This window comes from Deltaproteobacteria bacterium (genome assembly GCA_016709225.1).
GTDB lineage: Bacteria > Myxococcota_A > Polyangia > Nannocystales > Nannocystaceae > Xiheibacterium > Xiheibacterium phototrophicum.
In genome coordinates this window covers 1,268,774-1,326,444 of sequence record JADJEE010000001.1, presented here as the reverse complement: position 1 = coordinate 1,326,444, position 57,671 = coordinate 1,268,774, and the positions used below count along the sequence as shown (strand labels likewise).

40 protein-coding genes and 1 tRNA gene (1 of these 41 cut by a window edge) are annotated in these 57,671 nt (G+C 72.2%); 25 read left to right on the top strand and 16 right to left on the bottom strand.

From position 1 onward, the window contains the following. Positions 1 to 1,344: 1,344 nt before the first annotated feature. Complete coding sequence (locus IPH07_05515; protein MBK6916838.1) at positions 1,345 to 2,451, bottom strand: hypothetical protein; 1,107 nt, start codon at positions 2,449 to 2,451, stop codon at positions 1,345 to 1,347. A 201-nt stretch (positions 2,452 to 2,652) separates the two neighbouring features. Between IPH07_05515 and IPH07_05510 the strand changes: the two genes are divergently transcribed. Together IPH07_05510 and IPH07_05505 are read left to right on the top strand one after the other, a co-directional pair. Next, on the top strand, positions 2,653 to 4,146 hold the full coding sequence (locus IPH07_05510; protein MBK6916837.1) for an FHA domain-containing protein: 1,494 nt from the start codon (positions 2,653 to 2,655) through the stop codon (positions 4,144 to 4,146). Next, entirely contained in the window at positions 4,146 to 5,000 is an 855-nt protein-coding gene (locus IPH07_05505; protein MBK6916836.1) for a serine/threonine-protein phosphatase, read from the top strand. The genes IPH07_05510 and IPH07_05505 overlap by 1 nt, the downstream gene beginning before the upstream one ends. Before the next feature lie 20 nt (positions 5,001 to 5,020). On the opposite strand, the gene IPH07_05500 is transcribed toward IPH07_05505, so the two are convergent. Beyond that, complete coding sequence (locus IPH07_05500; GenBank protein ID MBK6916835.1) at positions 5,021 to 5,839, bottom strand: hypothetical protein; 819 nt, start codon at positions 5,837 to 5,839, stop codon at positions 5,021 to 5,023. Positions 5,840 to 6,008: 169 nt separating this feature from the next. Here IPH07_05500 and IPH07_05495 point away from each other — a divergent pair, with 169 nt between their 5' ends. After that, on the top strand, positions 6,009 to 7,628 hold the full coding sequence (locus IPH07_05495) for a L,D-transpeptidase (GenBank protein ID MBK6916834.1): 1,620 nt from the start codon (positions 6,009 to 6,011) through the stop codon (positions 7,626 to 7,628). Positions 7,629 to 7,672: 44 nt separating this feature from the next. Next, complete coding sequence (locus tag IPH07_05490; GenBank protein ID MBK6916833.1) at positions 7,673 to 8,158, top strand: peptidylprolyl isomerase; 486 nt, start codon at positions 7,673 to 7,675, stop codon at positions 8,156 to 8,158. Between the two features lie 3 nt (positions 8,159 to 8,161). Here IPH07_05490 and IPH07_05485 read toward each other — a convergent pair whose 3' ends face one another. From IPH07_05485 to IPH07_05470, 4 genes are all read right to left on the bottom strand, one after another. Further along, positions 8,162 to 8,851: an FkbM family methyltransferase gene (locus IPH07_05485; protein ID MBK6916832.1), complete on the bottom strand. Its 690-nt coding sequence runs from the start codon at positions 8,849 to 8,851 to the stop codon at positions 8,162 to 8,164. A 209-nt stretch (positions 8,852 to 9,060) separates the two neighbouring features. Next, a complete protein-coding gene (locus IPH07_05480; protein MBK6916831.1) occupies positions 9,061 to 13,113 on the bottom strand; it encodes a BamA/TamA family outer membrane protein in 4,053 nt (1,350 codons plus the stop codon). Positions 13,114 to 13,167: 54 nt separating this feature from the next. Then, positions 13,168 to 18,927, bottom strand: a complete 5,760-nt coding sequence (locus tag IPH07_05475) for a translocation/assembly module TamB domain-containing protein (GenBank protein MBK6916830.1) — start codon at positions 18,925 to 18,927, stop codon at positions 13,168 to 13,170. Positions 18,928 to 19,148: 221 nt separating this feature from the next. Next, positions 19,149 to 19,222, bottom strand: a tRNA-Met gene (locus IPH07_05470). Positions 19,223 to 19,536: 314 nt separating this feature from the next. Between IPH07_05470 and IPH07_05465 the strand changes: the two genes are divergently transcribed. Next, positions 19,537 to 22,377, top strand: coding sequence for a helix-hairpin-helix domain-containing protein (locus IPH07_05465; GenBank protein MBK6916829.1), 2,841 nt, complete (start codon positions 19,537 to 19,539; stop codon positions 22,375 to 22,377). Between the two features lie 22 nt (positions 22,378 to 22,399). On the opposite strand, the gene IPH07_05460 is transcribed toward IPH07_05465, so the two are convergent. Genes IPH07_05460 through IPH07_05450 form a run of 3 tightly spaced genes read right to left on the bottom strand, consistent with a single transcriptional unit; the run spans position 22,400 to position 24,778 of the window. Beyond that, positions 22,400 to 22,930, bottom strand: a complete 531-nt coding sequence (locus tag IPH07_05460) for a YkgJ family cysteine cluster protein (GenBank protein ID MBK6916828.1) — start codon at positions 22,928 to 22,930, stop codon at positions 22,400 to 22,402. Next, on the bottom strand, positions 22,927 to 23,895 hold the full coding sequence (locus tag IPH07_05455) for a phosphoesterase (GenBank protein ID MBK6916827.1): 969 nt from the start codon (positions 23,893 to 23,895) through the stop codon (positions 22,927 to 22,929). Before IPH07_05455 ends, IPH07_05460 begins: the two co-directional genes overlap by 4 nt. Positions 23,896 to 23,944: 49 nt before the next feature. Further along, positions 23,945 to 24,778, bottom strand: a complete 834-nt coding sequence (locus IPH07_05450) for a hypothetical protein (protein MBK6916826.1) — start codon at positions 24,776 to 24,778, stop codon at positions 23,945 to 23,947. A gap of 346 nt (positions 24,779 to 25,124) precedes the next feature. Between IPH07_05450 and IPH07_05445 the strand changes: the two genes are divergently transcribed. The 8 genes from IPH07_05445 to IPH07_05410 all read left to right on the top strand — a co-directional run bounded on the left by IPH07_05445 (position 25,125) and on the right by IPH07_05410 (position 36,218). Then, positions 25,125 to 26,102, top strand: a complete 978-nt coding sequence (locus IPH07_05445; GenBank protein ID MBK6916825.1) for a tetratricopeptide repeat protein — start codon at positions 25,125 to 25,127, stop codon at positions 26,100 to 26,102. 228 nt (positions 26,103 to 26,330) lie between these two features. Beyond that, positions 26,331 to 26,825: a helix-turn-helix domain-containing protein gene (locus tag IPH07_05440; GenBank protein MBK6916824.1), complete on the top strand. Its 495-nt coding sequence runs from the start codon at positions 26,331 to 26,333 to the stop codon at positions 26,823 to 26,825. 169 nt (positions 26,826 to 26,994) lie between these two features. Next, on the top strand, positions 26,995 to 28,359 hold the full coding sequence (mgtE, locus tag IPH07_05435) for a magnesium transporter (GenBank protein ID MBK6916823.1): 1,365 nt from the start codon (positions 26,995 to 26,997) through the stop codon (positions 28,357 to 28,359). Continuing rightward, a complete protein-coding gene (gene recO, locus IPH07_05430) occupies positions 28,356 to 29,165 on the top strand; it encodes a DNA repair protein RecO (GenBank protein ID MBK6916822.1) in 810 nt (269 codons plus the stop codon). The genes mgtE and recO overlap by 4 nt, the downstream gene beginning before the upstream one ends. A gap of 98 nt (positions 29,166 to 29,263) precedes the next feature. Then, the gene (locus tag IPH07_05425; GenBank protein MBK6916821.1) at positions 29,264 to 30,955 is read left to right on the top strand and encodes a hypothetical protein; all 1,692 of its coding nucleotides are present in this window, start codon (positions 29,264 to 29,266) and stop codon (positions 30,953 to 30,955) included. Then, complete coding sequence (locus IPH07_05420; protein MBK6916820.1) at positions 30,952 to 34,419, top strand: hypothetical protein; 3,468 nt, start codon at positions 30,952 to 30,954, stop codon at positions 34,417 to 34,419. The genes IPH07_05425 and IPH07_05420 overlap by 4 nt, the downstream gene beginning before the upstream one ends. A gap of 57 nt (positions 34,420 to 34,476) precedes the next feature. Then, positions 34,477 to 35,232, top strand: coding sequence for an FHA domain-containing protein (locus IPH07_05415; GenBank protein ID MBK6916819.1), 756 nt, complete (start codon positions 34,477 to 34,479; stop codon positions 35,230 to 35,232). A 53-nt stretch (positions 35,233 to 35,285) separates the two neighbouring features. After that, complete coding sequence (locus IPH07_05410; protein MBK6916818.1) at positions 35,286 to 36,218, top strand: ribulose phosphate epimerase; 933 nt, start codon at positions 35,286 to 35,288, stop codon at positions 36,216 to 36,218. 61 nt (positions 36,219 to 36,279) lie between these two features. Here the strand turns inward: IPH07_05410 and IPH07_05405 are convergent, their stop codons facing one another. Continuing rightward, positions 36,280 to 38,439, bottom strand: a complete 2,160-nt coding sequence (locus IPH07_05405) for an OmpA family protein (protein MBK6916817.1) — start codon at positions 38,437 to 38,439, stop codon at positions 36,280 to 36,282. 212 nt (positions 38,440 to 38,651) lie between these two features. Between IPH07_05405 and IPH07_05400 the strand changes: the two genes are divergently transcribed. Both IPH07_05400 and IPH07_05395 read left to right on the top strand, forming a co-directional pair. Further along, positions 38,652 to 41,642 (top strand): hypothetical protein, encoded by a 2,991-nt coding sequence (locus IPH07_05400; protein MBK6916816.1) that lies wholly within the window; start codon positions 38,652 to 38,654, stop codon positions 41,640 to 41,642. Next, complete coding sequence (locus IPH07_05395; GenBank protein MBK6916815.1) at positions 41,642 to 43,195, top strand: hypothetical protein; 1,554 nt, start codon at positions 41,642 to 41,644, stop codon at positions 43,193 to 43,195. The genes IPH07_05400 and IPH07_05395 overlap by 1 nt, the downstream gene beginning before the upstream one ends. A gap of 209 nt (positions 43,196 to 43,404) precedes the next feature. Here the strand turns inward: IPH07_05395 and IPH07_05390 are convergent, their stop codons facing one another. Then, entirely contained in the window at positions 43,405 to 43,554 is a 150-nt protein-coding gene (locus IPH07_05390; protein MBK6916814.1) for a hypothetical protein, read from the bottom strand. A gap of 184 nt (positions 43,555 to 43,738) precedes the next feature. On the opposite strand from IPH07_05390, the gene IPH07_05385 reads away from it, so the two are divergent. From IPH07_05385 to IPH07_05365, 5 genes are all read left to right on the top strand, one after another. Beyond that, positions 43,739 to 44,032 (top strand): hypothetical protein, encoded by a 294-nt coding sequence (locus IPH07_05385; protein MBK6916813.1) that lies wholly within the window; start codon positions 43,739 to 43,741, stop codon positions 44,030 to 44,032. 2 nt (positions 44,033 to 44,034) lie between these two features. Then, positions 44,035 to 44,685, top strand: a complete 651-nt coding sequence (locus IPH07_05380; GenBank protein ID MBK6916812.1) for a VCBS repeat-containing protein — start codon at positions 44,035 to 44,037, stop codon at positions 44,683 to 44,685. Next, on the top strand, positions 44,672 to 45,463 hold the full coding sequence (locus tag IPH07_05375) for a hypothetical protein (protein MBK6916811.1): 792 nt from the start codon (positions 44,672 to 44,674) through the stop codon (positions 45,461 to 45,463). Before IPH07_05380 ends, IPH07_05375 begins: the two co-directional genes overlap by 14 nt. A 252-nt stretch (positions 45,464 to 45,715) precedes the next feature. Further along, on the top strand, positions 45,716 to 46,510 hold the full coding sequence (locus IPH07_05370; protein MBK6916810.1) for a hypothetical protein: 795 nt from the start codon (positions 45,716 to 45,718) through the stop codon (positions 46,508 to 46,510). Positions 46,511 to 46,749: 239 nt separating this feature from the next. After that, positions 46,750 to 47,115, top strand: coding sequence for a hypothetical protein (locus tag IPH07_05365; GenBank protein ID MBK6916809.1), 366 nt, complete (start codon positions 46,750 to 46,752; stop codon positions 47,113 to 47,115). Between the two features lie 49 nt (positions 47,116 to 47,164). Here IPH07_05365 and IPH07_05360 read toward each other — a convergent pair whose 3' ends face one another. The 3 genes from IPH07_05360 to IPH07_05350 form a co-directional block, all read right to left on the bottom strand. Further along, positions 47,165 to 47,965 carry a hypothetical protein gene (locus IPH07_05360; GenBank protein MBK6916808.1) on the bottom strand — a complete coding sequence of 267 codons (801 nt, stop codon included), beginning with the start codon at positions 47,963 to 47,965 and terminating at the stop codon, positions 47,165 to 47,167. Positions 47,966 to 48,072: 107 nt separating this feature from the next. Continuing rightward, entirely contained in the window at positions 48,073 to 49,617 is a 1,545-nt protein-coding gene (locus tag IPH07_05355) for a hypothetical protein (GenBank protein ID MBK6916807.1), read from the bottom strand. A gap of 12 nt (positions 49,618 to 49,629) precedes the next feature. Beyond that, positions 49,630 to 50,730: a phosphoribosylformylglycinamidine cyclo-ligase gene (locus IPH07_05350; GenBank protein ID MBK6916806.1), complete on the bottom strand. Its 1,101-nt coding sequence runs from the start codon at positions 50,728 to 50,730 to the stop codon at positions 49,630 to 49,632. Between the two features lie 116 nt (positions 50,731 to 50,846). On the opposite strand from IPH07_05350, the gene IPH07_05345 reads away from it, so the two are divergent. Together IPH07_05345 and IPH07_05340 are read left to right on the top strand one after the other, a co-directional pair. Beyond that, positions 50,847 to 51,740, top strand: a complete 894-nt coding sequence (locus IPH07_05345) for an acetyl-CoA carboxylase carboxyltransferase subunit beta (GenBank protein MBK6916805.1) — start codon at positions 50,847 to 50,849, stop codon at positions 51,738 to 51,740. Further along, positions 51,737 to 52,939: a bifunctional folylpolyglutamate synthase/dihydrofolate synthase gene (locus IPH07_05340; GenBank protein ID MBK6916804.1), complete on the top strand. Its 1,203-nt coding sequence runs from the start codon at positions 51,737 to 51,739 to the stop codon at positions 52,937 to 52,939. The genes IPH07_05345 and IPH07_05340 overlap by 4 nt, the downstream gene beginning before the upstream one ends. Positions 52,940 to 52,961: 22 nt before the next feature. Here IPH07_05340 and IPH07_05335 read toward each other — a convergent pair whose 3' ends face one another. Next, positions 52,962 to 53,531 (bottom strand): SRPBCC family protein, encoded by a 570-nt coding sequence (locus IPH07_05335; protein ID MBK6916803.1) that lies wholly within the window; start codon positions 53,529 to 53,531, stop codon positions 52,962 to 52,964. 111 nt (positions 53,532 to 53,642) lie between these two features. Here IPH07_05335 and IPH07_05330 point away from each other — a divergent pair, with 111 nt between their 5' ends. From IPH07_05330 to IPH07_05320, 3 genes are read left to right on the top strand one after another with little or no spacing between them, the layout of a single operon-like run. Continuing rightward, positions 53,643 to 54,554: a LysR family transcriptional regulator gene (locus IPH07_05330; protein MBK6916802.1), complete on the top strand. Its 912-nt coding sequence runs from the start codon at positions 53,643 to 53,645 to the stop codon at positions 54,552 to 54,554. Between the two features lie 48 nt (positions 54,555 to 54,602). Beyond that, positions 54,603 to 56,714, top strand: a complete 2,112-nt coding sequence (locus tag IPH07_05325) for a PQQ-dependent sugar dehydrogenase (protein ID MBK6916801.1) — start codon at positions 54,603 to 54,605, stop codon at positions 56,712 to 56,714. A gap of 53 nt (positions 56,715 to 56,767) precedes the next feature. Next, positions 56,768 to 57,550, top strand: coding sequence for a hypothetical protein (locus IPH07_05320; GenBank protein MBK6916800.1), 783 nt, complete (start codon positions 56,768 to 56,770; stop codon positions 57,548 to 57,550). Positions 57,551 to 57,593: 43 nt separating this feature from the next. Here the strand turns inward: IPH07_05320 and IPH07_05315 are convergent, their stop codons facing one another. Next, a protein-coding gene (locus IPH07_05315; protein ID MBK6916799.1) for a hypothetical protein crosses the window boundary here: on the bottom strand, positions 57,594 to 57,671 show its 3' end. It continues 540 nt past the right edge of the window; 78 of the gene's 618 nt are visible here — the last part of the coding sequence; its start codon lies beyond the right edge, outside the window; it ends in the stop codon at positions 57,594 to 57,596.

Genomic DNA, 57,671 nt, shown 5'->3' with positions numbered 1-57,671 from the left:
GGCGATCGATCTCGTAGCTGTTCGACGCGCGATCCCAGCGCGCATCGGGCCACGCCGGCCACCACAGCTCGAGCGCGGCCGCGGTCGTGCCGACGGCGAGCGGCAGCAACCGCAGCGCGTGCTCGCGCAGGATGCGACGATCGAGGTAGGGCTGCACGGTGCCGTCGGGTAGCCGGCGCCACGCCGCGAGTGCGCGCCCGGTCGTGGTGCGGACGTAGCCGGTGTCGGCGGGCCACGGCGCCAGCACGGCGCCATCCCGCTCGGCGTCGTCGAGGTGCGCGTGCGCGCCCAGCAGTGCGGTCGCGGCCGCGGCCGCGTCGAGGCTGGGATCGATCGCCACCGGCGGCGGCAGGCTGCCGTCGGAGAAGAAGTGGCCGGCGGTGAACTCGATGACGCCGTCGTGGGTTGCGTCGCCCAGCAACAGCGCGCGCAGGCTGGCCGCCGGCGCCGCCGTGGGCTCGCTCGCGAGCACGAGCGGCGCGGGCAGTGCCCGCGCGAAGATGAGGCGCGCGTACTCGGCCAGCGGTGAGCCGCGATCGCGGCGCTCGTCGGAGAGCGGCACCCGCGTGCCCAGCAGATCACCGCGGGCGTGGGCCGGCAGCGTGAGATCCTGGATCACGTGCAGCGTGGCGCCGAGCGCCACCATGGCGAGCGCGAGCTCCTGCGCGCGCGCCTCGGGCTCGGCCAGCAGTGACGCCGCGCGCAGGTGCCGATGCATCGCCGCCGGCGCCCACGGATCGTCGGGGTCGGCGAGCCAGCCGATCGCCGAGGGGCCGGTGCCCGCAAAGCCCGAGCGAGCCACCCGTGCGGCCATGGTGCCACCGGCCTGCCGCTCGATGCGGCGCCACGTGCCGCGGCTGCGGCCGTGGGCGTGCCAGCGGGGCGCGGCGGGATCGTCGAGGTCGGCGAAGTGGTGCAGCAGACGAGCCCGCGGCACCGCCTCGAGCGCGATGCCGACCCGCACCCAGCCCAGCGCGGTGGTCTCCCACGCGTCCGCGTCGACGCAGCGCTGCAGCGTCTCGCTGGGTGCCGGCTGCGGCGGGCATGCGCCCGGGCCCCCGGCCGCGACCCCGCCGACATCGGCGTGGGCCTCTCGCATCGCGACCACCAGGGCGCGGCGCGTGGCGGGGTCGAGTCGGCTCGGCTCGATGCGCAGCGGCGTGAACCAGCCCAGTCGGTCGCCGCTGCCCTGCATCCACCGCGCGTGCACGGTGCCACGGGCGACCGCGCGCTCGGTGATGCCGGTGTGTGTGCGCGCGGGATCCCACGCCCGCGCAGGTGCTGCGATCACGAGCCCGCAGGTCGCCGCCACCGCGGCGGTCGCCAGTCGATGGCACCACCGCGTCATCGATCACCCGCGGGCGCAGGCGGGGTCGCGTCGGCCCCGGGTTGTGCGGGCGTCTCGGGCGATCGCGCGGTGCTCGGCGCGGTGCCGGCCTGATCGGCGGGGATCATGCGCAGCGCGTCGAGGCTGTCGTGGACGTGGCGGGCGAGCACCAGCGCGGTCTCGACGTCGGCGCACTGCATCGCGCCGCAGGTGAGCAGCACGGCGATCGACCGCTCGCGATCCACGAATGCCACCGCGCGCACGCTCTCGCTGTCGAACACGTAGGTCTCACCGGTGATCTCCGGCGTCGCCTCGACGCCGGGCAGGGTCGCTTGGAAGGTCTCGAGCACCGACTGCAGGCCGCCCGGGGGATCCTTCCACACCCGCAGGCCCACGTCCCAGCGCTCCTCGCGATCGACCGCGCGCAGGTGAACGCCGTGGTAGAAGTGCGTGCGCGCGAGATCGGTGAGCTCGCCGATCTGGAACGCGTCGGTGTAGCCGGTGCGCCGTCGGATCTCTTCCGGGGTCAGCAATGCGGTCGCGTCGAGCACCTCGATCGCCGCCGGGCCCGGCTGCTCGGGCGTGGGCGTGCCGCGATCGCGGCCGAGCAGCGCGGTGTTCGCGGGGCCGCGCTCCCACGCGGTGAGGCGCTCGATCTCGGGCGGCGGTGACAGCATCAGCAGGTGCTCGGCGTGGGAGTCGGTGCCGCTCCACTTGCGCAGCGCGATGCGGTTGTGCCGCGCGACGAAATCCGCCCGCATGCCGCCGTCGTACGGCACATCCGAGCGGTACGCGAGGTAGCCGCGCTTGTAGACGAACAGCGTGAAGCCGACCAGGCGAGGTGCCGGCCCGCGCCGACGCGCCGGCACCTCGTCGATGCGATAGCGCCCGGCGCGATCGGTTCGGACCACGCGGGTGTCGGAGCCGGCCGGCGCGACCAGGCCATCGCCACGCTCGTAGGACCAGACGCCGACCACGGTGGCGTCGCCGATGGGGCTCTTGGTGACCGCGTCGACGATCTGTCCGTTGAAGGGCCCGCGCAGGCTCGCATCGGCGACCTGGTCGCGCGCCCCAGTGAAGGTCGGCGGCCGCACGATCGGGCTGCAGGCGAGCAGCGAGGCCACGGCCGACCAGGTCGCCGCACGCCGCACGCGTCGGCCGACGCGACGGTCCAGTGCGACGACAATCTTCTTCGACCTCGGCAATTGACGGACCGTCGGCCGGCCGATACGCTCGTGCATCGACCGGAAGCGGGGTCTATCCCAGCCCGCCTCGACTCGCAAGCGACTCCGACGACGACGATGGCGGGGACCATCCCATGCCCCATGTGCGGCTCCGACGTCGCCAGCGAATCGCCTGGTTGCGGCGTCTGCGGCTATGCGTTCGCACGCAGCAGCCCGAGCAACATCGGCGGGTTGAAGTGTGCACGGTGTGGATCGCCGGTGGAGAACGGCTTCGACTTCTGCCCGATCTGCGGCCAGAACCAACGCGAGCGCTTCGCCCGACCTGACACTCGAATCATCCAGGTCGATGCGGATCCGTTGCCACCCGATCGCACCGTCGCCGCGCCACCGGGTGGGCCGGCGCCACCGGTGGGGGTCGTGATGCCGCCGGCCGTGATGATGCCGCCGGCGGTCGCGGTGCCGACGCCCGCCGTGATGCCGGGCGTCGCCGCGGCTGCGCCCGTCGCGGCCGCGATGCCGCCGCCGCTGCTGACGATGCCGGGTGCGACCCCGCCGATGGCTCCGATGCCCGCGCAGACCGGCGCCACGCAGTTCGCCGACGGGCCGCCGCTGCCGCGGCCACCGGGCTTCGACGCCCCGCCACCGTCGTCGGGGGTCGATCGCACGGTCGCGGCGCCTGCGGTGCTGCGCCGCCCCGAGGTCGACGAGGCCGATCACACGATCCCGGTGCCGCCCGGCCGATCGCGCCCGGCGATCGAGGCGCCCGCGCACCCACCCGCCACCGAGGACGCGCCCACCACCGCGTTCGATCCGCGTCAGCTCGCCGCCGCCGTCGCGATCGCCCAGGCGGATCAGGCCCGCCGGGGCGAGGAGCAGACCCGCGAGGGCGTGCAGCCGATGGGGCCGTGGTCGAAGTCGTCGCCGTCGCAGCCGGTCGTCGGCGCGCGCGGGCAGTCGTCGGCGCCGACCAACCCGGGCTCGCAGACACCGCGGCTGGTGCTGGTCGGTCGCGACGGCAGCGAGGGCGACAAGTTCGCGGTCGTCGGTGATCGACTGACCATCGGTCGCCGCTCGGCCGACGTGCTGTTCGCCGACGACGACTTCCTCTCACCGACGCACGCCCGCATCGAGCGGCAGGGCGATCACTACTGGTTGGTCGACACCGGCTCGCAGAACGGGGTCTTCCTCCGCATCCACGGCACCTCGCCGATCTACCCCGGCGACTCCTTCATGGTCGGCCACCAGCTCCTGCGGGTCGAGAACGTCGATGGCCCCACCGAGGAGCAACCCCCCGACGAGCTGGGCACGCGGCTGTTCGGCACGCCGCTGCAGCCGGCGTGGGGCAAGCTGGCGGTGCTCGGCCGCGGCGGCATCCGCGGGGATGCCTACGGCCTGCGGGGCGCCCGGCTCGTGATCGGCCGCGAGTCGGGCGACATCATCTTCCCCAACGACCCGTTCCTCAGCCGCGAGCACGCCCGTCTGCGGCTCGAGCTCAACGGCGCGACCATGTCGGTCTTCCTCGAGGATCTGAACTCGGCCAACGGCACCTACATCCGCATCCGCGGCGCCGCCGAGCTGCACAACCGGGACACTTTCCGGATCGGCGATCAGATCATACGCTTACGGCTGGACTGATGCTCCGCTTCGACGTGTTCGCCCGGACCGAGGTTGGCTGCGCCCGCGAGCGCAACGAGGACTCGTTCCTGGTGCTGAACCTCGCGACCGGCGACACCGGTCTGCTGCCCGACGTACGCACGCGGGATCTGCTGCCACCTGGCACCTTGGTCGCGGTCTGCGACGGCATGGGTGGCGCCGCAGCGGGCGACCTCGCGTCGAAGCTCGCGCTCGGTGCCCTCGAGCAGGTCGTGCGCGCACAGGGGCCGATCGGATCGGTCGACGTCGCCGAGGCCACGCTGCTGCAGGCGGTCACCACCGCCAACCGCACCATCCTCGACTTCGCCAAGGCCCACCCCGACAAGCGCGGCATGGGCACCACGATGACCGCGGCGCTGTTGTTCGGCGACGAGATCGTGATCGTGCAGGTCGGCGACTCGCGGGCGTACCTCAAGCGCGGGCACACGCTGCAGCAGCTCACGATGGATCAGAACGTGGTCGGGCAGATGATCGCGACCGGTCGCATCTCGCCCGATCAGGCGCGCAACGTGAAGCAGCGCAACATGTTGCTCGAGGCCATCGGCGTGCAAGAGAAGGTCGGACCCGATCTGGTGCGCGTGCGCGTGCAACCGGGCGACATCATGCTGCTGTGCAGCGACGGGCTGACCGGGCCGCTCGACGATCCGCGGGTGCTCGAGATCCTGCTGCGTCACGAGGACCCGGTGCCGAGCAGCCGCGCGCTGACCGAGGCCGCGTGTGCGGCCGGCGGGCCCGACAACGTCACCGTCGCGCTGGTCCGCTTCCACGGCCAGACCATCGCGCCGGTCTCGACCGACGCGACCATCTCGTTCGTGCGCCGCACCGCGCTGGCGTAGCGCGACGCGCCGGCGCCCCGTCAGGTGCCGAAGTAGAACGTCATCGCGACTGCGACGTAGAGCACGTTCGCCATCGGGCGTCCGCGCGCCGCCGGGGTCGCGCCGATCCAGCCCAGCTCGGGGCCGACGCCGAAGCCACCGCCGCGATCGGGCCGGTAGCGCTTGGCGAACGGGAACCACTCGTAGCGCAGCGCGGCCGTGAAGGCGGCGCCGCCGAAGCCACTGCGCTTGGTGACCCCCGCCTGTCGCACGGCACCGCCGCCGAAGCCGAAGCCCGCGCGCAGCGACAGCGGCAGCTTCGGCACCGGCAAGAACGTGCCCTCGACCAGCAGCTGACCCATCGCCAGGCGCTGACGAATGCCGCCCGCATCGGGCTCGCTGCGGTAGCCCACCGAGCCGCCGAGCGACAGCCCGAGGCCCAGCCACGGCAGCACCATCTGGCCGACGCGCAGGTGGCCGCCAGCCCCGGCGAACGGGCTCGGACCGGCGTCGAGCGTGTTGACCCGCGCGAGCGTGGCGGCACCCAACACCACCGCGCCGAGGTAGGTGCCGTCGATGCGTGGCGGCACCGGCGGGCGTCGCCATGCGCCCCGGGTCGCGGGCGCGCTGGCGGGCGAGCCCGCGCCAGCCGCGGGCGCAGCGTCGGCCGCGGGTGCAGCGTCGGCCGCGGGCGCAGCGTCGGCCGCGGGCGCAGCGTCGGCCGCGGGTGCAGCGTCGGCCGCGGGCGCAGCGTCGGCCGCGTGCAGGGTCGCGAGCGACGATGCGATCGCGCACGCGACCGCGGACGCGCGCACGCACGCGCGGCGATGGGTGGTGAAGCGGCGGGCGCGGACCCTCAACTCGCCGCCTAGCATGGTCGAGCACGGTCGATCGCGCAACGGTCGCGCGTGCCGAGGACGGGCCTCCTTGGTTCCGCCGCGCGCGCGGACCCCGAGGTCGCGTGCGGGTGGCTCGGGCGATCGGCTTGCCGAGCCCGCGGGGCCGACAGTAGGGTGGGCCCCCGAACCCATGACCCCCGCGCGCACGAGATGGCTCGAGATCGGTGGTGCCTTCCTGCTCGGCGGTGGCGTGGTGGCGGTCGGCTACGAGCTCGCACGACCGAGCACCGATGCGTCGCCCGCCGACACCACGCTCGCACGTGTCGAGCCCGAGGACGGTGCGTCGGAGCCGGCGATCCCCGCGGCGCCCCAGCACGACGACGACGACGACGCGCCCGTGGCGGTGCCCGCAACCGATGGCGCCGGCGAGGTCGATCCTGCGGTCGCGGCGATCGATCCCAATCGCCCGCCGTGGCGCATCGCCGATCCCGACGGCCACGCCAGTGCCTACCCCCCGCTGCAGGTGCCGGTGCCGCCGCTGTCGCCCGACGACGAGCTCGCGTTCCCTCGCCACGGCCTGGTCACGTCGCTGGCGGTGATCGTGCGTGCGCGGCCCGAGCTCACCTCGCCGATCGCCGGCTTGCTGCGCGGCGGCACGCGGATCCGCGTCGACGCGGAGCGCAGCTTCGGCGGCGGTTGTTCGCAGGGCTGGCACAAGGTCTACCCGCGCGGGTGGGTGTGCCTCGCCGCCGGCGTCGCGACCGGCAGCGAGCCACCGCAGGATCAAGCGACGGTGGTCGAGCCGGCGCTCGAGTCGGTGCTGCCCTACGAGTACTGGCGCGTGAATGCCGACGGCACGCCGTTCTTCCACCGCCTGCCGAGCTTCGGTGAGCAGGACCAGGCCGATGCGGCCGGCCAGGCATGGATCGCCGAGCACGGTCGCACGCCGATGCCGACCGCGCCCGCCGAGCGGCCCGAGGAGGTGCCGGCGGTGGTGAAGGAGTACATGAATGCCGGCTTCTACGTGACCAAGGCCGGCGAAGAGGTGAAGAGCGAGCGCCGATTCCTGCGCACCACCCGGGGTTCGTACGCGCGCAAGTACCAGCTCGGCCAGAAGGAGCCGCCCAAGTTCCGCGGCCGGGTGCTCGACGGCCCCGACGCGCTGCCGATCTACTTCGTGCGCCGCGAGATGCCGCTGTCGCGTCGCGAGGCCGAGGGCAGCGACGTGCTCGTCAAGACCGACACCTCGCCCGAGCGCCTCGGCACGTGGCCGTTCGTCCGCAAGATCCACATCGGCACCGTGGACTACTTCGAGGACGCCGACGGGCTGTTGCTGCGGGCGTACGCCGTCGGCGAGGCCTACAAGCTGCGGCGACCGCCCGGGGTCGGCGCCGACGAGAAGTGGGTGCACATCGATCTCTCGGAGCAGACGCTGGTGGCCTACGAGGGCGACGTGCCGGTGTTCGCGACGATGGTGTCGACCGGCAAGCAGCCGGGCATGACGCCGGTCGGCGTGCACCGGGTGCAGATCAAGCACATCGCCACCTCGATGCGCGATCAGCCGATCGAAGAGGAGGCGTACTCGATCGACGACGTGCCATGGACGCAGTACTTCCAGGGCAGCGTGGCGCTGCACGGCGCGTTCTGGCACGCCGGCTTCGGCATCGAGCGCAGTCACGGCTGCGTGAACCTCTCGCCGGCCGACGCGCGGTGGCTGTTCGGCTTCACCGAGCCGGCGCTGCCCGAGGGCTGGCACGCGATCGCCCCGTCGGGCTCGGCGAAGGGCAGCGCGGTGGTCGTGACCGAGTAGGGCGCCCCCAAGCCCCCGGCGGTTGTGCGATACTCCAGGCCCTGATGAAGGTCGCGCCCGACACCGTCGTCACGCTCAGCTACGACATCACGAACGAGGCCGGAGAGATCATCGAGAACTCGGACATCAGCGGTCCGATCTCGTTCCTCGCGGGCCGCTCGGGGCTGATCCCCGGCCTCGACAAGCGCCTGGTCGGCATGGAGGCCGGCACCGAGGCGACCTTCGAGTTCCCGCCCGAGGAGGCCTTCGGCCGCGCCGGCGACGGCCCCACGCGGCAGCTGTCGCGGCGCGAGTTCCCGGCCGAGGCCAAGCTCGAGGTCGGTGCGCAGTTCGAGGCCGGCGCCGGCGGGCAGACCGTGCGACTGCGCGTGGTCGACTGCGATGCCGACACCGTCACGGTGCGCTTCATCCACCCGCTGGCGGATCAGAAGATCACGATGGGCGTGCGGGTCGAGGCCGTGCGCCCGGCGACCGCGGCCGAGCGCGAGAGCGGCCGGGTGCAGAGCGCTCCGCCGCCGCCGAAGAAGTGACCATCACCGTCGTGCGAGCGAGAACTCGCGCAGGTTCGCGGCCACGTGCACCACGCCCCAGCCGCCGTCACGCAGGGCCTGCAGCGCCCGCGCAGTGCGGGCCGGTGGGATGCCGGGCAGCTGGTGATGGAACTCGATGAGCAGCTGATCGATGTCGAGCTTCTGTGCAATCAGCTGATCGAGCACGTCGTACTCGGCGCCCTCGACGTCCATCTTGAGCACGTCGAGGCGGCGGTGGCCGTGCTCGCGCATGATGGTCGACAGCCGCTTGATGGGGAACTCGTGGGTCGCCGCGCCCTTGCGCGCGACCATCGAGTGCGAGATGTGCTCGGGGTTCTCCGGCGCGTGGAAGGTGACCACGCCGTCGTGATCACCCACGCCGTACTCGCGCAGCTCGAAGCCCACCGGCAGCGCCTGTTGCTTCACGTAGGCGATCGAACGCGGCGTGGGATCGAAGCCGAACACCATCGCACCGGTGCGATCGATGAGCTCGAGATCGAAGCTGATGTCGAGCCCGAGTCCGAACGAGTAGACCACTGCACCGGGGCGGATGCGCTCGAGGCACACCGCGTGGCGGCCGTACTCGCTGCCGAGGCCTTGGCACGGCAGCTCGAAGTCCACGCGACGTGAGAGCCCCGCGGCCCGCTCGCGCAGGTGCTTGATCGATCGCGAGAGCGCGCGCAGCAGGGCCATGTGGCGGCGACCATACCACGCGACCGCGCGAGCCCGCGGCGGCGGCGAGTACCTCGACACAGCGATTGTGACGGGCCATAACACCGCCCTGACCGCGCCTCGCTGCGTTGCCGCACCTTGAAATACGCCCGGTATTCCCGCGGCACGGCGCCTTGCGGAGTCGCGGCCATGACGGCGTTCTGACCCATCACAATCGCTGTGTCGAGGTACTAGAAGGTCGCGCCGACGTCGAAGACGAAGCGGCCGTTGTGGTCGTCGACCGCACGCACGTTGCCCTTCCAGATCCAGTTGGGCACCAGCACCGCGTAGCCCAGTGACACCGTCACGATGCGGATGTCCCACTTGATGAAGTTCACGCCGACCGAGCGCCGGAAGTCGCGGTTGAAGACCACCTGCCGCCAGTGCGGCGTGAGCACGCCGAAGTCGAGGAACACCGAGTGCGCCAGCCGCCCGCCCAGGAAGTTGCGCACGCTGACGAACTGCAGCGCGACGGTCCCGAGCGCGCGGATGTGCCCGCCCTCCGCGGTCGGCCGCAGGGTGTGGGTGCCGAACGGGCCACGGATCTGCTCGACGTCGAGCAGCATGGTCTGCGGCAGGATGCCGCGCAGGCCCAGGTCGCGGGTGCCACCGCCGAAGTAGCGCCACACCTCGGGCACGCTGGTCGTGCGGGCGCCGCCTTGCCGACCACACGTCCGCGTGAGCGGGATCGGCACCTCGTGGCCGTAGGTCAGCGCGTAGCGAAAGTTGAAGCGGCGGCCGGCCCCCGGCAGCGGGATGAAGTGCTCCCAGCCGAAATCGAAGCGCATCCACCAGTCCTGCCCGCCCAGACACGGCGACGCGAACATCGCGTCGGCGGTGGCGATGATGCCGTCGTCGGGGTTGAAGGCGTTGTCGACCTTCTCCCAGCGCGCGCCGGTCTGCAGCGCGCCGGTGCGATCGGGCACGATCGACTCGCCGCGGTTGGGCGGACGGCAGCTGCCGGTGCCGGTGCTGCCGCAGCCGCTGTCGGCCCCGAGCGTCGGCTTGATGAGGTCCTTCGAGATGTTCGCCGCCTGGAACAGATAGCCGATGTAGACCTGCCAGTTGCGGTTCACCGGCCAGGTCAGGCGCACGTGACCGAGTGCGCTGTCGATCTGGCCGCGCGCAGGCGTGACGCGGCGCTGCACCTGACCGGTGATGTCGAAGGTCAGCGGGCTGCCGCCGATGCGCCGACGCGTCAGCGAGGTGCGGGCCGAGCGTTCGTAGCAGTCTTCGCCGGCGCAGAACGCCTTGCGCAGCGAGGGTAGGTTGGCGCCGACGTGGGCGTCGAACGCGAGGTCCCACGCGGTGCCCCACATGTTGGGGAAGGTCGGCCGCACGAACGCGTACAGCGGGTCGAGCGTGGCGCCGCCGAAGCCCCACTCGAGGTCCATGCCACGGTCCTTCGACTCGGTGACGCTGATGAGCTGGTGCACCACGCACGGCCGCGATGGATCGCTGTCGAGGGTGCAGTTCTGCTCCTGCTGGCGGATCGCCACGTTCTCGGTCACGCCCATGCCGTCGATGCCTGCGCGTGTGCGGTCGACCAGCGTGCGGCTGTAGGCGTCGCCCTCGTGCCACTCGATCTCGCGGGCCAGCGCCGCCGGCTTGCCGTTGCGCCGCCGGTAACGGGTCTTGAAGTTGCCGCGCACCAACGTGGTACCGAAGCGGGCGCGACGGCCCTCGTACACCGAGAGCTCGGTGTCGACCGTGACTGCCTCGTCGGCGGCATGGTCCTCGCACAGCCCGACCTCGGGCTCGGTGAGCCGGTCGGCGCTCGCGAGCCGGTGCACCACGCCGGCGCGATCGGTGTAGAGCCACCGCAGCTCCGCGTCACCCAGCGGGTAGCCGCTGGCTTGGTAGCGCCGCACGATGTCGCGCTCGACCTCGCGGTCGAGCGTCAAGCGCACCGGGATGCGGCCGGCGCTCTCGTCGTTGCGTCGGCGCAGCGGGCCGTCGCGGAACAGCCGCGGCGGCCCCCAGGCGCCGGTGGTCTCGGGCAGCGCGTCGACCTCGCGCGAGCCGGGGATCTGCACCTCGAGGTGGCGCACCAGCTCGCGGCCCGAGGTGATGACGCGTGGCCCCGCGTCGACCTCGACGCGCACCCACAGGCCCGCGCGTCGCTGCTTCATCAGCGCGTCGAGCCCCTGGGCCGACAACCCGGAGCCGGCGGCCTTCAGCCACGCCGCGGCGCCGCTGTCCTCACCGACCTGGCCGAGGTCGAGCACCGCCGACTGGCCGTCTTCGTCGAGCGCGCCCTTCCAGAAGCCGACGCGGACCTGGGCGCGAGCGCAGAGGTAGCCGCGCTTGGCGTAGGCGGTGAGCACGGTCGCGAGGTGCTTGCGCGCGGCGACGTCGCTGAACGCCGCGCCGCTGCGAAGCTCGCGGCTGCGACCGATCTCGCGGTCGATGTCGGCCTGCACCTGCGGCAGCAGCCGACCGCGCGTCGTCTGGTCGACCGCGCGCACGCGCACGCGCGGGCCCTCCTGGATGCTGAAGGTCAGCTTGTGCAGGCCGCCGAAGTCCTGGAACGCGCCATCGACCTCGGCGAGCATGAAGCCGCGATCCTGGTAGTAGCTGCGCAGGTTCGCCGCCTCGCGCGAGGCGGTGCCGGCATTGGCGGCCTCGCGGCGATCGAACAGCTGGAGCTGTCGACGCAGGCGGTTCTCCGACAGCCGCGACTCACCGAGGAAATCGGTCGCGACGCCCTTGCCGAGCTGGACGTCGACCTTCAGCTCGATGGTGCGATTGGTCGTGACGTCGCTGCGCCGCAGGCGGTCGAAGTTGGTCTCGACGCGCACGCCAGGGTAGGGCAGCGCGAGCGCCCGACGGGCGCGGCCGCTGGGGCCCGCGCGCGGCACCGCGTACTCGTGCTCGACCTTCGCGCGCGCGTCCTCGACGTGCTTGCGGGTGATGCGTTTGGGGATCGGCAGCACCGGTCCGAAGGTCGGCTTGAACACCCGCCGCACCCAGCGTTGCTCGGGCGTGCCGAGGTTACCGGTGACGACCGGGTTCTTGGTGCGAAAGGCGTGGTGCTTGTCGAGCACGACGTGCAGATCGGCCTCGCCGGGGTGCTTGCCGCACGCGAACGCGAAGCGGACCTCGCCCTTCAAGTAGCCCTCGTCGAACAGGTAGCGCTCGATGCGAGTGCGCTCGATCTGCTCCCATGCCTCGCAGACCAGGTCACCCGCGCGGCACAGCGGCGGCAGCTTGCGACGCTGCTCGCGGGTGCGCAGGAGCGTCTTGTCGATGCACTGCGTGGGCGCCAGCGAGCCGGGGCGGGCGTCGAGTGACAGCACCCGTCGCAGCTCGCGCTCGAACAACGGCGTGTGACCGTGCACGCGAACGCGACGAATCGCGCGACCGGGCCGCACGGCGAGCCGCACGTGGCCAGGACCGATCGGCACCAAGGTCGCGCGGTAGCCGGTCTGCCGCAGCGTGTCGGTGACCTCGATCGGCAGCAGCAAGCCCGCCTGCACGTCGATGAGCTTGCCGATGGTGTCGGGGCCCTCGCCGCCGCGGAACTGGCCCTCGATGTCGACGTCGTCGACCCCGATGAGCGCGAGCCCACGCTCTTGCCCGGGGCGCGCCCGCAGCACCACCAACTCGTAGACATCGCGATCGAGCGGCCGTAGCAGCACGAGGTAGCCGTCGGCCGCGACGTTCTCGAGCACGAACAGCACGTAGGCGTGCTCCGACCCGCGAAGGGTGGTCTTGAGCACGTCGCCCTGCAGGCGGTTCGACGTGCGCGTCGGCGGCGACACCGAGATGCCGTGCTCACGCAGGCCCTCGAGCGCGGCCTCCACCGGTGCCATCGGATCCGCGATCTCGATCGCGCCGGGGGCCGAGCCGTCGTCCGCGAGCACGGCGTCGGTCTGCTCGCGCGCCGTGCCCGGCGGAGCCGCGTCGGTGACCGCCGCCGCGTCGACCTCGGGATCGTCGGCGTCGGTGTCGGTATCGGCTGGGTCGGTGTCGCCGGCGGGCGGGTCGGTGTCGCCGGCGGGATCGTCGGTGTCACCGGCGGCGTCCTGGGCGGCCGCACGGATCTCCTGTTCGCGCGCGCGTCGATCGATCTCGTCCTGCGCCGCGAGCTCGGCGTCACCGCGCTCGACCACGCCGCCGTCCTCACGCCGGGGCGGTGTCGGCTCGGCCGGCTCGGCCCGGGCCCACGCCGACCACAGCGCGAGGCAGCAGGCCAGCACAACTGCCGTGGTCGCGCGCACGAACGCCCGAAGGGATCGCACAGGTCCGCCGCTCTTGTCACCCGGTTTGGCCGCGCCTCGCGGGCGCGCAGGGGCTCACTTGGCGCTCGGCACCGAGACGTCGAAGCGCAGCTCGACCGTGCGCTGCGTGAGCGGATCGAACACCACGCGCTGGTTGAGGTAGGAGCGGATGCGGCGGCTGAACTCCAGCGTGATGGGCTCGAGCAGCTCGAGTCGCACGGTCAGCTGACGGCTCTGGCGCAGGAAAAAGCCGGGATAGCCGCGGGTGTAGTCCCAGCCGAACGACAGCCGCCCGTAGTCGAAGTCGAACCACGAGCGGGGGGTCGAGACCTGCAGCTCCGGGCCGATCTGCCCCAGTCGTAGGCGCATGTCGGGGACGTAGCCGCGCGCACGCGGAACCGCCTTCGCCGCCCGCTCGTCGAGGTCGAGCTCGGTCACGTGCCCGACGACCTGCAGCGGCTTGCGGGCCTCGGAGAGGCCGCCTCCGCCGAAGCGGCGCACGTCGGCCTCGGACACCTGCACGTCGCCGGTGCCGAGCACGAGGTAGTCGAAGCACGAGCGTGCGGTCTGCTGGGCCGCACCGGTGTCGCCGTCGGTGAGGCAGGTCCAGCGGATCTCGGCCAGCGTGCCTGCCAACAGCAGCTGCAGCTGCCGCGGCTGCGCGTCGACGTAGATCGGCTCCTGCCGCAACGCCAACAGATCGACCTCGGCCTCGTCGATGTCGCCCAGCAGGTTCACGCGGCCGCGCTGCAGCTCGTAGGTGCCGGTGAGGAACGGCAGGTCGACGCGTCCGCCCGACTCGAAGTCGATGCGGCCGGCGAACTCGGGGGCGTCGTAGGTGCCGCTGACGACCACGTCGGCGTTGGCCTCGACGCCGCTGGCGATGTTGTTCTCGACCCGCAGCGGGTCGTCGGACTCGACGTGCAGATCGAACTGCAGGTTGCGCACGAAGTCGGGTGGCGGCGCCTCGGCGAGCTCGACGCTGTCGGTCAACGCGAGGATGTCGGCGCCCTGGATCGCGTCCTTGACGTAGCGCGCGCGGGCCAGCTCGACGTCGCCCTTCACGACGATCGGATCGGTGCCGCGCAGCGCCAGCAGCGGACTCGAGACCTCGGCCTCGGCGACCGGCCGCCCACGGGCGTCGTAGTTGCGATAGGCAACGTCGTCGAGTCGCACGTCGAGCTCGGTGTGCAGCGGCGTGAAGGTGGTGCCGTCGACGTACGCGCGGCCCCACAGGCTGGCGCGACCGCGACTGCCGAACTCGGCACGGATCGCCTTGGGGCCGGGGCTCGGCGCCGGCGCGCCGCGGGCTCCGACGTACAACGCGATCGCGCCGTCGGGGATGTCGGCGGCGCTGCAGTCGTGGCTGCCGCCACAGCGCGCCAGCTCGACCTCGCCACCGGTGAGCGTGACCGACTCGAGCCCGGCGAACGCGCCCAGCGAGAGATCGTGATCGAAGAAGCCGAGCGTGCCCTCGGCGCGCTCGAGCGTGAACGGTGACAGCGTGCCGCTGGCGACCGCCTGGCGCACGTCGATGCCACCCTGCGCGCCCGCGGCCGCGTCGCCGACCAGCTGGGCCAGCAAGCGCACGCCGAGCGTGCCCTCGGCGGCGAGGTCGAAGTGACCGCTGCAGGGGCCCGCGAACGCGACGCCGGTGCGCTCGCCCGCCACCTGACCGAACTGCAGCGACTCGCCGTAGACCTCGAGGGTGCCGCGGGCCGACAGCCACTGCGGCGTGATGCCGAGGGTGATCTCGGTGAACTCGAGCGGCGTGGGTACGCCACTCGGCTGCAGCCACAGGCTCTCGCCGCCGCGCCGCAGGTCGATGCGGCCGGCCAGCGCAGGCTGCTGCACCGGCCCGTCGACCGCGAGGTCGACCTCGAGCGAGCCCTTGGCGGTGTTGATGCCGAGCGGGCTGAGCATCGCCTGCAGTGCACCGAGCGCGATGGTCCCGCGCAGGGTCGCGTGCCCGGGGGCCGTGGTGTCGTCGGGCGCGAGCCCCTCGGGCTTGGGTGGCGGCGGCGGCGGGGCCCGACATGCGGCTGCCGCCACCACCGGTGGGGCCGGCGGCGGCGTCTGCAGATCGAAGCTGCCGGCGATCTCGGCCTTGGTGCCCTCGGCCGAGTGCAGCCGCAGCGGCTGCTCGAGCCGCAGGCGCTCGCCGTCGACGGTGGCCTGCAGACCATCGGCGCACAGCGTGCCCGCGACCGTGCAGGGGTTGCTGGCCTTGGCGCGCTGCTGCTGCGCGACCGCCGAGCGCGAGCGCGCCCGCACCCACGCGCGATCCATGCCGAGCGTCACGGCCAGGCTCTGGGCGCCGCTTGGGTCCTGCCGCGCGACACAGTCCGACAGCATCGCGCCGCGACCGTTGCAGGTCAGCACGTGGGCCGACAGCCCCTCGAGCTCGCCCTGCAATCCCTCGGGATCGACCCCCGAGGCCCGCAGCACCAACGGCAGCGCGATGCGATCGAAGCCGACGTCGACCTGCGCGGCGATCGGCGGCGTGGTGCCGGCCTTGGTGCGCTTGCCGATCGCGACCACCGCGTCGATCGACCAGTCGATGCGACCGCCGCGGCGCTCACCGGTCGACAGCTCGCCCTTGGCCCACACCTCGCGGTGGGCCAGCAGCGAGCCCACCGCGGCCGCGTCGTCGCTCTCGATCTCGAGCGCGCCGCTGCCGAGCGCGATGCCATAGGCCGACAGGCCCACCAGGGTGATCTTGCCCTCGACCGCGGGCCGCGACAGCGTGCCGCCGACGTCGAACTCGGTGCCCGCGCCGATCTGTCCCCGCAGCGGCGACTCGGCGTCGACGAACCTGGCGACCACTTCGAGCGGGACCCCGCGCGCGAGCACGTGCAGGTCGAGCTCGGGGTCGTCCTGCAGGCGCACCGTGCCGTCGGCGACGATGCGGCCGGTCTCGATCTCGCTGGCGCCGCCCATCGACGGCGCGGTGCGACGGTGCAACGGCAGCACCATCTGCTCGATCGCGAGCTCGTCGTCGGCGTAACGAAACGCGACCTCGGCCCCGCGGTAGGCGGTGCCGCCGTAGCGCAACGTCGGCACCGACGCGGTGCCACCGACGCGCAGCTCCGACAGCCGCGCCGACTTGCCGTCGCCGTCGCCGACGTCGACCTCGACGTCGGCCATGCCTTCGATCTCACCGCCGGTCAGCGCACCGAGGTCGACGCCCTGGAGATCGACGTAGGCCCGGATCCGCGGATCGTCGGTGGGCTGGCCGCGCTGGAACAGCTCGACCGCGACGTCGAGCTTGCCGCGGGCGCCGAGCACCCGCACGTCGTCGCCAGCCAGGTGCAGCACGCCGCGGTCGACCCACAGCCGCGTGTGGGTATCGCCCAGCACCGCGCCCTCGTGCGGCCGCACCATCAGCTTGCCGTCGCGACCGTTGGGCGCCGACAGCGGGCCCGACAGGTCGAGCTGCGCGCGCAGCTCGTCGACCAGCACCGGCAGCCCGAACGCACGCGAGAACGCGGCGCCGTCGTCGATGTCGAGCTGCAGCGAGGTGCTGCGCATCGACGACCAGCTGCCATCCAGCGCGCCGGTGGTCGCGAGCGTCGCACCGTCGGTCGTCAGCCGCAGGTCCTCCCACGTCATCGCGCCGCGCTCGTCGATCGTCAGGATGCCGTCGACGCCCAGGTGCCGCGGCACGCCGTCGTCGGCGGGTCCGCGGTCGCGCACGATCGCGACCTCGTCGAACTCGAGCCGCGTGAACTGCATGCCGAACTCGTCGGGCGCCGGCGTGCCGTCGCTGCGGGGATCGGCGACCGCGACCGGACCGAGCCGCAGCTCGTGCACCGCGAGCCGGCCGTTGGCGCTGCCAGCCGCGGTCGCGGCCAGCGACGCATCGTCGGGCACCAGCTGCGCGGGGTTGATCGCGATGAGGTCGATGTCGGCGTCGAGCAGCATCGCATCGCGCTCGTTGGCCGGCAGCACCACGGTCGCGACCGTGCCGTCGCGCAGCCGCACGCCGCCGTCGAGCACGGCGCCCTCGAAGGCGTCGAAGGTCGCGACCAGTCGTGGGCCCTCGTAGTACGCCGCCCAGCGCTCGGGCGCGGGCTCGCTGGCCAGCCGCACCGAGAGCCGCGCGTCGTCGACGGTCCACGCGGGTTCGTCGAGCGGATCGAGCACCAGCCCCTCGGCCTCGAGGTGGTAGACCGGCTCCGAGATGGGCCCTTCGATGCGGGCGATGACGGCGGCCCCGGTGCCGTCAGCCGCCGACTCGGGCAGCTCGAGCTCGGCCAGGGTGTGGGCCAGGATGCCGCCGGCCTCGCGGGTCACCGCGCGCAGCTCGACCACCGGCGCCGGCCCCCACACCACCGCGGTGCCGTAGGGGAGCGGCTCGGTCGCGGGATCGATCATCCGCGTCAGCGCGTAGCGCAGCACGCCGTCGGCATCGACGCGTGAGCCCGACGCGTCGGCGCCGGCGACGAAGCGGACGTCACCGTAGTCGGCGTCCGCGGTGCCGGCGTACATGTGCACGCCGTCGAAGTTCGCCAGCGGCACCCAGATGTCGTCGATGACGAGCTCGCCGCCGCCGCCTTGGGTGCGCAGGTCGAACGAGAACGGCAGCGAGCGCGGCATGCCGCCGAGCGGGTGGATCGATACGAAGCGCAGGCCGAACTCGCCGGCGTCGAAGCCGGCGTCGAAGCGCCAGCCGGACAGCTCGCGGTAGTCGACGTCGACGTCGACGTGCTCGAGCGAGGCGTGGTCGACGGCGAACGACAGGCCGCGGCGATCGTTGGGGGTCTGGTCGACCAGCTGGAACGCGTCGCGCAGTCCCAGCAGCGCGACCTCGCCGCGCGAGTCGTGCTCGTCGCGATAGCCCCGCACGGTGAACCAGCTGTCGCCGTGGATCGTGACCTCGTCGAAGTGCAGCATCCACGGCACCTCGAACATCGCGGGGATCGCCAGCCGGTTCCACGGGATGATCTCGTGCAACACCAGGGTGGCCTCGACCCGCTCGACGTGGGCGGTGGGTCGGCGCTCGCCGCCGTAGCTCTTGTAGGGCTCGTAGACGGTGATGTCCTCGACCACCACGTAGCTGGGCTCGCCGGTCAGCAGGTCGAGGATGAGCCGCCCGTTCCAGTGGATGCTCTTCATCTCGAGCTCGCCCTCGAGCAGACCCGAGACCTTGCCGCTGACGAACGCGCCGAGCACCGCGTCGTTGAAGAACATGTACGCGCCCAGGTACGCGACGCTCAGCAGCGAGAACACCAGCAGCACCAGCTGCAGCGGCAGACGGATGAGCAGCAATGTCGCCAGCGGGTGCCGTCGCGCGAGCGGCTGCGGCGAGGCCAGCCGCGCGACGATCTGCGGGTGCAGGCTCGCGATCGTCTCGGGCCGTGCCAGCAGGCTCGACACCAGCGCGTCGTGGAAGATCCGCCACGCGCGCACGTCGGGCGTCGCGGCCTCGGCCTCGTCGCGCAGGTGCGCGCGCATGGGCACGCGCTGCGGCTCGGGCAGCGCCGCCACGGCCTCCTCGACCACCGCCGGCAGCCGCCGGATCGACTCGCTGCGCGCCGCCGGTAGATCGAACAGCAGTCGCATGTCGCGGGCGACCGCATCGCGCTTCACGTACGCCGCCAGGATCGCCGCCAGCTGCCGCCGATCGCCCCGCCGCGAGCGTCCGGCCTTCGCGACGGCGCGGCGGCGATCGAGCTCTTGCCACGCCATCAACAGCAGCGCCGGATCGGCGCCGACCGGATAGAGATGCCGCACCCGCAGGCGCCCGCACAGCCGCTCGAGCCGCTCGCGCCCGAAGGCGAGCAGCTCGGCGTCGTACGGCCGCGACGCGGCGATGGCACCTGCAGGGGTCAAGGGCGGCGCTTCGCGTCTACGTTAGCATCGATGCCCCGAGGGCCCTTTGCCCGGGCGGGCGACCGGCGCCCCGACGCCGCGACGCGGCCCCGGCCGTGGGCCTCGCAACCGCGGGCAGGGGCCTGGCGGGTGACGCGGCGACGCGGCTGCGGAACGGATCGCCGTGCGATCCCCCAAACGCGAACGGCCCCGGAGGTCGCCCTCCGAGGCCGTCGTGGTAGTAGCGGGGACAGGATTTGAACCTGTGACCTCCGGGTTATGAGCCCGGCGAGCTACCTGGCTGCTCCACCCCGCAACGAGTGGAATGGGCTTGTACGCGATGGCTCGCGGCGCGTCAACACCCGTCGACGCGCCAGAGCAGGGACGCCGCACCCTGCGGGCATCGCGGAGGCTGGCCGATGGCACCTCGCGGGTGCGGGTCGGCGCTCGAGGGGGCCCGGCCGCCAGCGGAGCGTCGCCCGCCGACGCCGGCAGTCCGCTATTGACCGCACACACTCGCGATCCGTACTGTCGTGCGCCTTTATGGACGTGGACGCCGTACGTGCCGCCCTCTCGGCCCCCGTTCTCTCGGGGCCGATCGCTCTCGCGTTGGGTCTACCGAGGGAGTCGGTGGAGGCCGCGCTCGCGCTGCTCGCCGAGGGCGCGCAGCCGGCCTTCGTGGCCTGGCACCGATCCGATCGGGTCGGCGGGCTCGCGGTCCGCGAGCTCGAGCGGATCCAGGCCGCCGCCGTGCGGGCGGCCGCGTTCGAGTTCCAGCGCGAGTCGCTGCGGCAGGAGCTGCGCGATCGCGGCGCGCTTCACCCCGCGCTCGACACCATGATCCGCGCGGCGGTGCACGCGATCGATCTCGACGACGTCCGCGTGCTGCTGCGCAAGCGCAAGCGCGGTCCCGCGGCCAAGGCCCGCGGCCAAGGCCTGGCGCCGTTGGCCGGCGCGCTGCTGCAGGTCGGCACCGACGGCCCACTGGCCGACGCGACCCTGGCCGAGCTGCGCCAGCACCGACGCGCCGACGAAGCCCCCCGCGAAGGTGGCGGGCGCAAGCGCAAGCGTCGACGCGGCCGCAAGCGCGACGCCGCGGCGGCGACCGGCACCGACGACGGCGCGCAGATCGACGGCGGCGGCGACGGTGGCGACCCCGGCGAGCTGACGGCCGCACCCCACGACGATGACGGCGCAGCCCAGGCCGATGCCGGCGATCACGTGGGCGGTGGGCACGAGGACGACGACGGCGCGCACGACCACCACGACCACGACCACGATGCCGCCGAGGACGACGCGGCCCAGGCCGACGACGCGGCCCAGGCCGACGACGCGGCCCAGGCCGACGACGACGACGCGGCGGGCCCCGCCGAGGCGGGCGATGGGGCCGACGAGCCCGAGGAGCCCGAGGAGACCGCCTCCGAGGAGCTGCTGCGCGATCCGTTCGCGTGGGCGGCAGCCCGCGTCGGCGAGGCCCTGCCGACCGCCGACGACGTGCTGGCCGGTGCCCGCACGATCGCCGCCGAGCGCATCGCCGAGTGGCCGACCCTGCGCATGCGCCTGCGCCAGCTGTTGCTCGAGCGCGGCCGTCTGGTCGTGCACATCGCCGACGACAAGCGCGAGAAGGCCGCCCGCTGGGCCAAGTTCGCCGACAAGCCCGAGCCCTGCGCGAGCATCCTCGCCCACACGTTGCTCTCGCTGCACCGCGGCGAGCGCGAGGGCGTGCTGTCGATCGACATCGAGATCGATCCCGCCGAGATCGAGGCCTGCTGCCGCGAAGTGCTCGGCATCCTCGACAACGACGCTGGCGGACAGGTGCTCGACGCCGCCGCGGAGGCCTGGCACTTCAGCCTCGGCAAGGCGGTGCGCAACGGCGTGCGGCGGGCGCTCAAGGAGCGGGCCGATCGCGACGCGATCGCGGCCTACGCCGACGCCCTGCGTCCGCTGCTGTTCGCACCGGCGCTCGGCGCCGTGCCGGTGATGGGCATCGACCCCGGCTTCGCGCCCGGCTGCCGCGTGGCGGTCGTCGACGCCAACGGCGGCGTGCTCGAGCACGACACCGTGTTCCCGCTGCAGCCCAAGCAGCAGGTGCCGCAGACCAAGGCGCGCCTCGTCGAGCTGATCGAGGCCCATGGCGTGGCCGCGATCGCGATCGCGGATGCCGGCGGCGCGCGGGAGCTCGAGCGCTTGGTCCGCGAGACCCTCGCAGGCACCGAAACCCACCAGGCGCTGCCGGTGGTGTTCGTCGACTCCGACGTGATCGCGCTGCTGGCCGCGGCCCGCAGCACCAAGGACGAGCTGCGCGAGGAGCCGCCCTTGCGCCGTGCGGTCGCCGTCGCACGGCGGGTGCAGGACCCGCTGCGCGAGCTGGTGAAGATCGACGCCCGCAAGCTCGGCCTGGGCCAGTTCCAGCACGAGGTCGATCAAGAGGAGCTGCGCGGCGCGCTCGAGCAAGCCGCGACCAGTGCGGTGTGTGCGGTGGGCGTCGACGTCAACACCGCCAGCGCCGACCTGCTGGCGCGGGTCGCTGGGCTCAGCCACGCCTCGTCGCGCGCGCTGGTCGCCCACCGCGAGGCCAAGGGTCCGCTGCGCAGCCGCTCGGCGCTGTTCGAGGTGCCCGGCATCGCGGGCAAGAGCTTCGAGCAGGGCGCCGGGTTCCTGCGGGTGCACGGCGGCGAGCAGCCGCTCGACGTGACCGCGATCCACCCCGAGCGCTACCCGCTGGTGACGCAGATGGCCCGTGACCTGGGCCTGACGGTGCCCGAGCTGCTGGCCGACCCGGCGCTGGTGGACCGCATCGATCGCACCCGCTACCTCGGCCACGCCAGCGTCGCCGGCGAGCCGCTCGGACCGCTCGCGCAGGACGCCCTGCTGGCCGAGCTGCGGGCGCCCGGCGTCGACGGTCGCCCGCCGTTCGAGAGCGTCGCCTTCGACCCCAAGCTGCGCAGCTTCGGCGATCTCGCGGTCGGCATGGAGCTCGAGGGCGTCATCACCCGCATCGCAAACTTCGGTGCGTTCGTCGACGTCGGCCTGTCGAACGAGGGCCTCGTCCACATCAGCGAGCTGTCCCACGGCTTCACCGCGTCGCCCGCCGACGTCGTGCACATCGGCCAAGTCGTGAAGGGACGCGTCATCGAGATCGACGCCGAGCGCAAGCGTTTCTCGCTGAGCCTGCGGGCGCTGCTGCCCAAGCCCGAGCGCCCCGAGCGACGCGACGATCGCCGACCCGGCAAGCCGCCCCGCCGTGAGGGTGACGCCGAGCGTCCCCGCGGTGACGGCGAGCGGCGCGGACGCGACGATCGACGCGGCGGCGACCGCGATCGCGACGACAAGCGCCAGCGCGGCGGTGGTGGTGGTGGTGGGCCCAAGCGCGGCGGACCGCGGCGCGACGAGGCCGAGCCCAAGCGCGAGCGCACGCTCAACTTCCACCTCGATCTGAGCGCGCTCATGGACCGCGTCGGCAAGGGCTGACGCGTCGCCACGCCGCCGACGATCACTCGTCGTCGTCGGCGGCCGCGAGCGCGGCCAGATCGACGCGGCGCGCAGCGCCGTCCCACAGGCGTGCGGCCACCGACAGCGGCGCGTTCACGGCCTCGAGCTCGAGCACCGACGCCGGCGGCGGCGCGTGAGCGCGGAAGTTGAGCGGGCACACCTGCACGCGGGCGGAACCGTCGGGCTCGCGGGCCCGCACCGGCAGCCCATGGGAGCGGCAGATGAGCGGGCGCTGCTCGTAGATCGCACAGCGGCGATCGACCAGCAGCGCGCATGCGGTGTGCGCGGCATCGCTGGCCTGCCGACGAACGCGCTCGCGCAACCCGCTGTCGTGGGTGGCCAACTCGCGCAGTGCCGCAGCCACGCGATCGGCCTCGATCGCGAACACGCCGAAGCGCACGCCGCAGCAGTCGGCGCAGCCCGGTGCACACGCGAACGCCTCGGGGCTGCGGGCGAGCGCAGCGTCGAAGTGGGCGTCGACGCGCCGGCGCAGCTGCACGAGCGCCGCGCCGGCGTGCTCGCGCTCGCTCACGGCAGCTCACCGCGCAGGACCTCGGCGATCCAGCGCTGCGCCGAGAGAGCCTCGTCGCCGGCATCGCCCGCGAAGCTGACGCCACCCACGAACGGGTGACCGCCGCCGCCGAAGCGCTCGCACAGCCGCGAGATGTCGTGCTCGCGATCGTGTCGGGGCAGCCACGGGTTGTAGCCGACCGCGAGCTTGATGCGCGCGTCGGGCCCCACCGAGAGCCCGACCACGTAACGCACCTCGGGGTGGTGGAAGTAGGGGATGAACTTGTTGTAGGCGCGCGGTGGCTGGTCGAGCAGGGCATACTCGACCACGCCGGCGTGCTCGCGGCAGCGCTCGGCGAACAAGGCGATGTCGCGCTGGTGGCGGGCCAGCACCGGAGCCAGGGTCTGCGCGACGTACTCGGCGCGTGCGAGCGCCTCGAACGGCACCGCCGCGAGGTCCTCGATGAAGCGCGTCGCCAGCCGTGGGCTGCGGTTCTGCTCGGCGAAGGTCATCAGCCGCAGCGCGGGATCCTCGAGCGCGACCGGCACGTGGGGGTCCGGGAACGCGGCCGTGTCGACCAGCTCGGCCCACTGCAGCAGCTCCGCGTGCGGCCGCGGATCGAAGCCGTGGCGCTCCGCGAGGACCTTCGCGACGAAACCCGCGCAGCTGGGCGCCGCGGGATCGTGGAACTTGTTGGCGGCGCGATGGGCCTCGAAGTGCTCGCGCTCGCCCGGCAGCTGGAACGCCGACGCATGGTGATCGAAGAACCAGCCCAACGTCGGCTCGGCGGTGTAGCGGAAGTCCACCACCGCAGTGTCATCGGCGGCGAAGTCCGAGGCCACGAAGGGATTGCCGGGCTGGTGCTGCTTGGCGATGTAGATCAGCTCGGCATCGCGCACGCGATGGCGGCGGTAGAAGGCCCCGAAGATCGCCGAGCTCGCGGCGCCGTCGAAGCAGGCCGCGTGATGGAGCACGTGAACGCGCATCGGCGCGACAAAGCTACCAGGGCCGGGGGCCGCGATGGGTGCCCGAACGTCAACGCGCGGCGTCGTCGCGCGCGAGCGTACGCGGGCGCTGGCACTCGATGGTGAAGATGCCCTCGGGCAGCCGCTCGGCGCCCGCCGGGGGCGACTCGGGGGGCGCGCCGGGATCGAACCACAGCAGGTTGAAGCGGGGCGGGCGGGCGTCTTCGTCGCCGCGCGTGGTGCGGGGCGCGGCCGCGGGCGGGGCGATCGACAGCAGCGTACCGCCGCGGTGGATCACGCCCAGCGTGCGCCCGTCGCTGACCATGAGGTTGAGCGGCACGCTGCCGACCATCGCCTCGGTGGTGCGGAGCGCCCGGCGGATCGCCTCGGGCGACGCGAACGGGTTGCCGAGCGCGCCATCGGCATGCAGCGCGGCGAGGAAGCGCAGGAACACCAGCTCGCCGTCGTTGCTGACGGTCTGGCTGCGGGCCAGGAAGTCGGGGATCTCGTCGCGGATGCGGCGGCGCGCCTCGGGCTCGAGCTCGGTCTCCGCCCGCGCGCCGATCCAGCGGCGGAAGCGGGCCATCCGGACCGACGGGTGGGTCTCGGCGAAGAAGCCGTCGGCGGTGCCGACGTGGAAGCTCGCCAGCACGCAGGGCGCTTGGTTGCGCAGCACGTCCTCGACCGGCTCGACGCTGGCGTCGCGCACGATGGGTCGCGCCTGCATGAAGGTCTCGTTGCCGACCACGGCACCGACCGACCAGCCACGCAGGCGGACGCCATCACCGGCGGCGGCGATGCGATCGAAGAGCGTCTGCGCGAACGTCGAGCCGAGCCACGCGGGATCGAGCGGCGGACCGCTCGGGCGCGCGTCGAGCAACGCCACGAGGTACGAGGGGGCCACGTGCGCAGCATACCAGCGCGCAAGTCGACGGCCAGCAGCGAACATGGGCCGATGCACCCTCGCGCAGGCGCAGAGTTGGGCGTCATCGTCGAGATGTCGCAGACGCGGTCACCCCAGGCGCCAGGCTCGCGTGACGGCACGCGGACGACATCGCGCGGGCGATCGACGGCCGCTGCCTCGCGCCATCGCAAAGACGAAGACACGAGGGTGTACGCGCGAGGAAGCACGAACCGCGACGCCGACGTCACACCTCGGACGGGGGCGACGGCGACGGCGCGCCGACGCGGGCCCCCCAACGCCGCGGCATTTTTGGGCCGACCACCGCCGCCGCAGTAGGTTGGCGCCGATGCTCCCCCCACCTGGTCCCCGCTCGCCGTCGCCCACCGCCCCGCGCACCCCCGCGGCGGTGACGCCCCGGTGGCGAGCGCCGGCGGCGGTGGTGCTGCTGACGGCGTCCCTGCTGGGCGCGTGCGCCGGCCGCACGAAGACGAAGGAGCCCAGCGACGGCGTGAGCGCGGCCGACAAGCACTACGACGTCGCGGTCGCGTCGTTCCACAACGGCATGTTCGAGGACGCCAAGCTGCAGCTCGAGCGCGCGCTCGCCGTGGATCCGAAGCACGCCGACTCGTACTACCTGCGCGGCGTCTTGCTGCTGAACGAGGGCAAGTCGATGATCGAGGCGGTCGAGTCGCAGCAGTGCCTCGAGGACGAGGCCGCCAACCAGCAGCGCTCGCGCGCCCAGGAGCTGCATCGCCGCGCCGGCGAGGCGTTCCAGGCCGCGGCCGACTACTACGAGGCCGGCGCCGCCGGCCGCGGCCGCGCGCTCAACTCGTTGTCGGTGGTGGATCTGCACTTCGATGCCTCCGACAAGGCGATCACCCACGCCCGCGCGGCGCTCGGCGAGAAGTTCTACGCCGATCGCTACTCGGCGCTGTCGAACCTCGGCTGGGCCTACTACGAGGCGGGAGATCTCGTGTCGGCGACCGCCGAGCTGCGGCAGGCCGTGCTGCTCAACCCCGACTACTGCGTCGGTCGCTACCGGCTCGCACAGGTCTACCTCGATGAGGGATTGCCCGAGCAGGCCATCGAGCAGGCCCAGGCCGTCGTCGAGTCGCCGCGCTGCCCGATCCAGGACGCACACCGGCTGCTGGGCGCTGCCCGTCTGCGCCTGGGCCTCGAGACCGAGGCCGAGACCGCGTTCGACAGCTGCATCGAGATCGCACCGCGGAGCTGCCTCGCCCAGCAGTGCCAACGATTGCGAGGGGCAGAACCCAAGGATGACGGCGTCTTGGCTGCGAGCACGCGCGCCGACGACGCGCCGTGATCGCGCGGTGTCGGGTCCACCCGACAGGGGCCTTGCCCGAGGGGGGGGCCCGGGCCACACTCGCCCGCGATGCAAGCCGAGACCGGCCGTCTTCGAGTCGTCGCGGGTGTCGTCGCGGGACGTCCGCGCGTCGACCCGTCGACCGGCGACGCGCACGACGATGCAGTGCCCTGCGCCGACGCGCCGATGCCGGGGCGTTTTCTCCGTGAGCAGCGCAAACGTCGGGGCATGAGCATCGAGCAGCTGGCGCTCGCGACCAAGATCCCACGCGCGAGCCTCGAGTTGCTCGAGGACGATCGCTACGACGGCCTGCCCGGACCCGTGTTCGTGAAGGGCTTCCTGCGCTGCGCCGCGCGGGCGGTCGGCGTCGATCCCCAAGTGGTGCTCGACCTGCTGTACGAGCGCGAGCGGGCAGCCCTCGCCGCGCGCCGTGGCAGCCGCCCGGTGTCGGGCCCGGCCGCGACCGCAGCCGCCGCGAGCCCGAAGATGCCGAGCCGCCCCGGTCGCCGCGGCGCGACCGACGAGCCCGCGGCCGCGCTGCCGACCCGGGCGCCGCGCCTGCGGGCACCGGCCAGCCCGGACGCGCCCGGCCTGGTCGCGCGGCTGCGGGGCCGCATGCCGTCACCGGCCGTGTTCTTGTGGTTGGTGGTGGCGGCGTTCGTCGCGATGGTCGTGCTGGCCGCGTTCAACTTGGTCGGCGGCGGGCACCCCGGTCAGAGCTGATCCGCGCGACGGCTCGGCCCCCGAGAACTCGTCCGACCAGCGGGCGATCTTCGTCGTCACGGCGCCCAGCTCGCGGGCGACGACGACCGCCTCGGGCGAGTACCATGCGCGCGCGTGGCCCCCTCGGGCGCGCGACCTCTGGGAACGCCCACCGGCGGGCGCTCGTGTCATGGCGTCCTCGCGTGCACCGACCGATCTGATCCACGCACTGCTGCGCGAGGGTGACGAGCGCCGCTTGCGACGCGCGCTGACGCGGCAAGACGACGTCCAGCTGGGCTCGCAGCTCGACAACCTCGCGCTCGCCGAGCAGGAGCGAATCCTGCGGCTGCTGCCGGGCGACCGCCGACCGCGGGTGCTGTCGCAGATGCGCTACGAGGCCGCCGCGACGCTCGTCGCCCACTTCGCGCCCGAAGAGGCTGCGGCGCTGCTCGACGACCTCCACCCCGACGATGTCGTCGACATCCTCGGCCGCGTCGACGACGAGCGGCTGGCGCAGATCCTCGCGCGGCTCGATCGCGACGACGCCGACGAGCTCGAGGAGCTGCTCGCCTACGACGAGCACACCGCCGGCGGCATCATGTCGCCCGACTTCCTCACCGTGCCGCCCGGTGAGACGGTCGCCGAGGCGCTGGCGCGGCTGCAGGCCCTCGCCGAGATGCCGACCCACGCGTACTACGTCTACGTCGTCGACGACGGCGGCAAGCTGGTCGGGGTGTGCTCGTTCCGCCAGTTCGTGGTGCACCGTCCGCACGAGTGCGTCCGCGACTTCATGCAGGCCGAGGTGGTGTCGGTGCGCGCCGAGACCGACCAGGAAGAGGTCGCCGACATCGTCAGCCGCTACGACCTGGTCGCGCTGCCGGTGGTCGACGCCCACAACGTGCTGATCGGCGTGGTCGAGGTCGACGACGTCATCGACGTCATCCGCGAGGAGGCCACCGAGGACATCCTCAAGATGGCCGGCGCCGGCGAGGAGCTGGCCGAGGCGCGGCTGTTCTGGTCGAGCCTGCGCGCGCGCTGGCGCTGGCTGATGGCCGCGGCCGCGGGCGGCACCGTCGCTGCCGCGAGCCTCTCGGGCTTCGACGCCGCGCTCGCGAAGGTGCCGGCGCTGGCGTTCTTCATGCCGGTGGTCGCGGGCATGGGCGGCAACGTCGGCATGCAGAGCTCGACGATCGTGGTGCGCGGGCTCGCGGTCGGCTTCATCGAGTCGGCCCGCGTGCGTCGACTGGTGACCCGCGAGGTCTCGCTGGGCGCCAGCCTCGGCCTGGTCTACGGCCTGCTCATCGGGCTCGCGGCGGTGATGGTCGGCAGTGACGTGGCCGAGCCGTGGCGGCTGGGATTGACGGTGGCGGGCGGCTGCGCGGGCTCGATGACGCTGGCGGCGCTGGTCGGCACCTCGACGCCGTTGGTGCTCGATCGCATCGGCGTCGACCCGGCGATCGCGACCGGTCCGTTCGTCACGACCTCGGTCGACGTCATGGGCCTGCTCTTCTACTTCTGGCTCGCCAAGATGCTGCTGGGGCTGGGCGCGGGATGAACGAGCCGCAGCGGGCGGTGCTGCTGCGCGCGCTCCCGCTGGGCGAAGCCGACCTCGTGGTCGTGCTGCTGACCGAGCGCCACGGCAAGGTCCGCGCCGCCGCCCGCTCGGCCCGACGCAGCCGACGGCGCTTCGCAGGTGGCCTCAGCACCGGCGCGCTCGGTCGCGTCGAGCTGCACCGTGGGCGCGCCGCGCTGTGGCGACTCGACGGCTTCGTGCCCGAGCTCGACCACGCGGCGCTCGGTCGCGACCTCGATCGCTTCGCGTTCGTCTCGTACCTGTGCGAGCTGACCGACGCGTTGCTGGACGAGCAGCACGCCGAGCCCGAGATCTTCGAGGTGCTGGCCGCGACGCTGACCCGGCTGGTGCCGTCGGTGCTGCAGGGCCCGGCCACCGGCGCGCCCGATCCCATCGAGCTGCGCCGCTACGAGCTCGCGTTGCTGCTGCAGCTCGGGCATGCGCCGAGCTTCGACGCCTGCTGCGTGTGCGGTGATCCGGTCGCGGGCGCGGCGATCCCCTTCGACGCGGCGCGCGGCGGGGCGCTGTGCGAGCTGCACGGCCGCGGCGCGCCGATCGAGCCCGGCGAGGTGTTGGCGGCCGCGGTCGCGCTGGGGCAGGGCGCCGAGCTGGCTCCGCTGTCGCCGATCTCGCGGCGACGCCTGCGGGATCTCGTGTCGGCACAGCTGCGCGCGCACCTGCGGCAGCCGCTACGCTCGGTCGAGCTGTTCACGCAGCTCGCGGCGGTGACGCAGGGCGACGCGCCCGGACGTGCGGGCGCCGGCCGCGTCGAGCCCGACGGCGCGTGAGGGGGCCTTGGTGACACGGGCGGCGGCCGCAACCGCCGCCCGAGCGTCCCAGCGCGCGAGGGCAAGCCGCCGGGCATGTGATAGCTTCGCCGCCGCAGATGCCCCGACGGCACGATCTCAGCAGCCACCTCCGCCCGCGGTGGCACGCGCTCGCGGGACTCGTGCTCGCGGGTGTCGGGCCAGGGCTCGCCGGCGGCTGTGATTCCGCCAACGAAGGCCTCGCGCCGCCGCGCGATCAGATCTTCTTCCCCTCGGGCCTGCTGCTCGACCCGCGCGCCGATCCGGAGACCCCGGCGCGCTACCTCTTCATCTCCAACGGCAACAACGACCTCTCGTACAACTCGGGCACCGTGCTCGCGGTCGACCTCGACGCCTTCTTCGCCGCGTGGTCGGCCCCGGGCACCTACGCCGCGGATCCCTACTGCCGCGACGAACCCGAGCCGGGCGTGACGGCGTGGCCACACCCGCGGTGCATCGGCGAGGTCGGCTCGGGCACGCCGGTGACGGCGCCGTGCCGCCGGCTGTCGCTGCTGCCGCAGGTCATCGAGTGCGACGAGACCCCGTTCATCGGCCCGCGTCGGATCATCGACGGCACCGAGGTCGGCGTCGGCGAAGACAGCATCGTGGCGATCGGGGACTTCGCGACCGTGCTGACCGCATCCTGTGAGGACGGCGCCAGCGGACCCGATCGCAAGGGCTGCGACGCGCCGCGGCTGTGGGTGCCCGTGCGCGGCGATCCGAGCCTCACGTGGGTCGACGTGCAGGGCGAGCCTGACCAGCCGCCGGTGTTCGCGTGCGGGCAGGGCTCGCCGAACCCCGACAGCGGCGACGCCGATCCTCGCTGCGACCGCCAGCACCGGCTGACCCACCTGCGCAACGATCCCGATCTCGCCGAGCTCGAGCGCGAGCCGTTCAACATGATCATCTCGCCCTCGCAGCGCTACGCCTACGTCGCGCACGCCGACGGCGGTGTGCTGTCGCTGGTGTCGCTCGACGGCGTCGACGGCAGCATGGGGCCGGCGATCGTCGATGCGCCCGAGCTGTTCGGCAGCCCGCTGGGCTTCGGCGGCGGCTTCGGGCTCGCCGAGCGGCCCTGCGATCCCGCGCTCGCGCCCTCGATCACGCTCGGCTGCAGTCGCCCGCTGGTCTACGCCAGCCACCGCTACCAGCCGCTGCTGGTCTCGTTCACCGCGCAGGGCGTCGCGCTCGACCCCGACGATCCCGTGCGCAGCTGCGCGGGGCCCGACGAGGTCGGCGACGCCGGCAAGATCCCGTGCGAGCCGCGGGTCCGCTCGCAACAGCTCATCCTGCCCGGCGGGCTCGATCCGTCGGCCAGCAGCACCTCGCCGGTGCTCGGCGATCTCGCGTTCGCCGATCCGGCGGGCGACGAGCTGCTCGTGGTGCAGACCGGGCCAGGCGCGCTGCTGCGGCTCAACACCCGCGTCGGCAACAGCGGTGAGCCGTTCGACACGCCCTCGGGGCCGCCGCTCGAGCTGTGCGAGGACCCCACGCGCATGCGTCTGTACGAGGAGGACGGCAAGCGCTACGCGCTGGTGTCGTGCTTCCGTGCGGCGCTGATCTACATCGTCGACCTGCAGAGCTTCCGGGTGGTCGACGCGGTCGTGGCCGGCACCGGCCCCTACGAGCTCGAGATCGATCGCCCGCGGCGGCTGCTCTACGTCGCCAACAACCTCGAGAGCTCGATCAGCGTGATCGACCTGGCGCGGGATCGTCCCACGCGCTTCCGCGAGATCGCGCGCATCGGATTGCAGGAGCCGTTCTCGCGATGACGCAGCAGCCGCGCACGCCGGGCGCACGCCCCAAGCTTCGCCGTCGTGGGGTCGGACTGTCGTTCGCGACCGCGCTGGTGTTGCTGGCGTCGTGTCGCAACAACAACACCGTGGTCGTGCCCAACCGCGTGCTCGATCGTCCGCTCGACGTGACGCTCGCGTGCGTCCGCCGCGACGGCGACGCGGTCGAGGTGCTGGCGCTCAACCAGTGCGACGGCTCGGGCATCGGCGGCTGCGACGACGACGGCGAGAACCAGCTCATCGGCTTCGTGACGAACTCGGAGAAGAACGAGGTCGGCATGTTCCGCCGCTGCGACGTGAACGGCATGGTCGACCTCGACCCCGAGTCGCCCGGCTACAACCTCGTGCCGGTCGGCACCCTGCCGACGCGCATCGCCCAGACCGAGAGCTGTCGCGTGGTCACGGCCAACGTCGGCAGCTGCGACCTCAGCTCGATCGAGCTGCCCGAGCTGGCCCGCTACGCCGTCGGCCTGCAGCCCGAGACCGCGCCCAGCAGCCTGGTCGCGACGCTGGTGCCGCGCCGCTCGGACGGCACGCCGCTGGGCGCGTCGCCGGGCGACCTCATCGCCGTGCCGCGCGGGTTGTCGCTGGCCGGCGACGGCGCGGCCGTCGATCCCGGCGGCGGCGACACCGGCACCAGTGGCGGCGACGTCGGTGGCGGTGCCGGGGCCTGTGATCCCGACGCGCCCGCGAGCGTGTTCGTGACGTTCCCGTCGTGTCAGCTGGTCGCCGAGATCAGCCTCGACACCCAGCGCGTGCTGCAGAGCCGGCAGTTCGTGACCGACGCCGACGGCAACGTGACGGTCGTCGATGCCGGCCCCGATCCCGAGTGTCCGATCGAGTGTCCGCTGCAGTTCGACGACGGCCTGCCCGATCGCCCCGGCGTCGATCCAGCGGGTGTGTTTCCGGTCGCGCTGGCGCTGGTGCAGCCCAACGAGTCGGACACCGCGCTCGCCGAGGACTCGGCGGTCACCTTTCCGACGCTGTTCATCGGCGGCAGCAACAGCGACGAGGTGTTCGAGCTCGAGCTGCTGCAGGATGCCGGCACCCAGGCGCCGCTGGGCTTCGCCCCCGGTGACGCGGTGCGACGGCTCCGGCTCGAGGATCCCGCGGGCATCGGTGCCATCCGACCCACGCCACCGATGATCATCGACGGCGAGATCCACCAGTTCCTCTACGTCGTCGCCGGCGACGGCTCGACCCACGTCGTCGATCGACAGCTCGACGGCACCTCGCTGGGCACCGAGTGCGACACCCAGGTCGATCCCTCGCAGGCATCGTCGCGGGCGTGCCATCCCATCGACCCCGGTTCGCAGGCCGGCACCGCCGCGCGCCGCCCGTTCGCCCTGGGGCCCGGCATCCGCGGCCCGGTCGGCGAGACCATCACCGACTGGACCTTCTTTCGCGCGCTCGACCCGGACGACCCCGCCGAGCGTGACCGCAACCCGCTGGGCCGCGCCGGCGTGGTCGGGATCGGCGTGACCAGCCTGGGCCGCGCGGTCATGGGCGTGTTCTCGCAGTACGACGACGCGTCCTCGACCATCACGACCTCGAGCGACGGCCGCGTCATCGACCCCATCGGGCTGCTCAACGTCGAGATCCGACCGCACATGCTGTGGCCGGTCACCGATCCCGTGAGCGGCGACCCCTCGGTGTTCCCGCTGGTCAGCAACGCCGCACCCGATCGCGCGGCCGCGGCCAGCGACCAGGTCACCAGCGTGCTCGCGCCGAGCTTCCGCCTCATCGATCGCGCCTACTTCGCCAACGAGGCGAACGCCGCCCAAGCCAACGACTTCTCCGACGAGCAGCGGGAGATCTGGACCGCGCTGGGCAAGCCCAACAACGTCGATCAGATGTCGCGGTTCGACGACGGCGACGAGGGGTTCTACGATCAGAACGTCGCGCGCGTGGCGGTTCGCGACTACCGACAGTGGCGCGGCGGGCAGACCTGGGCGCTCAGTTGGGAGCCGGTGATCCCCGGCACCGAGAGCACCACCGGGCGCTTCGAGTGCGAGGACCCCAGCGAGTACGGCGGCGGCACCTGCCACGTCGGGCCCAAGCCCAGCGACGGTCCGAGCAAGGAGCCCGAGCACTACCAGCTGCGGCTGGTCGACGAGGGCGCGACGTTCTGCGACGAGGGTGTGCTGCCCGGTGACAAGCTGGTGCTGTTCGGCTGCGCCGCCGACGACGACTGCGGCGCTGGCCAGCGCTGCCTGCGGGACGCGGCCTCGACCGGCGGAGCGCCCGGCATCTGCGTGTCGTCGCAGGCCTACGCCGAGCGCCTCGACGATCTGCGCAAGGCCTGTGCGCCGTTCATCACCGACCCCTGCGGTCCGCCGCGGCGGGAGTACCTCGTCACCAGCGCGTCGCAGACCGAGCTCACGCTGGGCACGATGGACATCCCGCCGGTGACCTACGCCCGCGACACACCGTGCCCAGCGCCGACCGGCGAGCTCAACCTCCGGCCGGGCTCCGACGGCAGCGACACCACCTCGTTGGTGTGCGAGGTCGCCGACGACGACGCGCCCTTCTTCGAGTGCGAGGCGCGGCTGTCGTGCGTGCTGCCCGACGGCTTCGAGCAGCCCCCCGGCGGCTGCTCCGACGACAGCGCGTGCGACTACCTCGAAGCGGACGGCAGCGGCGCCGACTACATCTGCTTCGATGGCCTGTGCCGCACGCCGTGCGAGGGCGGCAGCTTCAACTGCCGACTGTCGGTGCTGCCGGGCCCGGGTTGCTTCGCCGAGTTCGTGCGCTACTCGGTCGCCGTCCGCGAGTCGCTCACGGTCGGCCTGCCCGACAGCTCCTCGGAGTTCCTGACCGATCGCGTCATCACCGATCCGACCACCGGGCAGTGCCGCGAGGACGCCACGGTCTCGACGCTGCTCACGAGCCGCAGCCCGATCGGCGCCAACGAGGCCAACACCTTCGCGCGCATCCCCGACTGCCCCAACGCCGACGAGGCCTCGCCGACCGATCCCAACCCCTGCCGCATCGTGCTCGATCGCGCCCTCGACGAGCGCTCGCACTACCACCGCATGTCGTTCGAAGGCACGCCGGTGGAGGCGATCCGCTACTCGAACCCGTACGGCAGCGTGGTGATCGACATGGTCGACCTTCTGGGGCTGGCCTCACCCAACGACCTGCCCGGGGGCGGCTTCAGCGAGTGCTTCGCCGACTTCCGACGCGCTCGGATCCCCCGCAACTATCGCGAGCAGTTCACCACGCCACAGATCACCGGCTACGCCGCGTACAACAGCCCCATCGTGGTCGGCAGCACGGCGATGACGTATCCGGTGCGGGTCGTGAACGCGCCCGAGCTGGGGGTCGCGTTCGCGGTCGACGCGGGCGGTCGCGGCGGGGGTACCGGCGTCCGCGGCCAGGTCGTGCGCATGGTGATCGGCGCGGACTCGATCCGCGGCGACGACGACTTCCGGGTGCGCTGACGGCGACCGCCCGCCGCCCGCGCCCCCAGAAAAAACGGCTATCCTGATCCGAGGGCCATGCCCCGGTACCGCTTCAAGATCGGCGGCAAGACGGTGTTGCTACCCGAGGGGCAGCACGACGTCGGTCGCATGCCGGGCTGTTGGTTGGTGCTCGACGACGATCTGGTCTCGCGCACCCACGCCCGCTTCCACGTGTCGCGCGACGAGACCGCGGTCGAGGACCTCGGCAGCCGCAACGGCACCTTCTTGAACGGCGAGCGGCTGCACGGCCGCACCGTGCTCAAGGACGGCGACCGCGTCCGCATCGGTCGCGAGCTCATCGCGGTGCTCGGGCTCGACACCTCGAGCCCGGCCGACGACGAGGACCTGCGCCGCACGCTGGCGCCCGGCGAAGACACCCGGTTTCCGTCGCTCATCGGCCAGCTGGTCGACAAGGCGCTCAAGGCCGGCAAGATCAAGGACGCCGAGCGCTACGCGGCGGCGTTGTCGAGCCAGCTCGCGACCACGCGGGTGCCGGTCTCGCACCCGGCCGCGCACGCGTGCATCCGCTGTCTGGTACAGCTGGCCGACCGGACCTCGTCGGGCGTGTGGATCGATCGGCTGTTCAAGCTCCACAACGTGCAAGGCTGGATCATCGAGCCGGAGACCCTCGAGCTCGTCCGCGGCGCGCTCGATCGCATCCCGCGGGTGCCCGGCCGCGGGCTGCAGGAGTACGAGCAGACCCTGCGCGTGCTCGCCCGCGACGGCCAGGCGGTGCCACCCGAGCTGATGCGCACCATCGGCGAGCTCGCCGACGCCTACGGCGACGGGTAGGCGCCCGCGGCGTATGCTCGTCGAAGATGCCGGCCGCTCGTCCCCCGTTCGCCGTGTCGACCCTGTCGCTCCCCCGCCCGTGCCGCCGGCGCGCCCCCGCGGCGTGGATCGCCGCGATGCTGCTCGGCGGCTGTGCGCCGAGCGTCGGCGATGCCGACACCACCGGCGCCGACGGGGGCGGCTCGACCGGCGTCGCCGACGGCAGCAGCGGTGGCGGCGGCGGATCGATGTCGACGACCGCGGCGATGACCGGCACCCCGTCCGACACCGGCGAGGTCGACAGCAGCGGCGGCGTCGACTCCGGGCAGGTGTTCGTGGTGCCACCCGACGGCGGCGGCGGAGCCAGCGAGTGCGACCCGCGGGTGCAAGATTGCCCACGCGGGCAGAAGTGCAGCGCGTGGGCGAACGACGGCGGGACCTTCTGGAACGCGACCCGCTGCATCGATGTCGGCGGTCGCGGTGTCGCGGGCGACACCTGCACCACCGAGGGCGGTGGCGTGAGCGGCATCGACGACTGCGCCGCCGGCTTCATCTGTCTCAACACCGATCAGAACGGGCAGGGCACCTGCGTGCAGTTCTGCCAGGGCGACAACCGCGACTGCGGACCTGGGGACGTGTGCGCGATCTACAACGACGGTGTGCTGCCGATCTGCCTGGTCGGCTGCGACCCGCTGCTGCAGGACTGCCCGATGACGCAGTCGTGCATCGACACGCCCAACGGCCAGTTCATCTGCTTCAGCGATGCCTCGGGCAACGCCGGACTCGACGGCGACGCGTGCCCGCCCGACGACGGCGAGAACTCGTGCGATCCGGGGCTGTGGTGCGGCCCCGGCAGCAACGGTTGCGACAGCGTCAACTGCTGCACGCCGTACTGCGACCTCGCCGATCCGCAGTGCATGTCGCCCGACGTCTGCACCTCGTTCTACGGCGACCCCGACAGCGCACCGCCGGGCTTCGAGGACGTCGGCGTCTGCGTGCTGCCCTAGCAGCCCGCGAGGGCGCACGGCCCGGGCTCGTCCGAACCCCTGGTCCGTGCCGGCGCTGCCGCTACTTGTAGCTCTTGACCGAGAAGACCGTGCGGTTGTTCTTCGCGCGGCCCTGCTCGGTCATGTTCACGGCCACCGGCTTGCTCGCCCCGTAGCCCTTCGCGCTCAGGCGACTACCGGCGACGCCCTTGCCGATGAGGTACGCCTTCACGGCGTCGGCACGCTCGTCGGTGCGCTGCTGTGCGGCACCGCGGTCGTCGGTGTGGACCCCGACCTCGACCGCCTCGAACTCGGGGTGGCCGTTCAAGAACGACGCGAGCTCGTCGAGGATCGCGTAGCTCTCGGCGTGCACGTCGTTGCCGTTGTAGCGGATCTTCTTCTTGAGCTTGATGCCGCTCTTGTTGCCGCTGACGTTGGGTGTGGCGACCGGAGCGTCGCGCTCCAGCTGCTCGCGCACGGTGATCTCACCCTTGCCGCGCACGGTGAAGGTGATGATCTTCTCCTTGAAGCCCAGCGCGGTGATGGTCGCGCGGTACTCACCCTCGAACAGCTCGAGCGCGATGCGGCCGTCCTCGGTCGAGTTGAACGACTCGTCGACGCCCTGGCCGCTGACGCGCATGCTGAACGCGACCGGGGCTCCGCCCTGATCGGTGACGCTGCCCTGCACGATGCCGGTGGCCGGCGCGACGGCGTTGGCGAGCTGCAGCGTGACGCTGGTGTCCTCGCCGTCCTTGACCTCGGCGGTCGCCTCGTGGGCGACCTGTCCGTTGACCTCGACCTGCACCGCGACCTGGCCGGCCGGGAAGCGGAAGCTGGTGAAGGCGCCGCTGCTGTCGGTCAGGATCGCGTTGGCGGCGACGCCGGGGAACAGCACCTTCGCGTCGGGGATCGGCGTGCCGTTGGGATCGAGCACCTGGCCGACGATGCGGCCCTCGAGCACCGCCGGTGGGTTCTCGGCCGGCGGCGGCGGGGCGGCGACCTCGACCTCGCGCACCACCGGCACCGGATCGAAGGTCCAGCCCAGGCCGAGGATGATCTGCCACGGCGGCGTCGGCGGGCCGTACTCGAAGTTCGGCGACACCAAGCCGATGTCCGCCGCGGCGTCGATGTGAAGGCCGCTGACGACGTTGGCGCGCATGCCCACCGTGAGCCACTGCGAGCTGCGCTTGAGCGGCGACGGCGTGACGTTGGGCTGCACGAAGGCGGGCTCGCGCTGGGTCGACACGTCCCACGACCACTCGAGGATGGGGTCGATGCCGAACTGTCGCTTCTTGCCCAGGCGCACCGGGAAGTCGACCGCGTAGCGCATCTGCAGGCGGCTGTGGTTGCCGCCCAGGGCGAAGCGCGAGACCTCGCGGCTGACCGGGTCGGTGATCGCGGCGTAGTTGGCCACGCTTTGATCGAGCGACTTGTCGAGCATCCAGCCGAGGTTGGTCGAGATGCGGACCGGCGCCTGCTTCTTGGTCAGGTAGCGCAGGTCGACCGCGAACATGCCGTCGAACCAGAAGTTGACATTGCTGGTGCGCAGGCGATTGGAGCCCGAGAGTAGCCCGAGCCCGACCACGCCGCCGACGCCGATGCCGTTCTTGAAGCGGTGCGCGGCCTTGATGCCGAAGTCGACGTCGCCGAGGGCGAACACCGCCTTGGCGTCCTGGCGATCGGCCTGCGGTCGCTCGTTGCGGTTGGCCGAGCTCTTCACCGAAAAGAACAGCTCGCCGAACTTGAACGGCGTGAAGCCGATGGTCACCGCACCGCGCACGCGCGCGTGCGTGTCGCCGGCGTACATGAAGTTCGACTTGCGGAAGAAGTCGGTGTGGAGCCGGAAGCGGAAGGTGTACTTGCCGCCGACGTCGGGCAGCATCGTGTAGAAGAGGCCGATCGGACCGCCGTTGGTCGGCATGAGCCCCTCGCGACGGCCCTCGACCATGCCGGGGTCGTCGGCGCGCACCGAGTCGTCTTTGCCCTTGCCGCGCTTGCGCTTGCCGCCCTCGTCGGCGGCATCGGCGGCCTCGCCCGAGATGTCCGCATCGAAGCTGCTGGTGTCGACCGTCGCACCGGCATCGACCGATGCGTCGCCCGCGACTGTCGCATCCGCGGGTGCGGCCTCGAGGGTCGGATCGGGCGGCGTGGCCGTCTCCGCCGGCGCAGCGGCCTCGGCCGGGGCCTCCGACGAGGCGGCGGGATCACCCTCGGGCAATGCAGGAGGAGCGGCCCACGCCACGGACGGCACGACCCAACCCAGCCCTCCAAGCCAGGCACGAACCAGGCAACGCTGCATGCCGGAAGACTCCCCGATCTGGGGGCCGACTGTCAAACCACCGGGGATGCCGCGCGTCGTCGTTTCGGCGGCAGGCGATCTTCGTGCAAGATGGTCGTCGACCGGTGGCATTCGCGAGCGGCCCGAGAGGCGATGCGCACCGGCGCAGCGCCGTCATGCGTGCAGTGGCATGGGCGTGCGCATGGCTGCTGTGGGCGTCGCCGGGGCAGCGCACCGCGGCGGCCGATCCACGCGCCTTGGCGGCCGACGCGGCGCGGGCCGTGAAGAGCCCGGAGGCGGAGCCCGGCGCCGCGATCGCGACCCTCGCGTCCGCCCCGCCGTTGCCACGCGGCGGCCTCGCCATCGCCGAAGTCGACGTTTCGCTCGCATTCTGGCGCGGCGGCGATCGACGCCCCGACGGCACCCGCGTGCGCAGCGGGCGGGCGTGGGCCCGCGGCCGCGCACGCTACGTGCTCGACCGCCCCGCGACGGCGGGCGAGACGGTGGTGCTGTTGGACTTCGCGTCGTCGATGCCGCGTGAGCCGAGCAGCCTCGACGAGGTCGCGCTGGCCAGCTACGTCGACGGCCCCTTCGATCCCGGCGGGCTCGAGATCACCGGCCACGACGGCGCGCGCTCGTTGACGCGGGCCGGCCCGCGACGCGACGTGGTGGTGACGCTGGCGGCGGGTGCCACCTCGTTCGAGCTCGACTACGCGATCGACGTGCCGCATCGCTACTGGCCGTTCGGATGCGTGCGCGGCCGCTGCAGCCTCTCGGGCGCGCTCGCGCCCCTGCCCAGCGAGCCCGCGGTCGGCGGGGTCTACCTGCCGGCGGGCGGTCGCGTGGTCGCGCCGGCGCACTGGCACGTCCGCGAGGCGGCCTTCGTCGACGACACCGCCGCCGCACGTCGATCGAGCCCACGCACCGCCTTCGAGGTGGTGGTCAGCGATCCCGGCGAGGGCCGCACGCCGTACCCGGGCATCTTCTTCGGGCCCCGCTGGCACCGCACGCAGGAGTGGTACCGGGGCGTCGAGCTCACCGTGCTCACGCCGTGGCGGCGGCCGAGCGGGCAGGTGCCCGACGATCCGCGGATCCAGTACCGCTCCGACGTCGCCGGCATCGTGTTGTCGATCGCCGAGGAGCTCATCGACCTGCTCGACGCGCTCGATCGTCCGCCCGCGCTGGGCCGGCGCATCACGGTGGTGCAGGGGCCGCTGCGCGCTGCGGTCGCGCAGGCCCATCCTGGCGCCGTGATGATCAGCGACGAGGCCTTCGAGCTGTTCCCCGCCAAGCGCTTCCGTCGCTTCCACGAGGACGCGATCGGCCGCGGGCTCGCCGACGTGCTGGCCGAGGCCGAGTTCGACGGCGTGCAGCCCAGCTCGCGCGCGCTGTGGCTGTCGAGTGGGGCCGGCTTCGCGCTCCTGCAGCTGTGGCGGACGCAACGCGACGCCCGCGACGAGTTCGCCCACGACATGCTCAGCCGCCTGACCTTCGTGCCGGCGGTCGATCGCTTCTTGTACACGCAGCAGGCCAGCTTCTCGTCGGCGTACTTCCGCGGCGTCGAGGACGAGATGCCGCTGCGCAACCACCCGCTGTGGTTCGCCCACGCGCTGCCGACCGGCCGCCGCATCCACGAGAAGCTGGGCGATCTGATCGGCCCCGAGGGCCTCGATCGGTTCTGGCTCGAGCTGCTCGCGTACCCGTCGCGCGATCCCCAGCGGGTTGCCGAGCGGGCCTTTGGTCGCGATCTGGGGTGGTTCTTCGCGCAGTGGCTGGGGCCGTACCCCGCGGTCGACTACGCGATCGTGGGGTTCGACTCGCGGCGCAATCCCGACGGCAGCCACCACCACCGCATCGAGGTGCGCAAGCTGTCCGCGCAACCGCTGGTCGAGCCGGTGCAGCTGCTGGTGACCGAGGTCGGCGGCAAGCAGCACTTCCTGTCGTGGAACGGCGAACTCGGCGACGCCGGCGATGCGCGCGACTCGGTCGCCGCGCTGGCGCGCGAGCCCACGCGTGGCACCCACGTGTTCGAACTGGACACCGCCGCCCGCGTGCGCTCGGCCCGGCTCGATCCCCGCAGCCGCACGGTGCAGACGCCGATGCCCAAGGCCAACGTCGACCCGCTGTTCGACGACCGCCACCCGCCGCGGTTTCGCTTCCTGTACACCGGCGTGGGCCTGTCGATCGCGGCCTCCGAGTTCCTCTCGGCCCGCACCGCGACCGCGCGCTTCAACGCCGTGACCGGCTTCGCCAGCTTCGAGAGCAGCCTGCGCCGCGACCTGCGACGCACCGGCCACGTACAGATCGCCCGCGATCGCGAGACCGACATCGCGGTCGGGCTCGGCACCAACCTGTGGTTCGGACGCAAGGTCAACCGCCAGCGCCGGCGCGCGCGGGTGCGGCTGTACGAGTCGGTGTCGCTGCTCAACGGTCGCTCGCTCGATCCGCGCGGCGGTGTGCGGGTGACCGAGACCGTCGGCCTCATCGACGACACCCGCGGCTTCGCGTGGTGGCCCGAGCGCGGCCGCTGGCTGTCGCTGACCAGCTCGGCGCGCCACACCATCCGCACCGACGCGCCCCACGACGATCGCCACGACATCACCATCGACGCGGCGTGGATCCAGCTGTGGCGGCTGGCCAAGGATCACGTCATCGCGACCAGTCTCTTCGCCGAGATCGTCAACCCGATCCGCGGCGCCTCGGAGTTCCGCGCGCTCGCCCGCGTGGGTGGCATCGGCGGCCTGCAGGGCTACGGCGCCGACGAGGCCTTCGGTCGCGGCGTGTTCCTGGCCCAGGCCGAGTACCGCCACGTGTACGTCAACGATCTGCACCTCAACCTCGCGCACCTCGCCTGGCTGCGCAGCTTGGGCGGGGTGCTGTTCGCCGGCACCGCGTCGGCGTCGCGCTGCGATCGCCTCGGCGGCTGGTTCGGCGCGCGCTCGTGGTACGGCACCGTCGGCTACGCGCTGATGGGCTACTTCTCGATCCTCGGCGTGACACCGCAGCTGGTGCGGCTCGAGGTCGCGGTGCCGCTGGTGCGCTACCGCGGCGAGACCTGCCAGGGCCGCGTGCTGCCCGACTACCTCGGGCAGGTGCAGGGCGTGCCCGATGCCACCCGGCTGCTGCCGCCGGTCAGCTTCAACCTGCTGTTCCAGCACAACTTCTGATGGACGCGCGCTCGACATCGCTGCGCGCCGCCGCGGCACGCTGGGGCACGGTGCTGGCGGTGCTGGCGGTGCTGGTGGCGTCGGCGTGGCTGCGCGCGCCCGGCTTCACGCAGGGCGGGTTCGCGTCGCACGACGTCGGCGGCATTCTCTACAACGCGATGGTGCTGCGCGACGGCGAGCTGCCGTACGTCGCCGACGTCGAGCTCAAGGCGCCGGGCTCGTTCTACCTGGCGTGGGCGCTGGCGGGCGAGCGCGCCACCGACATCGCGCGGCTGCAGGTGTGGGCCAACCTGTGGGCGCTGCTCGGGCAGCTCGCGCTGGCCGTCGTCGCGTGGCGCGAGCTCGGTCGCCTGCCGGCCGTGGTCGCGTGCGCGTCGCTGGCGGTGGTCGACGCCAACCTCGACAGCATGGACGCCAACTACGTCACGTGGGCCCAGCTGCCGCAGATCCTCGCCTTCGGCTGGGCGCTGGCGGCCGCGCGCGGGCAGGGGCCTGGGCGCGCGATCGGCCTGGTCGTCGCGGGTGCGCTCGCCGGCGCGGCCGCGATGGTGAAGCAACCGAGCGGCGCGGTGTGGCTGGCGTTGGCGCTGTCGTGCGCGCCGGGGCTGTGGGCGCGCACGCGACGGGAGAGCGCCGCGATGGTGGCGTGGCTGCTGCTCGGCGCGGTGCTCGTGCACGTGCCGCTGGCGCTGCACTACGCCGCGCACGGCGAGCTCGGCACGCTACTGCGATCGTACCCGCTCAATCGCTGGGGCCTCTCGTACGTCGGCGCCGGTGGCCGTGCGCACGCGTGGCCGTGGCCGATCGAGGGCGCGCTGGCGACGGTGTTCTTCCTGGCGTGGCCGCTGGTGCCGGCCGCGTTCGCGATCGTGGTCCCGCGCGACGTCGCGTCGCGCCGCGTCGCGTGGCCGCTGGCGATCTGGTTGCTCGTGACGATCGCCCAGGCGTGGATCGGCCTGCGCTTCTACAAGGGCTACTTCCTCGCGGCGGCCCCCGCGGCCGCGCTACTGACTGCGGCGCCGTGGGGCCTCTTCGGTGCGCGTCTGCGGCTGTCGTGGCCGGCCCGCGTCGCGTTGTGGCTGCCGCTCGTGGCCTTGCTCGTGCGGCAGTTCGAGATCGATCGCGCGACGCGGTTCGATCGCGCTCGCACCCACGACGCCGGCGCGCGGGCGATCGCGGCGCACCTGACCGGCGTCCTGCAGCCCGGCGATCGCATCTGGGTGTGGGGTTGGCACCTGTGGGATCTGTACGCGCTGGTCGACGCCCGCGCGGCCACGCGGATCTACAAGTCGCTCGGCCTCATCGAGCCACCCAACGACGACACCTGGCGGCTGCCCGCCTCGCGGCTGCGCTTCGTCGACGGCGAGTATCCGCGGCAGCTCGTCGAAGAGTTCGAGCAGGATCCGCCCGCGGTCGTGGTGCTGGGCTCGACCGTGCCGCAGCGGGAGTTCACCGCGCTGCGGGCGTTCCTGAAGGCGCACTACGTGCGGGATCCGGCGGTGCGCATGGGCAAGCTCGAGCTATGGCGGCGGCGCGATCGGGTTCCGCGATAGTCGCGATGCATGCGACCATTCGGCACACTCCGCAGTTACCTGCTGCAGTCACAGGTGTCGCGATCTTCCGATTCGATGATTTCGTCGTTGACGAACGTGCACCTGGCCCGTACGGTGAAATCGTCGGGAAGACGATGAGCATCGGCGGAAAGACGAACGATCGAAGGATCGGCCAGAGTTCGGCCGAGTTCAGTTCAGTTCAGTTCAGTTCAGGTCAGCTCAGCAAAGACTAGCGTCTGGTGCGACGACGCGTTCCCCCATCCTCGCCGCTGACTCGCCGCGCAGTTGCCGTTGCGCGCCGATCCGGAGCTTGCGGTGAGCGGCCGTGCAATCGCGATTGCGGCGGCCTTCTGCGTCATCGCAGTGCTCGTATGGTGTCGCGCCGTCGCCCCGACGTCGGCACCTTCCGCTGGGCTCACCGCGCGCACGCCCGCTTCGGGCACGGACAGCAGTCCCGCCACCGTTGCGGGCCCCACCGCCACTCGGAATGCGGGCGCATCGACGCCGTCGAGCCCCGGTTCGGACATCGGTTCGCGTGCCGTCGTGCTCGATCCTTCGCAGCACCCCGGTGCCCACCGGGCCGAGCACGAATCCGGCGAGGATCTGCTCACGCAGCGCTGGGACGCGCTCGCGCCCAGCACCCGCGTGCGAGAACTCCGACGCGACCTCGACGCAGCACTCGCCGATCTCGAGCGCAGCGACGACCCCGCGCAGCGCGGCGTCGCGCAGGCCACGCTCACCGCGCTGCGCGGCGAGCTTTTCGCGACGGCCTCGGGTCGCGCGCTGCATCGCGACTACGAAGCCCGCCTCGAGCGCCTGACCGGAGAGGCCGAATAGTCATGCCACGCTGGATTCCACCGCGGCGTGCTCGCCCTCGCGCGGCCGCGACGTCGGCGCTGCTGGTCGTGGCACCGACGCTCGTAGTGTTTGCCACGTCCACGCCGGCGCAGGCGTCGATCATCGATCCATCCGGGGTGGTTCTGCCGGGCGACTTCAACGGCGACGACGTCGTCGACATCGTGGTGTCCTCGCCCGAGACCAACTGCGGCAAGGGAGCCATCTACGTGCTGTTGTCGGGCACGGCCCTCACCACGTGGACCCGCGACACTTCAGGCATCCTCGGCGTGGCGAGCTGCGACGATCTCTTCGGTGCATCGCTGGCGGTCGGCGACATCGACAACGATGGCTACGACGACCTCGACTGGGCCACACCGCTGCAGGTCGCCACGCTGGACCGGGAGGTGAGCAGCGAGATCGACTGGATGCGCTTCTGGTGGCGCTTCCTCACCCGGCAAGACTCGCCGCAACCCGAGCTTGCGGAAGTACTAGAGTTCATGGCGTTCGTTCAAGCCGAGTACCCTTGGGGCTACTTCGAGGTGTGGCCGAGTCTGCGTGAGGCGCTCCTCGATGAGGCATCTGGTATGGCTGTGTACGTCACGCGTTTCGATGCTATCGCCGATGAGATGGGGGTGTACAATGAGGAATCGTGACGCATGGGGCGGCGGACTGTCACTCGCGATACTCTTCGGTGGAGCCTGTGCGGACGATGGCATTCCGACCCAGGCCGACGGAACGAGCGACTGCGGCCGCGTGCACGAGGGGGATCTCTACATCCTAGAGGATTCTGACCTGACTTCGTTTTCAGATCTGAGCCACGTGACCGGCAATCTCCATATCCGACTCGGAACAGTCGAACAGAAAGACCTTTCGTTCTTGAACTGCGTCGAGACGATTGGTCTTGGGCTCATCGTCAAAGCGAACAATTATCTCGAAACGACCGAAGGGCTCCCACGGTTGACAGCGCTTTCGAAGCTCGTCGTTGCCGAGAATCCGAGGTTGCGCGTGTTCGCCGGATTCGAGCAGATCGACAAGATCGACCTTCTTGACGTATCGATGAACGACGCACTTCAGGAAGTCCATCTCGAATCGCTCGAGTCGATCGAGCGACTCAACATCGGCTACTGCATGGGGCCGGGGACCTTTCTCGCAGGCAACGATAGTCTCGCCGAAGTAGGTGGCTTCGCGAGTCTGGCGAGCGTGGGCGACCTCATGATTCGCGGCAACGAGGCACTGGTGTCGACGCAGGTGCTCGATGCCCTCGCGAGCAACGGTGCCCCGCCGCTCGACGACGTGAGAATCATGTGGAACCCAAAACTTCCGGAGCAGGAGGTCAACGCGAAGTTGGACGCGCTCGGCGTCGAGGGATCGCGCTGGGTATGCGGTAACGCCGGAGGGGTACAGGACGAATGCGACTGCGGAATCGAGTGACACCAGAGTCTCGGCGGGCGGGTGGGCGCGGTTGTGCGGTGGGCGCTGGGCTCGCTGCTGGACCAGGTCCCGGGCCGGGCCTTGGGTGTCGCCTGCTCCCCGGCCTGCTGTTGGGTGGGGTGCCCGTGCTCGCGCTGGTCGCATGCGGCGGCGGGGGCCCATCGGGCAGCGGCGGCGGGACGGGGTCGGCGTCCGGCATGGCGGGGTACAGCGTCCGCTTCGACGACATCGCGGACGAGATGGGAGTGTACAATGAGGGAACGTAGCAGCTTGCTTGCAGCGGCATTCGCTGCCGCGATGCCGACTGCCGGCGGCTGCGCCGAAGACGGCGTCGGAACGTCGACGGGAGAAGTCGAAGGTTGCAGTCGTGTACACGAAGGGGACTTGTACGTTCTCGAGGACACGGATCTCGCGTCGCTCTCCGACATTCAGCACGTCACCGGCGCAGTCCTTGTCAGCATGGGTGTTCGGCAGCAACCAGATCTTGCATTCCTCAGCTGTCTCGAGATTGCGGACTTCGGTGTTTCAATCGATGGCAATGCGTGGCTCGAGACGACCAAGGGGCTTACTCAGCTGACGGAGCTCCAGAACCTGGCCGTGAATTCCAATCCAAGTCTCCGTACGATCGAGGGATTCGAGAATATCGAGAAAATCGCCACGCTCGACATCTCGCATAACGACGCGCTCGAGGAGATCCATCTCGAGTCGGTCGAATCGATCAAGCTCTTCAACCTCGGCCACTGCAGCGGCCTTGGTATCCAGCTCAGTGGAAACGACAGCCTCGTCGACGTGGGCGGACTCGTGAATCTCGCCAGCGTAGGCAGCCTGAAGATTCGCGGCAACGAGGCACTGGTGTCGACGCAGGTGCTCGATGCCCTCGCGAGCAACGGTGCCCCGCCGCTCGACGACGTGAGAATCATGTGGAACCCAAAACTTCCGGAGCAGGAGGTCAACGCGAAGTTGGACGCGCTCGGCGTCGAGGGATCGCGCTGGGTATGCGGTAACGCCGGAGGGGTACAGGACGAATGCGACTGCGGAATCGAGTGACACCAGAGTCTCGGCGGGCGGGTGGGCGCGGTTGTGCGGTGGGCGCTGGGCTCGCTGCGGGGCCAGGTCCCGGGCCGGGCTTTGGGTTTCGCCTGCTCGCGGGCCTGCTGTTCTCTGGCGTGCTCGTGTTGACGCTGGTCGGATGCGGCGGCGGGGGCTCATCGGGCAGCGGTGGCGGGACTGGATCGACGACCGGCGCAAGCGGGTCGTCGACGATGACGGGCTATGAACCAGATCCGGTGGCGTGCGAGTTCGACCAGCCGTGCAGTGTGGCGGCCGACTGCTGCGAGGGGACCCAGCATCCGGGTTCGCTCCCGACCATCTCGTGCCCCAGCTCCAACTATCCGCACAACTGGACCTGCGTGGTGTCGGGCGGCGCCGGCCACTGCGTTCACGGCGGCTGCTCGACGGACTCGGACTGCGTGGTGCCGGGGCTCGAGTGCATGCAGCTCGGCGGAATCGGTCACTGCGTCGCGCCGTGCGATGACGACGCCGACTGCGGTACGGAGCAGAACATGGACGGTGCGAGGTGCGTGGGCCAGAGCGACCTCGACGAGGGCTTCTGCGCCGAGGTCGAGCAGTTCGGCGCCGATTCGAGTGGGTGATACGAGCTATGGCGGCGGCGCGATCGGGGCTGAGTCCCGCGCGCCCGCCTCACGCCGGTGGTGCGCAGACCTGCGCGGCCTCGTTCGAGTAGAAGAAGTTCTCCGAGTCGCCGTCGCTCGAGCAGTAGCCGACGTAGAGGTACACGACCTCGTCGATCGATGCGTCGATGGCCTCGAACAAGATCGATCCCCACGCCCAGCCGACGCCGACGCAGCTGCCGGGGCCGCCGAGATCGGCGATGACGGGCGCATCCTCGCGGACGTCGATGATGGTCGCGTCGGCGGGCACGGCCGCGAGCGCGGCGTTGTGGGCGTACGTGCGGCCGGTCTCGAGGTTGGCCTCGACCAGGCCGCCGTTGTCGATGTCGACCAGCTCGTCGCCGGTGTTGAGGGCCGACCACGCCATCTGCACGTCGGGCAGCGCGGGCACGAAGCTCTGCATCATCGCGAGGTCCTGCGGCATCTGGGCCAGCGGGTAGGCGGCGATGAAGTCGTCGAGCACCGCGTGCGGCGGCAGCTCGCCCGGCAGCACGCAGCAGATGTCGTCGTCGGGGCAGCCCAGATCGCCCGAGTCGCCCACGCCGACGTCGAGCTTGATCGTCGGCGGACCGCCGTCGTCCGAGCTGCTGGACTCGGCGACGCCGCTGGTGGTGCCGGTGTCGTCGCTGCTGGCGTCGATCGGGCCCGTGCTCGAGGTGCCGGCGTCGGTCGTCACGCCGGTGATGCCGGTGAGCTGGCCGACCGTCGTGTCGCCGCCGCCGTCACGCGACGACGCGCAGGCGGCCGCGATGACCCACGTGCCGAGCAGCGCGGTCGCCCGCGCGGTGGAGTTGCGCTGCGAATGATCCATGGTGGTGTTGCCCCTTCGCGCCGGCAATTGGCCGGCGCGCGCCGGCGGATTTCCGAGCGCGTCAAAACCCCGCTGCGACCGCGAATTCGCGGGGTTTCGGGGGGCGCCTACGCCTTGCTCAGCAGCGACGAGCGCGACAGCGGCGAGCGGGCCGGGCTCGCGACCAGGCCCGCGGCCGCCGAGCCGGCGGCGAACTCGCCCTCGACGCCGAGCCCCGGTAGGTTGGCGCGACAGGCGAAGTGCAGCCCGCGGATGCCCGACTCGGTCGGCAGCAGGCCGACGCCGAGCAGCGGCTCACCGTCGCTGAAGTACAGCGGCGTCATCGGCAGGTTCATCGCGCTGCCGGGGCCGTAGTCGTCCAGTGCGTGGCCGCGGCCGTCCTGGGCCTCGATGCCGTCGTGGGGCGAGTGGCACAGCTTGATCCACGGCCGCACGAACGGCAGCACACCGCGCTCGTCGAGCTCGTCGAGGATCCGCTCGCGCTGATCGCCGAGCGCTTCGTCGACCCCCATGATGCGGGTGATCGCGATGCGGCGCGTGTCCTCCGCGAGACCGGGCTCGACGCGCAGGTAGATGTGTCCGACCCCGTGCGCGCGGTCGGGCACGTAGGCCTCGTCGTGCGGGGTGTCGTCGGGCAGCGGGCAGCACACCGCCAGCGCGCCCAGGGCCGGCGTGATGCCGCGCTCGGCAACCTCGAGGTACATCACGAAGCGGTAGCTCGCCGGTGCGATCGCGGCCAGGCCCTGTGTCAGAGCGCGCGGCGCCGCATCGGCGAGCATGTGCTTGTCGAGCAACGTCTGCGGATCGGTGGCGACGATGAGGTGATCGCAGCCGTAGCGGTCGCGCTTGCCCAGCAGGCTCACGCCGACGATCTTGCCGCGCTTCATCAGGATCTCCGCGACCCGCAGCTCGCGCTTGACCTCGCCCGAGTGCAGCTCGATGCGCTGCAGGAGTAGCTCGCGCAGCTTGCGATCGCCCTGCGGCAGATCCTCGGGCCCGACCGACCACAGCCGGCCCAGCCGCAGCGCCGCCGCCTTGCCCAGCTGCGCTGGCGTCAGGTTCGACAGCCACGGCACCACCGACGCCGCCAACGCGCGCAGCTCGTGATCGACACTCACGCCCTCGCACTCGTCGGTCGACGGTGGCGGCAGCTGGGCGGCGACCCGCGCGAGGAAGCGGCGTCCCCAGAAGCCATCGGCCGACAGCGCGTGCTCGCTCGCCAGCAGCTCCTCGAGCACGGCCTCGGTGGCGTCGGTCCACCGCCGTCGCAGATCCCACGCGGCGCTGGCCTCGTCGCCGGGCCACACCCGCGACAGCTCGTGCTCGAGGTTGCGCTCGCCAGCCTCGAGATCGAGCCGCGCGTGCGGCAGCACGCAGTGCGCGAGCCCGTCGTGCGGCGTCGCCAGCCGTCGCACCTGCTGGGCCAGCCCCAGCTCGGTGAACACGCGCTCGCACGGCGGCGTGTTGGCGTGCACCACCGGCGCGGTCTCGAGGCCGTAGACGCGCCCCTGCAGCCGGTACACCCCCTCGGCGCTGCCGTGCGGCAGCACCAGCACCCGCTTGCCGCGACGGGCCACCAACGCCGCCGCGACCAGCCCCGCGATGTCGGAGCCGATCACGATCAGATCGTAGTGGTTGGTGGTGTTGCTCAAGCGGGCGTCACTTCAAAATCGCAGGTTGGTCAGCTCGACCTCGGGCGCCCCCGCGCGGTGCGGCACGACCTCGCCGACCACCACGCCGGGCTGACCGCCCTCGCGCAGGCACGCCAGCACCGCGTCGACGCCCTCGCGGGCCACGTAGAGCAGCATGCCCACGCCACAGTTGAAGGTGCGCTGCATCTCGGCCGGCGCCACCCCCTGGGCCGCGATCGCCCGGAACACCGGCGGCGGCGGCAGCTCGGCCAAGTCGAGCCGCTGCGCCAGCCCGGCCGGCAGCGCGCGCGGCGGGTTCTCGATCAGCCCACCGCCGGTGATGTGTGCGGCCGCGTGCAGCGGCGCGCCCGCGAGCGCGCGCAGGGCCGCGAAGGCCTTGGCATAGATGACGGTCGGCCGCAGCATCACCTCGCCGACGAGCTCGCCGTCGCCGAAGGGCAGGGCGTCGTCGAAGCCGAGCTTGCCGACCTCGAGCAGCGCGCGGCGGGCCAGCGAGTAGCCGTTGCTGTGCAGCCCGCTCGAGCGCAGCGCGATCACGACGTCGCCGGCGACGACCCGCTGCGGGCCCAGCAGCTTGGCGCGATCGACCACGCCGACCGCGAACGCGGCGAGATCGTAGTGACCGGGTGCATACAGGCCCGGCAGCTCGGCGGTCTCGCCGCCCAGCAATGCGGCGCCCGACTGCTTGCAGCCCTCGACGATGCCAGCCACCAGCGCCTCGACCTGGGTCGGCACCAGCTTGCCGACCGCGATGTAGTCGAGCACGAACAGCGGCTCGGCGCCGGTGACCAGCAGATCGTTCACGTTCATCGCGACCAGATCGATGCCGACCGTGTCGTGGCGATCGAGGGCGATCGAGACCAGCAGCTTGGTGCCGACGCCGTCGGTGCACGACACCAACACCGGCTCGGTCATGCCCCGCGGCAGGCCCATCAGCCCCGCGAAGCCGCCGAGATCGGACAGCTGCTCGGGCCGACGCGTGCCCGCGACCAGGCGCTTGATGCGTTCGACCGCATGGTTGCCGGCGTCGATGTCGACGCCCGCGTCGCGGTAGGTCAGCGGCCCGGCAGCCGGGTCGCCGGACCCTCGAGGTGGATCGCCCGGGGCGGACATGGCGATTCCCGTAGCAAGGCGGCGTTCGCAGGGCAAGCGGGCAATCGCCGCGCCGCAGGCGGCGCGCGCGGGTGAAAACCGCCGCGTTGTGCGGTAGAAGGTGGGCCCGTTTGCCCATGGCCTGGTGGCGTCGCAAGAAAGAAGCCCTCGACAAGGACTCGACCCAGACCAAGGTCTCGATTCCCAAGGGCCTATGGTCCAAGTGCGAGTCGTGCGGCGAGATCACGTACACCGACGAGCTGATCCAGAACCTGCGGGTGTGTCCGGTGTGCGGACACCACGGCACCATGCCGACCGCCGAGCGCATTGCGACCACGGTCGATGCCGGCACCTGGGTCGAGCACGACACCGAGCTGCGCTCGGGTGATCCGCTGGGGTTCTTCGACTCGCAGCACTACAAAGATCGCATCGACAAGGCCGTGCGCGGCTCGGGCTCGACCGAGGCGTTTCGCTCTGGCGTCGGTGAGATCGACGGCGTGCCGGTGTCGGCGGGCTTCTTCGCGTTCGAGTTCATGGGCGGCTCGATGGGCTCGGTGGTCGGCGAGAAGGTCACCCGCGTGTTCGAGCGCGCGCTCGAGCTGTCGCGCCCCGCGGTGGTGTTCTCCGCCTCCGGCGGCGCGCGCATGCAAGAGGGCGTGCTGTCGCTGATGCAGATGGCCAAGACCTCGGCCGCGCGCGCGCGGCTGCGCGAGCAACGGCTGCCGTACATCTCGGTCGTGCTGCACCCGACCACCGGTGGAGTGGCCGCCAGCTTCGCGACCTTGGGCGACGTCATCCTCGCCGAGCCCAAGGCGCTGGTGGGCTTCGCGGGCCCCCGCGTGATCCAGCAGACCATCGGCCAGGAGCTGCCCAAGGGCTTCCAGCGGGCCGAGTTCCTGCTCGAGCACGGCATCATCGATCGCATCGCGAGCCGCCACGAGCTGAAGGAACAGATCGGCACGATGCTGCGGATGCTCCGTCGACTGCCGCCGCGACCGTCCGCCGACGCGGGCGCGGACGCCGGGCGGTGAGCGCGGCCTCGGCCGCGTTCGCCGAGCTGTTCGACCGCCGCGCCCTGGGCATCCGTCTCGAGCTCGAGACCCTGCGCGGGGCCTGGCGAGCCCTGGGCGCGCCCGCGGCCGGCGTGCCGGCGGTGCACATCGTCGGCACCAACGGCAAGGGCTCGACCGCGGCGATGGTCGACCACGCGCTGCGTCGCCACGGTCGCCGCGTGGGCCTGTTCACCAGCCCGCACCTGCACCGCGTGGGCGAGCGCGTGCGCGTGGGTGGTGTCGCCGATCGCGACGACGCGCTGGCGGCCGCACTCGCGCAGGTGCAGGCGATCGAGCGCACCACCGTGCTGCCGCGACCGCTGTCGTTCTTCGAGCTGCTGACGTTGGCGGCGTGGGTCCGCTTCGCGGAGGCGGGCGTCGACACCATCGTCGCCGAGGCCGGCATGGGCGGGCGACTCGACGCGACCCGCATCTGCGACGCGGCGGTGGTCGCGGTCGCGTCGATCGATCTCGATCACCGGCAGTTCCTGGGCGACACCGTGGCTGCGATCGCGGCCGAGAAGATCGCGGTCGCGCGCACCGGCGTGCCGGTCGTCACCGTCGCGCAGGTGCCCGAGGCGTTCGCGGTGATCGAGGCCCACTGCGCCGCGATCGCAGCGCCGCTGCGGGTGGTCGCGCCGCTCTCGCGACCACCCATGGGGCTGCACGGCGGGCACCAGCGCCACAACGCCGCGCTGGCCCTGGCGGCGGCGAGCGTGGTGGCGCCGGGCTGCACCGCCGCCGATCTCGACGGCGTGTCGTGGCCGGGTCGGCTCGAGCGCATCGAGGTCGGCGCGGGCACGCTGCTGCTCGACGTGGCCCACAACCCCGCCGGCATCGCAGCGCTGTGCGAGGCGCTGCGGGCCGATCCCGCGCTGCCGCGCACACGCATCCTCGTCGGCGCTGTCGCCGACAAGGACCACGCTGCGATGCTGGCCGCGCTGCGCCAGCTGGCACGGCCGCTGGCGTGGATCGATCTCGCAGCGTTCGGCAGCGTCGGCGTGACCGCGCCCGGCGCTGCCGTGCCGGTGCTGCACGACGCCGCCGCAGTGTTCGCCGCGACCGATGCAGCGCTCGCGGCCGGCGAGCAGGTCTGCGTGTGCGGCTCCCACGTGCTGGTCGCCGCCGTGCGGGCCCGCGCGCTCGGCCTCGACGCCGCCGAGCCCGGCGAGCGCTGAAGCGGCCGGCCCCATCGGCTCGTCACACCGCGACCATCTCGCTGGGCTCGCCGCCGAGCTGCCGGGTGAGCGTGGCGAGGCCGCGGTTCATCATCGATCGCAGCATCGAGGGGAACACGAAGCGCATCATCACGCCCTTCAGGTTGTAGTACTGCTGCCAGGTGAAGCGCGTGCGCGAGGGGCCGAGCGGCTCGAGCACCATCACCGCGGCGTGGTCCACGACCGGCATCATGGCGTTCTTCACGCGGTAGACGCAGGCGTAGGGCGCGTCGTAGTAGAAGAACGTCTCGTCGAGATCACCCATGCCGCGGGTGTGGCACACGCGGCGGGTGCCTGCGCCGAGCGTGCCGGGGTTGCACGAGCCCGCGTGGTCGAAGCTGCCGCCCTTCACGAGGCCGAACCACTCGGCGATGCGGGCCGGGTCGGTGACCTGCTCGAACACGGTGGCAGTGTCGGCGTCGAAGACGAAGCTGCCGGTCATGCGCAGCGGCGCCTCGGTGTGGCGTCGGACGATCTCGGCGACGAGGCGGTCGAGATCCCAGCGGCTGGGGTTGGCGGTCGAGGTGGAGGGGGGGGTGATGCTGGCGTTCATCGGTGTGGCGCTCCGTCGTCGGAGCTTCAGGGGGCCAGCATGGGCGCCACCGTTGTCGCTCACCAGTGGATGATCGTCGGATACACTTTCGCATGGTGCAGGAGAATCGACATGACGCCCAGCCTGCGTGACCTCGAGGAGCTACGGACCTTCGTGCAGATCGTCGACTCCGGCAGCATGACCGCGGCCGGTCGCGTGCTCGGGGTCCCGACCAACGTCGTGAGCCGTCGGCTCGCGCGGCTCGAGCAGCGTGCGGGGGTCCTGTTGGCGCAGCGGACCACGCGGGTGCTGCGGCCGACGCTCGAGGGGCACCGACTCTACGAGCGAGCCGGGCGCATCGTCGCCGAGCTCACCGCGGCCGAGGCCGAGCTCGCCCACGGCGACACCGCGCTGGCGGGCGAGCTGCGGCTGGCGCTGCCGTCCCGCGTGGCCGACCTGCTGGGCGACGCGCTGGCGCAGCTGCTGCACGAACACGCGGCGCTCGAGCTGCGGTGCTTCGTCAGCGATCGTCCCGCTGCGGCGATCCTCGGCGACCTCGTGGCCCATGGCCTCGACGCGGCGGTGCTGATCGGCGAGCTGCCCTCGACCTCGATCGTGACCCGCAAGCTGTGCCGCATCGACACCGTGCTCGCGGCGGCGCCCGCCTACGTCGAGCATCACGGACGTCCGCGACGCCCGAGCGAGCTCGCCGCCCATGCGTGCCTGTGTTACGTCGGCGCGCAGCTGCAGACCCACTGGACGCTGCGCGACGGCAAGGGCCGCGAGCAGGTGGTGCCGGTGCGCGCGAAGCTGGCGAGCACCGACTCGCGCATGCTCTTTCGCGCGCTGACCGACGGCCTCGGGGTTGGCCTGGCGACCGCCGCCGACGTCGCCCGTCACGGGCTCGCACGGGTGCTGCCGGGCTGGTCGGCGCCGGGCTTCGACGTGCGGCTGGGCTACGCTGCCGGGCGTCGCGGAAGCAAGCGCATCGACATGCTCGCGGCCTGGCTGGCGCCGGCGATGGTCGCGGCGCTGCGGGCCTGAAGCGGCGCGCGCCAGCCGTGCTATTCTCGCGTCGCTGGTATGATGGACATGGACGTTTGGATTGCAGGGCGCCGGCGCTCGGCTCGACGCATCGCGCCGTGGCTGGTGATGGCGATGACGCTGGCGGCGGGCTGTCGCGACGACGACGGGCAGTCGCTGCCGTTCGAGAACCGCTGCGTGGCGCTGCCGAAGCTGCCAGGGGCCGATCGCGTGCGGGTCGAGCCGCGCTTCGGCCAGATCGCGATCGAGGACGGGGTCGCGCTGGTGCAGCACCCCAGCGACGACGCGCGCTGGTACCTCGTGACCAAGCCGGGCGTGGTCTACACCTGGCGCGGCGACGCGGCCGCGACGGTCTTCGCCGATCTGTCGGCACGCGTGCACATCGCGGGTGAGGCCGGTTTGCTCGACCTCGCCTTCGATCCTGCGTTCGCCGACAACGGCCGCGTGTTCCTCTCGTACAACGCCGAAGGCGGCACGGCGATGCTCTCGCGCATCGCCGTGGCGACCAGCGACGACGACGGGCGCACGCTCGCCACCGACGGCCTGCTCACGGTGATCGAGATCGATCAGCCCTACGAGAACCACAACGGCGGCGACATCGACTTCGGCAACGACGGCATGCTCTACCTCGGGCTCGGCGACGGCGGCTCGGCCGGCGATCCCCAGGGCAACGGTCAGCGCCGCGACACGCTGCTGGGCAAGATGATCCGCATCGACGTGCGCGACACCAGCGAGGCCTCGCCCTACGCGGTGCCGCCGGACAACCCCTTCGTCGACGAGCAGGGCACGCGGCCGGAGATCTGGGCGCTGGGCTTTCGCAACCCGTGGCGGTGGAGCTTCGATCGCCCCAGCGGTGCGCTGTGGGCCGGCGACGTCGGCCAGCACCGCTACGAAGAGGTCGATCGCGTGACCGCGGGCGGCAACTACGGCTGGGGCGTCAAGGAGGGCACCGACTGCATCGGCGTCGACGCCTGCGACGATCCGTCGTTCATCGATCCCGTCGCGCAGTACCGCAACACCGGCGTGGCATCGATCATCGCCGGCGCGGTGCTGCGCGGTGGCACGATCCCCGCGTTCGAGGGCAGCTTCGTGTGGAGCGATTTCTACGACGGCACCACCTGGCGGGTGCCGTCGGCCGGCGGTGAGGCCGAGATCATCGGCTCGAGCGCCCGCGGCATCGCCGGCTGGACGCTCGCGCGCGACGGCACACTGATGGGCGTGAGCTACTTCGGTGGCGTCGTCGCGCTGGTCGCGGGGGCCGACGACGCGGCGGGCGTCGAGCGCTTCCCGCGACTGCTGTCGCAGACCGGCTGCGTCGACATGGACGCGCCCACACAGCCGGCGATGGGCGTGGTGCCGTACGCGGTGAACCTGCCGTTTTGGTCCGACGGTGCCGACAAGCTGCGCGCGGTCGCGGTGCCCGAGGGCACGGTCGCGAGCGTCGACGACGACGGGCTGGTGCAGTGGCCCACCGGCACCGTGCTGGTGAAATCGTTCGAGCGTGGCGGCGTGCTGCTCGAGACGCGCCTGCTCGCCCGCCACGACGACGGCTGGGTCGGCTACGGCTACGCGTGGGACCCCGACGGAGGCGAGGCGCGATTGGTCACCGACGAGGGCACCGCGCCGCGCGACGACACGTGGCTGCTGCCGGGCCTGCGCGGCTGTCGGGCCTGCCACACCGACGCCGCCGGCGGCCCGCTCGGCACCACCGCGGCCCAGCTCGCCCACCGCGACGACGACGGCAACGACCAGCTCGCGCAGCTGGTGGCGCAGGGTCTGCTCGACGCCGTCCCCGAGGTCGCGCCGCTGCCCGCCGCCGACGATGCCGCCGTCGCGCTCGACACCCGCGTGCGCGCCTACCTGGCGGTGAACTGCTCGCCGTGCCACCGCGAGGACGGCACCGGCGGGCGCGCCGACTTGGATCTGCGCCGCGAGGTCGCGCTGGCGGACACCGGGCTGTGCAACGCGCCGCGGGCGGGCGACGTCGGCCTCACCGATCCGCAGATCGTCGCGCCCGGCGAGCCCGCGCGCTCGGTGCTGTCGGTGCGACTGCACGCCCAGGGCGACGCCCGCATGCCACCGCTGGCGACCGCGCGGGTCGACGCCGACGCGGCGGCCCTGGTCGACGCGTGGATCGAGGGTCTCGCCAGCTGTCCGTGACGAAAGCTCCGTTTGCTTGGCAGCACGGCGCGCCGCCGCGTAGGATCGGGTCCATGCGACCCGGCCCCGCGATCGCCGTTGCCCTCGCGCTCACCTCGGGCGCCGCCGCGGCCATGGGCCCCGCGGCCCCGCCACCACCACCGGCGAGTGACGGCGGTCCACCGCCCGGCGCCACCGCGGCGCCGCCGGCCCCGAGTGCGTCGCCGCGCCCCACCAGCACCCCACCACCGGCACCGCCGGTCGCGGGCACCGAGACGAGCGGCAAGACCCCGGAGGCCGAGCCGGTCGACACCAAGCCGGTCGATCTCAGCGACACCTGGTCGTACTCCCGCTCGGGCGGCTGGAGCCCCCGCTACGTCCGCACCCGCGACGACGTCAGCGCGGCGCCCAACCCCGAGGGCTACTACTCCGGGGTCTCGATCGAGGGCAACCATGTGCCGCCGTTCCCGGCCGCAAAGATGGGCAGCAAGCCCGCGTCGCTGACCTGGACCGGCTTCGAGCGCCAAGCCGGCGGACACTCGCGGGTGTTCTTCGAGCTGTCGGCCGACGTCGCGACCAAGCTCGACATCAAGAACGGTGTGCTCACGCTGCGGATGACCAACACCCGCATCAACGTCCGCAACAACGCGCGCTACCTCGACCTCACGTACTTCCGCACGCCGGTGCGCACCGTCAAGGTCAGCCGTCGCGGCAAGGATGCGGTCGCGACCGTCACCCTCAAGCGGGCCAGCGAGCCGACCGTCGCGTGGGTCGCAGGCAAGGCCGGCTATCGATTGCTCGTGCTCGACTTCGTCGAGGCCACGGCGGCCGAGGCCGAGCCGGTCGACGCGCCCTGACGCGCACGCGAGCGGCGGCCAAGGCCCGCATCGGCCGCCCGGGTCACGCGCCCGAGGCGGCCATCTCGGGCTCGTCGCGCAACAGGCGGAAGACCGCGAGGGAGAGCCCGCTGGTCGCCGC

Bases quoted from the DNA above. Each gene is read 5' to 3' on its own strand.
- mgtE (MBK6916823.1), top strand. From the start codon at position 26,995: ATGGCGTCCTCGCGTGCACCGACCGATCTGATCCACGCACTGCTGCGC.
- IPH07_05445 (MBK6916825.1), top strand. From the start codon at position 25,125: ATGCTCCCCCCACCTGGTCCCCGCTCGCCGTCGCCCACCGCCCCGCGC.
- recO (MBK6916822.1), top strand. From the start codon at position 28,356: ATGAACGAGCCGCAGCGGGCGGTGCTGCTGCGCGCGCTCCCGCTGGGC.
- IPH07_05425 (MBK6916821.1), top strand. From the start codon at position 29,264: ATGCCCCGACGGCACGATCTCAGCAGCCACCTCCGCCCGCGGTGGCAC.
- IPH07_05510 (MBK6916837.1), top strand. From the start codon at position 2,653: ATGTGCGGCTCCGACGTCGCCAGCGAATCGCCTGGTTGCGGCGTCTGC.
- IPH07_05415 (MBK6916819.1), top strand. From the start codon at position 34,477: ATGCCCCGGTACCGCTTCAAGATCGGCGGCAAGACGGTGTTGCTACCC.
- IPH07_05320 (MBK6916800.1), top strand. From the start codon at position 56,768: ATGCGACCCGGCCCCGCGATCGCCGTTGCCCTCGCGCTCACCTCGGGC.
- IPH07_05505 (MBK6916836.1), top strand. From the start codon at position 4,146: ATGCTCCGCTTCGACGTGTTCGCCCGGACCGAGGTTGGCTGCGCCCGC.
- IPH07_05455 (MBK6916827.1), bottom strand. From the start codon at position 23,895: ATGCGCGTTCACGTGCTCCATCACGCGGCCTGCTTCGACGGCGCCGCG.
- IPH07_05325 (MBK6916801.1), top strand. From the start codon at position 54,603: ATGGACGTTTGGATTGCAGGGCGCCGGCGCTCGGCTCGACGCATCGCG.
- IPH07_05390 (MBK6916814.1), bottom strand. From the start codon at position 43,554: ATGACGCAGAAGGCCGCCGCAATCGCGATTGCACGGCCGCTCACCGCA.
- IPH07_05375 (MBK6916811.1), top strand. From the start codon at position 44,672: ATGAGGAATCGTGACGCATGGGGCGGCGGACTGTCACTCGCGATACTC.
- IPH07_05360 (MBK6916808.1), bottom strand. From the start codon at position 47,965: ATGGATCATTCGCAGCGCAACTCCACCGCGCGGGCGACCGCGCTGCTC.
- IPH07_05420 (MBK6916820.1), top strand. From the start codon at position 30,952: ATGACGCAGCAGCCGCGCACGCCGGGCGCACGCCCCAAGCTTCGCCGT.
- IPH07_05370 (MBK6916810.1), top strand. From the start codon at position 45,716: ATGAGGGAACGTAGCAGCTTGCTTGCAGCGGCATTCGCTGCCGCGATG.
- IPH07_05395 (MBK6916815.1), top strand. From the start codon at position 41,642: ATGGACGCGCGCTCGACATCGCTGCGCGCCGCCGCGGCACGCTGGGGC.
- IPH07_05330 (MBK6916802.1), top strand. From the start codon at position 53,643: ATGACGCCCAGCCTGCGTGACCTCGAGGAGCTACGGACCTTCGTGCAG.
- IPH07_05335 (MBK6916803.1), bottom strand. From the start codon at position 53,531: ATGAACGCCAGCATCACCCCCCCCTCCACCTCGACCGCCAACCCCAGC.
- IPH07_05485 (MBK6916832.1), bottom strand. From the start codon at position 8,851: ATGGCCCTGCTGCGCGCGCTCTCGCGATCGATCAAGCACCTGCGCGAG.
- IPH07_05490 (MBK6916833.1), top strand. From the start codon at position 7,673: ATGAAGGTCGCGCCCGACACCGTCGTCACGCTCAGCTACGACATCACG.
- IPH07_05350 (MBK6916806.1), bottom strand. From the start codon at position 50,730: ATGTCCGCCCCGGGCGATCCACCTCGAGGGTCCGGCGACCCGGCTGCC.
- IPH07_05345 (MBK6916805.1), top strand. From the start codon at position 50,847: ATGGCCTGGTGGCGTCGCAAGAAAGAAGCCCTCGACAAGGACTCGACC.
- IPH07_05400 (MBK6916816.1), top strand. From the start codon at position 38,652: ATGCGTGCAGTGGCATGGGCGTGCGCATGGCTGCTGTGGGCGTCGCCG.
- IPH07_05440 (MBK6916824.1), top strand. From the start codon at position 26,331: ATGAGCATCGAGCAGCTGGCGCTCGCGACCAAGATCCCACGCGCGAGC.
- IPH07_05495 (MBK6916834.1), top strand. From the start codon at position 6,009: ATGACCCCCGCGCGCACGAGATGGCTCGAGATCGGTGGTGCCTTCCTG.
- IPH07_05380 (MBK6916812.1), top strand. From the start codon at position 44,035: ATGCCACGCTGGATTCCACCGCGGCGTGCTCGCCCTCGCGCGGCCGCG.